Source organism: Halomonas sp. AOP7-B1-5 (genome assembly GCF_052353045.1).
In the GTDB taxonomy this organism is placed as follows: Bacteria; Pseudomonadota; Gammaproteobacteria; order Pseudomonadales; family Halomonadaceae; genus Vreelandella; species Vreelandella colorata.
Genome location: NZ_JBQTDC010000023.1, coordinates 1 through 57671, shown reverse-complemented (window position 1 = coordinate 57671; position 57671 = coordinate 1). Strand labels below are relative to the sequence as shown.

The following is a 57671-nucleotide window of genomic DNA, read 5'->3' as shown; positions in this document are numbered from 1 at the left end:
TCACCCATTCGCGAAGCGCCAAAATCGTTGGGTCGTTGCGGCGGCTTTCAGGGTAGGCCAAAAAGAAGGCGCGGTCTTCAAGCTCGGGGCCAAAAGGTTGTATCAAGCGCCCGTCGGCCAATTCATCTTCGATAAGCTGACGGCTCATCAGCATGACACCCTGGCCCCCCACTGCCGCTGCAATGGCGTGGCTTTCATCAGAGAACGCAAGGCCGGCGCCGACATCCAAGCCAGGAATCTGGACGATCTTCTGGTAACCCGGCCAATCCGTGGGCGATATAAATACACCCTGTGGCCGAAAGTGTATCAGCGGGTATTTCGATGCATCCTTGCCCGCCTGCTGAGCAAGCTGTGGGCTGCAAACCGGAATCAAAGTGGTATCAAAAAGCTTCTCGGCGACTAATCCCGGCCAGCGTCCATCGCCATGGCGAATGGCAAGGTCAGCGGTTATCCCATCGAGCAAAACGGGCTCGTGAGACGCATGAATACGCAAGTCGATGCCAGGATGGGATTCACGCAGCCTGTAAATCCAGGGTAGTAGCCAGCGCACCGCCATCACCGGCGTGGTCGTCAGCGTAATGGCTTGCCGTTCGGGTAAGGCACTCAGGCGTCGGATGGTATTACTGATGTTGTCGAAAGAGGCTTCAAGTACCTGCTGCAACTCGCGGCCTTGCGGCGTCAATTCAAGCTGCCTGGGTCTACGCACAAACAGCGCAATACCCAGCGCCTCTTCAAGCCCACGAACCTGATGGCTAATGGCGGTGGCGGTAACTGAAAGTTCTAGTGCTGCCTGCTTAGCACTTTCATGGCGGGCAGCCGCTTCAAAAGCGCGAAGTGCCGAAAGCGAGGGTAATCGTCGGGAGCTCATGAATGAATTTTACTCATCTATATCAGCAAGAAATGATCGTTTGTGACGTCATATTAGGCGCCTTAATCTGACGCTGTTGTTAAGCATAGATGAGTTAAGCTCAATAGGAGGCTACCCATGCTGCATATTTTACATATCGACGCCAGCGCCCGCCCCGGCATTGCGGGAACAGATCATCATGGCTCGCACAGCCGTCAGCTGTCGCACCACTTCGTCAGTCAGTGGCAGCAACATAGTCCGCAGGACGCGGTGACCTATCGAGATATAGGCCAGCACCCGCCCTCCTTTATCAGCCATGACTGGGTCGCGTCAGCTTTTACACCTGAAGAGCAGCGCGATCCGTGGATGAAGCAGGCGCTGAAAGAAAGCGATGCGTTGGTGGATGAACTGATTGCCTCGGATATCGTGGTCATAGGCACGCCGCTATACAACTTCGGCATGCCTGCCGCGCTCAAGGCGTGGGTCGACCAGATAGTCCGCGCCGAGCGAACGGTGGGTGTCGATAAGAACAGTCCGCACGACCCTTACATACCCAAGCTTAACGACCGAGAAAGACACGCCGTTGTTCTCGCGGCCAGGGGCGGTACGAACATGGCACCGGGCGAAGAGATGGCGCACATGAATCACCTGGAACCACACCTGGCGTCAGCGCTTGAGTTTGTCGGCATTACCCGTATTCATACTATCGCCATTGAGGGGCAGGAAGTAGGTGGCGAAGTGCTGGCTGGATCGATTGCAAGCGCGCGACACCAGGTCGAGCGGCTGGTGAAGGAGTTGCAGGTGGCACTGAACTCCTCCACCGAACCGGCATAATGGCACGATTATTTTAGCTAGCCGTATTATCAGGTGCGGAAACCAATATCTATTGAATCCGCACCGTCAATACTTCTCAGGATATTGCTCAGACACGATCATTTATGGCTTAGAACAAAACGCTGAGCACTCTCGACTGCTCATCCCTCTATCAACAGTGGCGGCATGGGGCATTCCAGCATATCGGCGATGACGCGAAACAGCTCGGCCTCTGCGGGTTTTATTAGCCCGCTATGCTCAATACAGCGCGCCATTGCCTGCAGAACAGCAGGCTTTTGCTGAGGCCGTAAGCGGCGCAAGCGACTTACCGCGGGGCCCAGCGACTTGATATCCGGGACCTCGCTTTTTGCGCTTAAAGCAAACGGCAGCTCTTTTTCAGCGGCATCCAGCGCGGCGTTTACCTTGTCAGGATCACTCTGCCCTGCCCTGGCCAGCACATTGAGCAGCAGCTGGCACTCTGGCTGTAGATCGCTCAGCTTACGAACAGCAGGGCCACTATCTTTCTTGCCTAGGCCCATATGATGAACCAGCCAGTGATACAGCGTCCATTCAAACAGGCTAACCTGACTATCTGCATTGATCAGCTCTACCATACATTGGCGAAAATGCGTGGCCTGATCCACCGACAGGTTTTTTAATGCAGGTAACGCCAATTCCATGAGCGGCAGGCGAAGCGGGTCTCTAAGCATTAATACTTCACCCGCATGACTCATGACTTCACGATACACATCGGGTAAGGCTACCTGCTGAAGTGACGCCAGCTGCTGCTTACGCACCTCGATATGCTGGCTCAGCAACAGTGCGTACATTAATGCGCGCACTGCGTAAGGATCCTGAGACGCCCGCCTAATCCGCGCAGGTAGCGCATCAAGGGTAGCTTTTGCATTAGCTAAATGGCGCGGGCCGGGCTGGCCCATAGAAGCAATTGCGGCCTGGGCCGAGGCGCCGGTCATGGTTGCTGCGCTGGAGTGAGCGGAGGGAATGTCTGCAAAACCAACCGCTGACTGATCGCCAGCATTTGCCACATCGCTAACAGCAGGCGCGCTGAACGATGCGTTAAACTCGCCGTTCCAGTGAGGCAAAACGCGTGTGATGCGCTGACGGATGGGCGGATGAGTCGCCAATAAGCGAGTGAAACCAAGCTTCATGCCCTGGCCAAAAAATAGGTGGCTATATTCGCTCGCCTGGGAGGCCTCGATTCTGGCCCCCTGCGCATGGGAGCCTATCTTGATTAACGCTTGACCGATGCCATTGGGGTTACGCGTGTATTGAACGGCGGAGGCGTCGGCCAGGTACTCTCGCTGGCGGCTAACTGCCGCCTTGATCCAGTTGCCAAAAAACGTGCCCGCATAGCCGATAACGGCCAGGGCAACGCCAAGGGCCAGTACGACGACAGCGCCTTTATTATTTTGATTGTTGCGCCGGACGGAACGCCCTCGTGATGTCGTACTGCGCAGCAGAATATAGCCTAAAAGGCCGATCAGAAGCACTCCGTGAAGTACGCTGATCAAGCGCATGTCGCCATGCAGAATATGGCTAAACTCATGGGCCACCACGCCTTGTAGCTCCTCGCGACTTAAGTGATTGATCGCCCCTTGCGTGATACCTATCACGGCATCACTGGTATCAAAACCGGCGGCAAAAGCGTTGATACCCGTCTCTTGAAGTAGATAAACAGACGGAACAGGCATGCCCGAGGCAATTGCCATCTCTTCCACTACGTTGAGAATACGGCGCTCGTTAGCGTTTTCGGTGTTGGGATTAATTTCTCGCCCACCCAGCGCCTCGGCCACCACTTTACCGCCGCCGCGACGCAGCTGAGAGCGTTTGAAAAGCCCGCCGATACTCACGAACGCCACCACGCCAAGCGCAACCACGGCTACCAGTTCTGGAGATAGCGCGGCCAGCAGGCTGTCCGCTGTCACGCTACCTCGGTCATCTCGCATAAAATGGATGACGATAGCGATCACAACGGTGGTGACCGCTATCAGCGCTATTACCGCCGCTATCAATAAAACCACCAGCTGCCCGGTTTTACGCCGAGCGTGGTCCTGAGCCGTAAAGAAATCCATGCACATCTATCCCTGTAGGTTCACGCAGACCTCAAAATGAAATCTTGGGCGCTGACTGAATCTGGGCGCTGTCCTCAAATTCAAGGAAAGAAGCATCCTCGCCATGCCCCAACATGCCAGCCACGGCCACCGGCGGAAAGCTTTGGCGGTAGGTGTTGTATTGCATGACAGAGTCGTTGAACGCCTGGCGGGCAAAAGCCACCTTGTTTTCCGTGCTGGTAAGCTCTTCCGACAACTGCTGCATGTTTTCAGATGCCTTGAGATCCGGGTAGGCTTCCATCACCACATTAAGCCGCCCCATCGCCTGGCTTAGCGCACCTTCTGCCCCGCCCAGTTCGGCCATCGCTTTAGCGCTCCCTGGATTGGCAGCCGCCGCTTTGAGCCCCGCCGCCGCTGAATTACGCGCCTCAATGACCGACTGCAACGTTTCGCGTTCGTGACTGAGATACCCTTTGGCGGTTTCGACCAGGTTAGGTATCAAGTCGTGACGGCGCTTTAGCTGCACTTCAATTTGAGCAAAGGCGTTTTGAAAACGGTTTCGTAGTGACACAAGTCGGTTGTATACACCGATAAGGTAGAACGCGATAACCGCTATTATCGCCACGATAATGATAGTTAAAACCATAATTGATCCTTCCTGTGGTTAATAAAAAAGAAACTATAACGTATCACGGCCTAACATTTTTACTTGGCGAGTTGAGGTAAAAACTCTATATCCATGTGATATTTCTGGGGATCATTCTGCTCGATAAAGACAGCAATCGTATCCGTATTGATATAAGGCGAAGGATCAAACCAGATGTTCTGGCTTTTAAACACATGTACTTGCATGGTAGAGGGATTCAACCACTGAGTTATAACCTGATAAGGATGTTTTCCATTGACCGAAAGCACCGAATTACGCTCAACGCCCTGATATTGGGTATCGATACGCAGTCCGTTATCCTTCAATGCTTTATAACTGCGCGTATTCAATCCGGGTACAAAAAAGCCGGCGATACCCGTTAGGAAAAACAAGGCTCCCAATCCGCCTACGATAAGCGGGGCGCCCCATAACGAGAAAAAGCTTTTAAGCTTGGCATTGAATGGGTTACTCGGGTCGTACATAACCTCAACGCGCTGGCCTGGCGAATAGCTGGGCGGGTTACTCCCCGTCGTTGATAGAAACTCTATGGTTGAATTATTCTGGGACGTAAATTGAACAACGGGTCGGTAAGTAATCGAGTCTTCTGAGCGGGACCTTACAAGCTCAATTACCGTGCCTTCAGTAGTGACGGCCCCATCAAGAAAACTGCTTGAACTTTGATAAAAATAGAAAGCGACAATGAGAAGTCCCAGACCCACAATAAGCGTCAGATACTTTACGATGGCAATGACACGCATATTTAGTCCTTTAAATAGAAATATATTGGCTCGTTCCTGGTTACTTGGTGCGACTTGCTTACCCGCTTCAGCGTCACCAAATTAGCACTACGCCACTCCATGTGGCGTAGTGCTTATGATTCAAGCCTTACTTACATCACCTCTTCACCATTAACAGTCAGGACGCCGTCTTGCCAGAGCAGCGTCTGCTCTTCAACGTCCGGATCGATTAACAGGGCATAAGGCATGGGAATGAGTGAAAGAACCATCTGAGGCGGCGTGGTTACGCTGATATCCAGGCTCAAGCGATTTTGAAGGTATTCTTGTGCCTCCAGTGTGCTCATAACATCTTGCGATGCCTGAAGCTGATTGGGTAACGGCAAACGGTTGTCCCATGAAGCGCTGTATAGCGCCTCCTTGGAAAGTTCTTCACCATCAAAGCGGATATCCGCCGTAATGCGGGGATTAAAATCGATACCCAGCATAGGCAGCGTAACGTGCGCTTCCAGCGGCTGGAACGCGATTGAGGGGCTTGCAATCAGTACATCATAGCCACTTTCGATAGCCTGGATCAGCAGTTCACGCTCTTCCTGCTCATCGCCGCGTACGCCGGCCTCTCCATACTCTGCACGCATGGCTTGCAACGGTGCATAGGCTTCCTGGAGCGCTTGAAATGCTGGCATATCCCAGCTCTTGGCATCCATATCAAGTGACAAGCTACCCATTGAGGTGCCGTCGGCGCCAATATCGGCTACCTTGAAACGTCCGCCTGAATTGACGATCTGGCTCTCACCCACGGATTCAGACTCGGCTTCTAGCTCAACGCCATCCATATATACATTGATGCCCTGCGCTAAAAACTCAATTTTGGGTATTTCCAGGCGTTGATGTATCAGATTAGACGCTTTCTGGGCGTTGTTTTCAAAGCGCGGCGAAACAATCCGAAATGAGTCATTCTCGTTATTGACGACAATTTCACGCGCCTGACCGTTTACCTTCCAAACCTCTTCATCTTCAAGGTCAAGGTCCACTACCAAGTCGTGCAGAGTGCCGTCGAGTTCAACACCGCTTAACGAACCAGCCGTCAGCTGTCCCGTGACGGAGCTGCGAGTAGCGACCAGATCAACGTCGATGTCCCCGCGTAGAAACTGCTCGTTGGGATGAATCGTGCCGGTAATCGGGCTATTGATAATGCCGTGATCCACCAGTAGATTTACCTGGGCATTGGCGTGTTCAATACCTTCCATACCGATCGTTGCCGTCGCCGTTGTATTGAACAACGATTTATCGATCATGACGTCGCTTGCGTACCAGGAAACAGAATCATCCAGCTGCGCAAAGGTTTGGGTGAGCGCTTTTTCAACCTCATTACCCACTACCGCCTGGGCGCCTAGATATCCCCCTGCCCCGAGTACTACAACGCCAGCAGCAGTCAAAATTAATGTTTTAGTAGCAGGCATATTAGGATCCTTAATAACAATAATTATTAATTATCCTGCATTTAAAAATAAAAGCCCACTGCTAATTTAGCGTTATAGAAAGCGTTAGCGAAATACCCCCTATGTCGGGGAGTAAGACTTCTAATAAAACGAACTTTCTAAATATTGCTCTGGGCGCTATTAGTTAGCAAGAAGCATCATGTTGCCAATTAAGCCAAGCATAAATCCAGCCACAGCGCCTATCGCAGGCATACCTTGATGTTCGATTTTTGACTCCGGTGCAATATCTTGAAAAACGAGATATAAAATTCCCGCGCTAGCGAACAACATTAACGCCCCCATTAGCACATCATACTGCGCCAGAATATAATAACCGGTTGCCGCCGAAATAGGGCCTACTAATGCTAAACCACTAAATGCCAATACGATCTTGTTGGAAGATAGTTGAGCACTACTATTTAACTCTTCATAAGCATTAAAGCCTTCAGGTAAGTTTTGTAAAACCATTAACATCGCGAGCAATAGCCCGGTACCTTCTCCTACAGCAAAGGCAGCACCCAAAGCAATAGCCTCTGGGATAAAATCGGACAACATGGCTACCAGCTGGCCTACCGAGCTATTAAGCTTATTTAAATAGGTATCCAATAAGTAAAAACATGCTCCACCAGCTGCAAAACATAAGGCCGCTGGTATAAGAGGCAGTTTGCTAGCGCCCTCCGGCACTAATACCAAGGCAACCGCTGAAACGAGCGCGCCACCGCCAAAGGCGACTATAAAATGTCGCCAGGAAGAGCCTAAAAGAGAAGGGTGGACCAGATCAAACTTCGCCAATAATGCACCAGCAGGCATAGCGGCACCTGCCATTAACGATAAAAGAAGGATATACGTAATTTCAGCCATATGATGTTAGATAAACCTTTTGTGCATTGGTGTGTTCGGCATTTCATACTGGAGCTTTCGCAGTGGATTTACGCTTGGATGCTCTGCAAGAGGTGGTGCGAGCAAGGCATACTATCCATTACCCCACCGCATCCGCCAATGCCGAATCACGATTAACATTTTATTCTACTGATGTTGCATATTTGATAAAACAACGTCATTTCATACCAGGGCTATCTTCATTCGATTCTGGCCGCTCAGCCTTTTTCTTGGTGATGGTACGCGAAAAGAATGGCACCACGTAAAGCACTACCCAAGCCAGCAATGTACACACCACTGCCGTTTGCTCGCGCCCGAGGCCAACGGCCATTCCTATAGCTGCTGTAAACCAAATACCGGCCGCGGTAGTAAGTCCTGTAGCAAACAAGTCATTCTGACGGGTGATGATGCTGCCAGCACATAGAAACCCAATCCCGCTAACCACCCCTTGGATGACTCGGCTCATGTCCGCATCAGAAATGCCTGCTTGCTGCGGAATTAATACAAAGACCGCCGCCCCCATACATACAAGCATGTGAGTACGTATTCCAGCCGGCTTGCCGCTCTGTTCACGCTCAAGTCCCAAGAGACCGCCCAGTAAAGCAGCCATTAGCAACCGAACGACCACAATTATAAATTCACCCAGATCATTAAAATCAGAAAATTCAGATATAACGATTGTGCGCACAAACTCCATTGCTTCGGCCCTGTAGTCAACACATTCTTAATGGGCAGCTTCCGGCTCTTTTAACAATCTGCTGCAACCGTGAAGTGCCGCCTTAATGGTGGCAGTATCGATTTTTCTGCATCATCACCTTAAATTCGCGCTTGGCAGCGGCGGAGATTGGGTCGCTCCTATTACGATCCGTTTCGTCCTGCTCATTGATTAAGACCTGAAAAAAAATGCCCCGCTACGCGTAAGCTTAGGCCCACCTTAAGCCTGAGACACGCAGTTTTTTGCTAGCCCCAACAATGGCTTGAGGAGTTACCAGGTCTCATCAGCACCTGGCGGGCCTATATTGAGCTGCATGTCAGGGGCGATATCCACCACCCCTTCAATCTTTTTAAGCCGCTCAGCGGTAACATCATCTGCAGACCCGGTAATACACCCAATTTCCTCAAGCACATCTCTAATGGTGAGGCCTTCATCGCTAAGGCGCGAGGCTATTTCATTGATCGATTGATCTTCAGAAATAGTAATTATCCAAAGCGCTATCATCGGCATCGATCATCCTCGATTAGGGTGCTTGTACCAACCCGGCCCCGACGCGGGAATCGGAGGACGGTAAGGGCTTTGCAGAATCCAGTAACCGCTGCCAGAGCTTCATACCCCGCAGCGAGGCATCGGACTCTGCCCAGAGTGCGGCACAGCCTGCAACGTGGGGCGTCGCCATGCTGGTTCCGCTAATCGTTTTATGATGTACCGGCCGGGGCCAGGATGAAAAAATATCGCCCCCAGGCGCGGCAATTTCGATTTTGCCTGCGTTAGAAAAGCTTGAGGGCTTCAAGTTAGCGTCGATCGACGCAACCGACATGATAGTAGGTGAGTTGGCAGGCGCTCCCGTATGGGTAGAAGAGTTCCCTGCAGCGGCAATAATCAGGCAGTCTTTACGCAGTGCCGCCGCGCCAGCGTGGGTGTAGGCGGCTTGCACGGGGCTTTGGCTACCCAGCGACATTGAGATGACTTCGCAGCGATTGGCGATGGCCCAATTCATGCCGGCAAGTACCCCTGCTCCTGTACTGCTACCCGAGTTGGTGAGCACCTTGCCAACGAGCACCTGCGAATCGAATGCGATACCGTAGCGCGGCGCGCTTTCGAGAGGCATTTTGGGGCCACAGGCCGTGCCGATACAGTGCGTGCCGTGACCATTGATATCCTGAACCGGCTCCCCGGCGAATGAGCGGGTAATAAACTCTCTGTCCACAAAGTCAGGATGGCCAAGATCCATTCCGGTATCCAGCACAGCCACTTTAATACCAGCCCCACTCCATCGGCTCTGTAAAACGTTGCATTGAATCAAACCCCAAGTAGCTTCAAGCTCGCCAGGCTCAAGTTTATCTTGGGCTTCATCCAGATCAAAATCAGCACCAAGGTCGCGAGCAATCGTACTTGCGGCGCGCAAAAAACCGCGCAGATACTCTGAATTTTCCGAGAAGGCAAAATACTCGGGCTCAATAATTTCTATGGGGCTATCCGCTGAGATAGGATCGTTGATACTCATCCCATGCAGCTGTAAGGCATCACCGCCAACCAGCGCAACCCCAAGCTCCGGAAACACCATCGCCTCCGCATCACCAGCTTCTTACAAACTGACGGCTTGGTCAGCAAAGTCACGCGCGTCGGCCACCCGAAAGTTTTGAGCCTTGAGCGACTTGATCCCCTCTTCCACTCGTCCTTCACGATAGCTGATTAGAAAGCGCCCGGTTTCAAGACAGCAACTTCCGCGCTCCAATGCTGCCAACAAAAGTTTTTCGGTGCCACACGAAACCGAAGCACTTGCCCCACGTTCGCCAGAAGACGTACTGCTACCTTGAGGTTTTTTAGCCATCCCAGGCCCCTTTTCAGCTGAGCGTTAAAGTATTGTTTTCAGCTTAACGTACCTATTGATCTTCGCCAGATTGATTTCAAACTGTTGGGGCAGCTCAAACAAAAGTGGTTAACGATGGCGAGAAGAAAATAAGTCAGGGGAAGTTGAGTTAGCAGAAATAAAGCCAAGCCAAAATAAGCACCCGAAGGCGTATCAGCGAACGCGTCGGTTGGGCCGCACAACCAACCAGCTGGCGGCTACCAGGCTGCCGAACAGCGTATACACCACAACGAATACCCACTCAGGAGCGGTGTAGTAAAGCAGGTGCTGCAACCAGTGCTGAATGAAAGAGCCAGCATAGGTTGCTGTACCAGCCTCTGCTCTCAAGGCCATTTCCCACGTGGTGAGTGGGCAAACGACGCCCAACCAGGACTGCATCACCACATACCCGATCGCGGACAAATGTAAGATACGAAACGTTTTGTTGCGCACCCACTGCCACCTTAAAAAATAGCCCGCATAAATAGCCAGCAACCCCAAGACGACAAAAGCAACGAACAGCACATGAACGACTAATATCGTGTCGGCCAGGAGTAAAAGTAATGAAGGGGGCATATCCCTCCTGAATCATTAAGCGCGTGAGGTAAAAATGATGGTAGAGCGATCAAAGTATCTCATCGATGTGACCTTAGCGAACGCACACAGCCAATATTGTTCGCTTTGTGTGCATCTACCTTTGATAACGTCAGTGTAGTGTCGGCAAGCTTTCCTCAAGGGGCGCTTGCGTAATAACTCATCAGGATAGCGTAATGCCCATCATTTATTGCAACGCGATCATGCAGCCCCTCTCCTTGCCGAAAATAGAAAGCACATTTGTTTTATTTACAATTGTCCGCCTGTGGCTTCCTTGGTAGCTTGATTTTCAAACAACCATACAATGGCAAAGCCGTTAACGAGCATAGCAACGACACATGTTAACGACGCAAGATCTGGCACTATGACAGGCCAAGACGCGCCCTGAGTACGCCTCTCTACGCAAGCCGTAACCATTAAAATGACAATCCTCTGAAAGTGGAGATCCTCATGTCCTCAAAGACCACCCCAGGCGAGGCAGGCGCTACGCGAGTCAAGAAAAAGCTGCCCATGCCGGATGTGTTTATCATCCTATTCGGCTTCATGATTCTGGTCTTGCTGGCCTCCTATATCATTCCTGCTGGCACCTATGAGCGCAGTACCGCCAACGGCCTGACCCAGGTGGCCACCGACAGTTTTCGCTACATCGAGGCTGCGCCGCTAAACGTAATGGATCTGTTCACCGCCATCCATAACGGGCTGGTAGCGGCGTCCACGCTGGTCTTTCTTATCCTGATCGTGGGTGGCGTGCTGAAAGTCATCGAGTCTACCGGGGCGATTAGCGCGGGGATTTACCGTTTGCTCAATTTGGCGCAAGGTCGGCAGAACCTGCTTATCTTCGTCTATTGCGCCACCTTTGCAACGCTTGCCTCGGTGGGCGTGGGGGCCAACCTGGCGATCGCGTTTATTCCTATCGGTCTGATTCTGGCCCGCTCGATGAAGCTTGATCCTATCGTTGGGGTCGCCATCATCTTTCTGGGCTCCTACGCCGGTTTTGGCGCTGGCGTGTTCGACCCCACCGTGACCGTCACCGGCCAGACCATTGCCGAGCTTCCGCTGTTTTCAGGCTTCATGTACCGCGCGGCGATCTTTGTAGTCTTCCTGGCGATTACCGCCGCTTATATCTGCCGCTACGCCAAGCGTATCAAGCAAGATCCAAGCTTAAGCGTGATGGGCGCCGAGGCATTCGAAAGCGCGGGCCACGATAGCCAACTGGATGCCTACCCGACCTTTACCCTTACCCATAAGCTGGTGCTGGCACTGTTCCCCCTGGCCATCGTCTTCTTCCTGTTCGGCGCCTTCAATCGGGACTGGGGTATTCCTCAGCTTTCCGCCACCTTCATCATGCTGGGTATCGTCACAGCGTTCATCGGGCGGATCTCACCCAACGCCTTTATCAAACGCCTGATGAACGGCGCAGGTGAAGTGATGTACGGTGCGCTGGTAGTCGGCGTGGCGGCGGCAGTCATCGTGCTGCTGAAACAGGCTCAGTTGATCGACACTCTGGTGCACAGCGTGGCCACCTCGCTGGATGGCCACGGCAAGATCGTCGCGATGGAGCTTCTCTACGTGTTCAACCTGGTCTTCAACGGGCTGATCACTTCCGGCACCGGCCAGGCGGCGATCGTCATGCCGATCATGGTGCCGATTGGCGATATGCTGGAAGTTACCCGCCAGGCCACCTTCATTACCTTCAAGCTAGGCGATGCGGTCACCAATATCATCACCCCGCTTTCCGGCACGCTGATGGCCTGCCTTGCCATCGCGCGGATCTCCTACGTCGAGTGGTTCAAGTTTGCCCTGCCCCTGGTCGCGATCTGGATCGTGACCGGTGGCGTGTTCGTGGCGGTAGCCGTGGGCATCAATTACGGCCCTTTCTAAAGAGCCACTGGTAACTCAGACGGCTAAGGCGGCAGGCCACTACAAACAGGCCGCCTTCAGCCGCGCTTCAAGAAAGGTTAAAAAAGCGTCGATATGCTCAGGCATATGGCGCTCTGCCATCACTTGTACCTGAAGGCTTCTTAACGATAGCTGCGGTTCCTGAAGCGGTTTCAACACCAGGCCTTCACTGTGCGTTTTGCCACTGACCGCGACGGCACTACACAGGCCAATCATGTTCGGATGCTCGCATACCATGGTGTAAGTGGCGCCCAGTGAATCGCAGGAAAAACTGGGGTGGACCTTGATGCCCGACAGGCTGCACGCCACATCGAATAGATAGCGCATGGTCGAGCCGTTCAGCGACATGGTCAGCGGATAGTGGCTTAGATCTTCCACATACAGGGCCTCCCTATCAGCCAGCGGATGATGCTGTGACATCAGCGCGCCAATCGCTGCGCTATGGCTGGAAACTACCTGGATGCCGATATCCGGCGAGAGGCTGAACGTCAGGGCGATATCCGCCGCTCCTTCTTTTACAAGCTCTGAAGCGCGTACTGAATCAACTACCTGCAGATCAAATCGGGTATCGGGATATTGGCTGATAAACCCTGAAATGACGCTGGGTAGAAAGTGCCAAGCCATGCCATCCGGGCAGGCAACGCTGATTTTACGCTGCTGGCGTGTGGTGACATCCTGCATCTGGGTGATAACGCTTTCCACCTCCAGCTGGTTACGCAGCGCATAGGCTTGCAGCAGCCTGCCCGCTTCGGTCAGTTGCATACCCCGGGGCTGGCGGTCGAACAGTTTAAGGCTCAGGCGCTGCTCAAGATTAGTGATCTGGCGGCTCACCGCCGAGACGGCAACGTGCAGCTCTTCCGCGGCAGCAGAAAGCGAGCCGGTTTTGGCGACGCTATGAAAATAGCGCAAGTTGAGTTCCTGCATATTGCCTCCTGGCTTATCCGTTACTGACAGGCGCAACCGGCAGGCATTAGCGCAGGTTGAACGTGAACACGGCTTCCAATAATTAGAAAGACTATTTGAGATATTAATGATGGTAGCAAGGCGCGGCAAGATTTAGTCTCTGGGTGAGAGATTTTCCCGCACCGCTTTTCTGCAATGACAACGACAAGGGCAGTTAATGGATAGATCACTTTCAGGACGCGAACGCGCCTTAAAACTGGCCACTGACACACTGACCGACGGCACCTTTTACGACACATTGGCGCGACGGGTAGCCATGAAAACGGTAAGCCAGGATCCCGCCCGCCAAGCCACGTTGCACGATTACCTGACCCAGGAAATGGTGCCGCTTTTAAGCAAACTGGGGTTTGCCTGTGACATCATCGATAACCCTCAGCCCGGCCGCCCGCCGCTGCTGATCGGCCAGCGCATCGAAGACCCAGCCTGCTCGACGCTACTGCTCTATGGTCATGGCGATGTCACCGATGGCCAGGAAACAACCTGGGCCGAGGGCATTGACCCTTGGACGCTGACCTTTATCGATGGCCGCGTTTACGGCCGCGGCACGGCGGACAACAAGGGCCAGCACAGCGTTAACCTCGCAGCGCTTGAAGCGGTCATCACGGCGCGCGATGGCAAGCTTGGCTACAACGTCAAGATCCTGTTCGAGATGAGCGAAGAAATCGGCTCGCCCGGGCTTGAAGAGACCTGCCTTGCCTATCAAGAAGCCCTTGCGGCGGATCTGTTTCTGGCCTCCGACGGCCCGCGCATCCGTGCTGATATGCCCACGCTATTTTTGGGCTCCCGTGGTGTGGTGCAGTTCAAACTTGGGTTACATACCGGCAACGGCGGTCGCCACTCGGGCAACTGGGGCGGAGTGATCACCAACCCGGCTGTGGTGCTATGTAACGCCATCGCCACCCTGCTATCAAACGAGGGACGCATTCAGGTCGATTTTCTCAAAGCGCCCGCCATTACCGAAGAACTCGCCCAGCTGATTCGTGAGCTGCCGGTAGGCGGTGACAGCACTGATCCTGCCATCAACAAAAATTGGGGCGAAAAGGGTCTGACCAACGGCGAACGCCTGTATGGCACCAACACTCTGGAAATCCTGGGCATGAGCGCAGGCCGAACGGACAAGCCGGTAGGCGCGATTCCCGCCAACGCCGAAGCGGTCTTGCAGCTGCGATTCGTGAAAGGCACCGCATGGCAGGCATTGGAAGAGAACCTGCGCGCGCACCTGGATGCCCACGGCTTTGGCGATCTCACGCTTGAGATGCTGGGCGGCTACGCTGCTACACGGCTTGACCCCGGCCACCCCTGGGTCGGCTTCGTGGCGGAATCGGCGCAGAAAAGCCTGGGTCAGCCTGCACACATTCTGCCCAACCTAGGCGGCACGATTCCCAACCACTGTTTTTCTGATGCGCTGAACCTGCCCACGGTATGGCTGCCCCACTCCTACCCTTCATGCAATCAGCACGCGCCCGACGAGCACCTGCTTGAAAACGTGGTCGAGCAGGGATTAAAAATGGCCGCTGGCGTATTCTGGGATCTAGGCGAAGCCCAGGCGCATACACTTACTACTCAAAAGGCGTGATCAACAATGACAACACCCAAGAACAGCGTCGATAACGAAGCCATCCACTGGGACCAGGACATCAGCTACGGCCAGTACCTGGACCTTGAGCCGTTGTTGGCTTGCCAGAACCCGGCGTCTGATCAGCACGATGAATTACTCTTCATCGTCATCCACCAGGTATCGGAGCTCTGGATCAAGCTCTGCCTGCATGAAGCCCACGCGGCGGCCCAGCATATCGCCGCCGACAACCTCAGCCCGGCCTTTAAGATGCTAAGCCGCGTATCCCGAATTCAAGAGCAGCTAATCAAAGCCTGGGAAGTACTGGTCACCATGACCCCGGCCGATTACGCCAGCTTCCGGGATAGCCTGGGGCAGAGTTCAGGCTTTCAGTCCTATCAGTATCGCGAGATTGAGTTTCTGCTGGGCAACAAGAACGCCAAGCTGATCGAAGCACATCGCGCCAAGCCGCGACACTATCAAAAACTGACCGAAGCGCTTAACTCACCCAGTATTTACGATGTTGTGCTTCAATTGCTTGGTCGGCGTGGTTTTGCCATTCCCGCTGACAAAATCGAACGGGACTGGAGCATCCCCTACTCGCCGAGTAGCGAAGTAGAAGCCGCCTGGATGGAGATCTACCGCAATAGTGAAAAGCACTGGGATTTATACGAGCTTGCCGAAAAGCTTGTGGATGTCGAATTCAACTTCCAGCGCTGGCGGTTCAGTCACATGAAAACGGTAGAACGTATTATTGGCTACCGACGCGGCACCGGTGGATCGTCTGGCGTGAACTACCTGGTCAAGGCGCTGGACCTTCAGTTCTTCCCCGAACTCTGGAGTGTAAGAACGTCGGTTTAAGGGCACATGCCTAATGAAGCTTCCCCTTTTTCATGAGTAACGATTTTCGTTTTGCTGGAGTACCAAGATGCGCGTGAGCCTGGATAACGTTCGTGAAATGGATCGCCAAGACCCCCTGGCGGATTTCAAACGTCGCTTTGCCCTGCCCGAGGGCGTGCTCTACCTGGATGGCAACTCGCTGGGTGCTCAGCCAGTAGCCGCCAAACAAGCGGTAGATGGCACGCTGGACCAGTGGCGTACCCAACTGATCAAAGGCTGGAACCAGGGCTGGTTCGATGCCCCCGAACGCCTGGGTAACCTTCTGGCCCCGGTGATCGGTGCCCAGGATGGTGAAGTGGTGGTGACGGACAATATCACGCTCAATATCTTCAAGTTGTTGGGGTATATTTTGGACAAGCGCCAGGATGAACGGCGTATCGTACTCAGCGAAGGCGGCAACTTCCCCACTGATGCTTATATTGCCCAGGGCTATTGCCGGGTCAGTGGCAATGAACACCGCTTCTTGCCCGAAGGCGGCAACCTGGCAGAACATCTGGATGGCGTGGCTGTTGTGGTACTTAGCCAGGTCAACTACCGCACCGGCCAGCTGCGGGATATGGCCGCCACCACTCAGCTGGTACACGAGCATGGCGCCGAGATCATCTGGGACTTAGCTCACTCGGCCGGCGCCCTGCCTATCGACCTTAACGGTGCGGGCGCACGCTACGCGGTCGGCTGCACCTATAAGTACTTGAACGGTGGCCCTGGCGCGCCGGCATTTCTTTACGTGCATCGCGATCATCTGGACAGCACCTGGCAGCCACTTTCGGGCTGGCATGGGCATACCTCGCCTTTCGCTTTTCAGGCCGATTACACCCCTGCCAATGACATCTCTCGCTTTCGTACCGGCACCCACTCGGCCCTTATCTACTCAGCCCTTGAAGCCTCGCTTAGCATGTGGGCCGAGGTTGATATGCAGGCCCTACGTGATAAAAGCCTCGCCCTGAGTAATCTGTTCCGTGAGTGCCTGGAAGATATCTTTGCAGCGCGTGGCATCGAAGATATTACCCCCGCAGCCAGCCAACGTGGCAGCCAGGTATCGTTGATCGACGGTGAAAACGGCTACGCCATTGTGCAGGCGCTGATCGCCCGTGGCGTCATTGGCGACTACCGCGAACCCGGCTTGATGCGCTTCGGCTTCACCCCGCTGTATTTAAGCTATGAGGATGTCTGGCAGGCCGCGCAGCACTTCCGCGAGGTTGTCGAAAGCGGCGAATATCAGGACCCGCAGTTTCATGTTCGTGGCGCCGTCACCTGATGACAGGGCTGATGACAGAACTGATGACAGAGCTAACGCTGGACCTCGCCTACTCGCCGAGTCATTTCGCGACGGATTTTGAAGCCACTCTCACGCGCCAGGCAGCTGCCGGTCACGCGTTAAGAGCCCGCCATCAGCCGATGGCGTTGAGCTATGGTGATGATCCGGCGGCGTGTCTGCACCTGTTTATTCCACCCGGGGAAGGCCCCTGCCCGTTGATGGTCTTCATTCACGGCGGCTATTGGCAGGCGCTTGATCACACCGCGACTGATTTTCTGGCCGAGCACTATCTGGAACGGGGCATGGCTTTTGCCTCCATTGGCTATGGCTTAGCCCCCACCACCACAATCGATACCATGATCGCTCAGTGCGTTCAGGGCCTTGAAGCGGCGTATCATGCGCTTGAAGACAACAGTGGAACCTGGTCCATCACACTCGGTGGCCATAGCGCAGGCGCCCAGTTGGCTTACTGGGTAGCCGTTAGCGGCAAAGTGCCTATTGATAAGCTGGTGCTGGTTAGCGGCGTTTATGACCTTACACCACTGGTCGACACCTACGTTAATGAACCCTTGGGCTTAACCCAAACGCAGGCACAAGCACTCAGCCCGCAGTTTGGCGAGTTGGCCAAGCTGCCGCCCAGCCAGATAGTGATTGCTGAAAATGATCCGCCCACGTTTCATCAACAGGGGCACAATTTTGTAGCGCTGCTACGCGCAGCCAACGTTCAGGCAGAGCTGGTTGAGCTGCCTGGGTGTGATCACTTTGATGTGTTGGAGTATTTGTAAGATATAGCCGCGCTAGGTTTGTGCGAAAAATGACTATGAAAACGCCGTTGCTTTTGACGGCGTGGAACCTGTTTTTAGCGCTGGCCTGTATTCAACCTTATTGCCTCTACCCGCTCTGGCGTTTTTCAGATGTGATAGTCCACCAAACAAACCAGACAAATAAAAACTGCAGGGGCAAACGGATATATAAGAGCAGCGCAGGTATATCCGGATATTGCTCAGGATGTAGCGCCATATTTATGTTGGCCGGGTAAACAGCAATAATTAAGACAATCAAGCCACACCCTGCCAGAAACCGGGTTTTGGAAACCAGGATTCCAATGGCGCCGAGCAGTTCAAAAACACCGCTGATAAGCACCAGCTCTTTGTGATAGCCCAGATAGTCTGGCATCGCCATTATAAAGAAATCTGTTAAGACAAAATGGGCTATGCCACCCGACAAGAAAAACAAGGCAATGATCAGCAGCGGTATTCTTGGCATAGGTCGTCCTGCATCGCCAGGTTGATTTAGGCTATTAAAGGCGCTCTTCATCACGCAGCGTCAGCACCTCGACACCCTCTGCAGTAACCGCAACCGTATGCTCCCACTGCGCGGATAATGTCTTGTCGCTGGTCACTACCGTCCAGCCATCTTTCTTGGTTTTTATCTTGGCTTTGCCCTGGTTAATCATGGGCTCAATGGTAAACACCATGCCTTGTTTTAATACCAGCCCTTTACCCGGCTTGCCGTAATGCAGCACTTCGGGCTCTTCATGCATTTCGCGGCCAATGCCGTGGCCACAGTAGTCACGCACTACCGAGTAGCCGTTCTGTTCCGCATGCTGCTGAATCGCGTGGCCTACATCGCCAAGCGTTGCCCCCGGTTTAACGGCGCGGATGCCTTCCCACATGGCCTCATAGGTTTTATCGACCAAGCGTTTTGCGATGGGTTTTACATCGCCCACCAGGTACATCTTACTTGAATCGGCAATAAACCCATTCTTCTCAAGCGTGATATCGACGTTAACAATATCGCCGGATTTAAGCGCCTGCGCTTCAGAAGGAACGCCATGACACACCACATGATTCACAGACGCATTCAGCACATATTGATAGTCATATTGCCCTTTGCTGGCGGGGCGAGCTTTTAACTCATCAACGATATAGCGCTCGGCCCAGTCATTGATCTGCATGGTGGTAGCACCCGGCACGATCAGCGTATCGAGATAGCTGAATACCGACGCGAGCAAACGCCCGGCTTCGCGCATCAACGTCAGCTCTTGTTCATTTTTGAGTACTACGTTAGCCACCGATCACCTTCCTTACCTCAATGTCCGCCTGCTTCATCTGCTCGCGCATGATGTCAGAGAAGGTCATGCCCGGATTGGCTTCCGCCAGCATGCCTACCTTAATCCAATATTCCGCCTGCGCATTGATCGAGCGCACCATGACTGAACTGGCTTTACGAATATCTTCGTGAAGCTGGTCGTTGATTTTTACGATGCCCATGGCAAACCTGCTATATATGAAACGTATATAAAGCATATATTGGATATAAGTAGGCGGCAAGCGGCTTAGGCTGTGGCTAAGATTTTAAGCAGGTTTTCTTAGAAGCCGACCTGCTTGTGCAAAGGATTCACGAGTGTATCGAGAAACACGCGCCGGGAGTTATCATCCTAGCGACCCAGCGCGCTAAAACACACCGCTAGTTTTGAGAAGTCGCTAACGCCTGATCGATATCAGCGATCAGATCATCAATATGCTCGATACCTATCGACAGCCGCACCATATCAGGAGTGACGCCTGCCGCTTTTAGCTCTTGATCATTCAACTGACGATGCGTAGTAGACGCTGGAATAGAGGAGCAACTCTTGGCATCACCGATATTCACTAGCCGCAGAATAAGCGCCAATGCATCATAAAAACGCTCGCCAGCGGCTTGGCCGCCCTTAATACCAAAGCTAAGGATGCCCGAAGCATGGCCGTACATATAGCGCTGCGCTAACGCATTATCTGGATGGCTTTCCAGGCCAGCGTAATGCACCCACGCCACCTGGGGATGATTTTCCAAGTGCTTTGCCACGGCCAGCGCGTTAGCGCAGATACGCTCAATCCTGAGTGACAATGTTTCCAGCCCCTGAAGAAGGTTCCAGGCCGCCTGAGCGGATAGCGCGGCTCCCATATTGCGCAACGGCACTACCCGGGCACGGGTAATAAAGGCCGCATCGCCAACATCTTGGGTATAGCTAACGCCGTGGTAGGAGACATCCGGTTCATTAAGCATCGGGAATCGGCGGGCATTTTCCGCCCACGGAAATTTGCCTGAATCGACAATGACGCCGCCCACTGTGGTGCCGTGGCCGCCAATATATTTGGTTGCCGAATGGATGACGATATCCGCTCCATGCTCAATTGGCCGACATAGAAACGGTGTGGCAGTGGTGTTATCCACGATGACCGGTATCCCGTGACGGTGAGCGACATCGGCGAGCGCACGCAGATCAACAACACCGCCAGAGGGGTTGCCAATGCTTTCGCAAAAAACCGCTTTAGTGCGCTCATCAAACAACGCTTCGATGCCTGCTATATCGTCTTTATCGACAAAGCGCACCTGAATACCCTGGCGCGGTAGCGTGTGCGCAAACAGATTATAAGTGCCACCGTACAGCTCGCTAATGGAGACGATGTTGTCGCCCGCTTCGGCGATAGTTTGAATGGCATAGGTGATCGCCGCCATCCCCGATGCAACCGCCAAGCCCGCAAGGCCGCCTTCCAGCGCAGCCACACGTTGCTCCAGCACGGCGCAGGTAGGATTCATAATGCGAGAATAGATATTTCCTTCCACTTTCAGATCAAATAGATCCGCTGCATGCTGGGCACTATCAAATGAAAACGAGGTAGTCTGATGAATCGGCACCGCAACGGCGTTTTGTGAATCAGCCGTGTATCCATGATGGAGGGCAATAGTTTCAGGTTTCATAAGGCAGCTCCTAAAAAAGGTAGCCCTGATCTTAGTGAAGCTTAAGCGAGCGGGCCAACGTCGTTTAGTCGAAAGCCACACCGTAAGACAAGTCTTAATGCCGTGAGTACCGATCGGTGGGATTAGCCAGAATGTCTTTAGACGGTGCCAATCTTGCTTGGTTGACCTCAACTAACCTGAACACTCAACTAACCTGGACAGCCAACTAACCTGAACAGTCAGCAGGAGCAACCGTTTGGTAGGTTGCAGTAGCTTCTTCCAAACCTTGCTGTAATGCCTTGATACGAGAGGCGTGGGCGGGGTGAGTAGACAAAAACTCAGGCGGCTGGCCGCTACCGGAAGCGGCCATATTGCGCCATAGCACCACGCTCTGTTGCGGATCAAACCCGGCACGAGCCATGATGGCTAGGCCCATCAAATCGGCTTCTTCCTCATGGGTGCGGCTGAACGGCAGACTAATGCCAAGCTGGGCACCAATGCCCAACGCCTGCATCAATTGTTGATGCCCCATATCGCCTTCTCCCATCACACCTACCAACATCAATACGGCTTTTATGCCGAGCTGTTGGGTAAGCCGTTCATTGCCATGATCCGCCAGCACATGGCTTACCTCGTGTCCGATCACCGCCGCTAGCTGGGCGGGCGTCTCGGCCACATCCAATAAACCGCTATGCACACCGATACGCCCACCTGGCAGCGCAAAGGCGTTGGGAGAATGTTCTTCAAACACAACGACTTCCCAGGCTTGAGGAAAATCGAGGTCGGGATAGCTTACTTCAGCGGCGGTTACTAGCTTTTGGACCACGCACTGCACCAAGTTATTAACGGCCGCATTGCGTGATATCGGCTGGCTTTTTAGCAGTTGCTCAAAGGCGTCTTCGCCCATTTGCGCCATCATGTTATGAGGCACCAGCGCCAGTTGGGCACGCCCTGTCGGCGTCTCATCACAGCCCGTCAGAAATACCAATGGCAACATGGCCAACAGGTGTAACAGAAATCGTCGACGCATCGATAGTTTCGCCTGGTCTAGAGCTTTATATGGACTAAAGATTCGCTTGGGTTAAGACACGTGAAGCAACGTATAAGGCGCTTCGCAGGCATGTCGTTCATCGCGCTCATCAATACTACCAAGCCCCAGGTGCCGATCATTATCATAAGCCACAAACAGGCGATCATGATCCAATACGGCAAGCCCTTCGGCCTTATGCTCAAACTCCAACGGCAATCCCGCAGGCGTAGTCACAAGGGTGGGCACGCGGCGCGCGCGAAAATCACCCAGGCTGACTTCCCACAAGTATCCGCCGATGCGCTCTTCACCGGCTCTCTCAACCTCGAAGCTGTTTAGCAGATAAAGGCGTCCGTGGTAGGGATCATATTCCAGGCTCGACAAGCCGCAATCAAAACGGACCTCGGGGTGGCTGCCTGGGTCGAAAACGTAGTGCTCGCGCATTTCATCAACGAACACCAGATTGCCACTGTCGCTAATCTCGTAATGGGCGCCCACGATACGGCTCACATAGGCGAAATCATCATGGGACTGTCCCTGCTCACGAATACCAAACAGCAGCAAGCCATCGCCACGCTCGCCGGGAACTGCGGCCAGTCCTTCGATTTTATAGTAGGGAAAGCCAATCGCTTGATCGAGCTTGAGACGAAGCTCCAAGGAACCTTCTACACCATCCCGCGGATCAGGGTCGACCACCTGCACCTTGTCAGGCTCGCCCAGCGGCCATATCAGCAAGTGATTATAGTCATTAAGGTCATGGCTTTGACTGTCGATGCGATCAAAGCCTGTGGTGGCCAGAACATGATGTCCATCCGCCGTCAGGGAGAGGTCCTCGTACTTGATAGCCTGTTTAATCAACGGCATGGTGAAGTACTCAAGCTGACGGTCATCCGGCCCCTGCCCGGTCATCGGCATGGCAAACATCGCCGAGCGCTCCTCCCCCGGTATCGGCTTATCACTGGCTAAAATAAGCCGCTTACCGTCGTAAAGCACGGCAGACACCTCGGCATTAACCAAGTTGCCTTGATCATCGCGCAGTCCCGCAGGAAAACAGTGGATCGTGCCCTGCTGCAAAATGGTCGCGTGCGTCATGGTAAAAGGTTCTCCCGACTGCTGAAAGTAACAAGCAGCTTACTAGAGCTTTGCGGCAGACGTCGAACCTTCTCGAAACCAGGTGATGACTATGGCGCTTTATCAAACTCTCGATCGATTGACGCTTCTGCAACTCCTTTCTTCACGGCCAGCTATCCTGAGATCAATGCTTAATATGAATTAAGACATCACAGCGTTTCAATCGACCTGCAATGATCAATAAGAGGTGCGAGAGTCGTATTGACGCGGCCTCCGTCGACTCCAAAACTCAGATGATAATTTCCATTCGGCATCGCCAGTGAGCTTGTGAAGTTGGACGTTGGTCGGAGCCCGACAAAAGTGGTGTCGTCCGCTGCAATCCGCCCTCGGAAACGAGCGAAGGTGAAAGAATTACTATTAGCGATTTCACTTTCAAGATGCGCTGTCATAGGCCACTGACCATTCAGCCCATATGCGCCATAGGTTATATTGTATATTGAATCTGGATCTAAATCGTTCGGTTGAGTGCTGGACAGGAACTGGCTTACCTCAAGCTCTCCGCTATCCGCACATGTCATTATCAACCGCACCATCCGGCCTGGATCACGGCCACCGGGCTTCCGGCCGAAATAGCTTGTGTCAAAAACCATGGCTGGCACATCTTCGATCAAAAGAAGGTTCAATTGTGCTGCAGACCGATCAGAATTATTTGGCAAGCCGTAACGCAGCGAGAGCCGTGAATCATTCTTCTGAGCCGCATTCTCAATGAGTTCAACAGCCGCATCGAAATTTGTATAGATATATGCACTCTGGCTTGCCTCAGCATTATTCTCGTCGGAGCCAAACGTTCTCCTACTCTCGGGATTTACCCACACAGGTTCTACACCGCTGTTGAAGGCAATCATGTTCGCTTCGAGGTTTCTGCGCATCTCGGAATCGCACGTAAGCCTCTCGATCGCACCATCGACAAGCTCACGTGAATTTACCCCAGGTGTAATGTCCTCGGCTCGTTCCACGATTTGCTTGAAGGCTGCTGGAACGATGGCTTCGCGGGAGAAACTCCCGACCTGGCGCGATCCGGTTTCCACCCCGCCCACCCGCGTCGTCTCAATCTCGACGTAATTTCGGGTGACGGTGACAAGCGGATCTCCGCATGAGCCAAGCGTCTGCACCCTACGGATGATATAGGACGTAATAAGCGCACTCATCGGGCTGAAATTCGCACTGTTCTGGAAGCCCCATTCATACAACTCGGCGACTGGATTGTATCCTGCAGGCCCTAGCGCTCTAATCTGGCGTATAACCTCATCGGCAGGTTTGCGATGCTCACCACGCGCAGCGGGAAAATCTCCTAATGCAAGATAGGACAGCATTCGCCCGCCATAATCGCCCCCCAGCGGAAAGAGCCCAGTGTCCGAACTGCTGACAATTTTCGTGGCTCTTATGCTATCTGGATCATAAGGAGAGTTAAGCGTGACGTTTAAGCTTCGCGCTCCGGTGATTGTTTGAAAGTACATTGATACGGTAGATTCGCCAGCGCTGGCAGACATTTGAGGTAAATTCTCAGACAACGCCGCGCTAAGAGTCTCTGTTAAGTCAGATTGACAACCTTCCCGAGCCAGCACCTGGGCGAAGGCTGCTTGGTTTTCTGCATCGTTTGCAACGCGAATTTGATATATACGGCGAATGTCGAAGTCCTTAGTCGGGTCTTCGTCATACTCCAGTATAACGACCGGAACCAGCATCGAAGCGGCGAGGTAGAATTCATCCAAGTCGGTAGAGCGAAGCCGGATTTGCTCAGCCTCTCGAAGACCCAGTCGTTCACTTTCGCGCGTAAGCGTATATTCCGCCGAATCGTCGCCTATCTCCACGGGGCAGGACGCAGAGAATGCTCTATGAAAGGCAAGGTAGATGCCGATCTTATTGCTGGCCGAGTTGCCCGCCCTCGCATCACCTTGCAGTATACGGGTGAAATAACGAGCTTTATCTTGAGGCAAATAGGGAAACTCCGAGTCGTGTTCGGCTGCGGCTGATGCTTGCAGTTCAGCAGGCGGAGGTGCCTCGGTCTGGGCTACTTGGACCTCAATGGGATGATAGCCTCGGGTAGCCATGTACCTTAATGCATCTTCTCGGCTGTGCACCACTCGACCTAAGGAACTGATCCGATTAGCGTCTACCCTCGAGAGCGGTCCTGGCGTCAAACCGAACATAGCCTGCACGCAGGCTATGGCCTCGTCTGCATCGTTTAAATCGCCGTCGATCTTTGAAACGTTACAACCCAACAGAAAAAGGCCAAACTCAAGATTGACGGTATCCCGTAAGGGGGGACGCAAACGAGCTGGTGTGCCATCGTCATTGAAGCACTGCAGTACTTTTTCTGTTTCCTGCGTCGCCACACTGCATGCAATACTTGCCGCTTGTGATAAGGAGGGAAGCCCCAGCAGAGCACCCGTCATTAATGCGATAGTTGCGCCTGAACGCAAAAAAATCATTGCATGATTTTTCACTGCACATCTCCCAACGGAGTCCGAATAAAAAACAGTCGCTATCGATGACGCTGCGATTGGGGTCGTTGTCAGGTGAGTTCTTTTAAACCACTGCCGTTCTTCCCACCTCACGGCTGATATCTTAAACGCTGGGATGGTCAACTTTAGTCAATATTGCCGCCATTTTTAGAATCATCAAGATCAATTCTCTCATCGGCTGCGATCATCGTTTTGCCAATTGATGGTATTAGACCGAGGGGCAGCGTCGATTCAGAAGCTGCTGGCGATACAGACCTCCTTTGGTTCTGTCTGAAAATCGGCTCTCACACATCGCTCAATACAAAAAGGGTTTCCATACTCTGTGCAGATCAGGTCTCGTAGCGGCAGAGCATGACCTGCCATAGAGCCCGCAACGCGCTGTCGCAGTCGCGAGCTAGCTACCGGTTGATTAGTTCTTATTAGTGATGCCTGTACTGATCAAACAGGTTTTTCTGATCAAAATACAGTACCGCTTTGCCTCGAAAGGCGGTTACCCGAACGACAAAACAGCCATTGATCCGCACCACCACCGCTTCACCCGAAATCGATGGGTGCAGCTTATGATGCGGGATGCTGCGCATAAATGTGCAAGCACTATTCTGACAGTGACTAACCTTTGCAAATTGACCCTCGATTTCTGCTATTCCGGACGAACGGTAGTTTCATCCGGACGCACGGCAATTCCTGGTTATGCGGCCGACTCGTATGCTTAAGGCGTGTCCTTTAAATAGATATCGACAATGGTTCGCCGCCCTGACCGCTTCTAGCGTAGAAGAGCGATGGGCGCTTACCCGTATTTTATCGAAACAAGAGAACATTCTTGCAACGCTACACGACCACTCTTCTTGCTGCCGCGACTGTATCCTTGACCTTATAGCAGGCAGCGCGCCGAACGGGTAAGAGACTGAAAAAGGATCAAAGCCATGACCGACTTTATTCTCAAGACGCTCAATGGCAGGACGCTAAGCCTCCCTGCCAAGATGATTACGACGCTACGCGCCGATATGTCCGGCCCGCTACTGCTGCCTGGCGATGAAGACTACGACACGGCCCGCAGTGTCTGGAATGCGATGGTCGATAAGCGGCCCGCTCTGATTGCATGTTGCGCCGACGCCAACGATGTCGCCGCGGCAGTTAACTTCGCACGCCAGACCGATGCGCTCATCTCCATCAAAGGCGGCGGACACAATATCGCGGGGAATGCGGTGACAGAAGGCGGCCTTATGTTTGATCTTTCCACAATGAACAACGTCGACGTGAACCCTGAGACGCACCGCGTCCAGGTGGGACCCGGCGCATCGCTGGCAGATCTCGATGCGGCGACTAGGCCCTACGGACTAGCGGTACCCGTTGGAATAAACTCGACGACCGGCATTGCAGGCCTCACTCTCGGCGGCGGCTTCGGTTGGCTGACGCGGGCTCATGGGCTCACCATCGATTGCCTCGTTGCAGCCGATGTCATCACCGCCGATGGCGCACGGCTGCGTGCTACAGCGGACGAGAACCCCGACCTATTCTGGGCGATCCGCGGTGGGGGCGGCAACTTCGGCATCATCACGCGTTTCGAGTTCCAGGCCAAGGCTGTCCGACCCAACCTGCTGTGTGGTTTACTCTTCTTACCGCTCATACGGGCACGGGAACTCTTCGCTCTCCAGCGGGAACTGATGGAAGGCGATACGGAGGAGTTGACGGCATGGGTGGTGGTGCGCAATGCACCCCCGATGCCTTTCCTGCCCGAGGAATCGCACGGCACCAGTATCGCGATGATGGCGTTTTGCTATTCAGGCGACCCCGAAGATGGAGAGGCCTTAATCGCGCCGCTTAGAGCGATCAACAACCCGCTCGCGTTTCTGGCTGGCATTCAGCCTTTTGCCGAGTTTCAGCAGATATTCGATCCGCTCCTGATCCCCGGCGCACGCAACTATTGGAAGTCCCACGACTTGCTCAATCTACCCGACACCGCAGTCGAAGCGCTTATCGAGGCCGTCGATCGCTTACCCGATGCGGAAACGGAGATTTTTGTCGCTCATGTGGGCGGGGCAATGTCTCGCATCGCTCCGCATGAGACCGCCTTCATTCAGCGCCGACCCCATTACGTAGTTAATATTCACACTCGCTGGCAAGATCCAACAAAGGACGACGCAGCCCGGCATTGGGCGCGTGGGCTTTTCGAGGCTCTTTCTCCTTACTCAGCGGGCGTCTACGTCAACTTCATGCCAGCCGAAGAAAGCGCCCGTGTGGCTGAAGCTTACGGCGCAAACTATGCACGGCTCACAGCAGTCAAGGCCTGCTACGACCCCGAGAACCGGTTCCGCCTCAACCAAAATATCTTACCCAACGCCGAGATACAGCTGGCCGGGTGATGGTCATAATATACCTATAGGGTAGCCTCGACATGTGTTCTGGACAGAACAAAACGGCGGAGCTTGAAGCTTCGCTGGCTTAGCACTGACTGCCCAACCAATGGCGCGCCTGTTGGCGTTTGCACGGTAGGTCAGACCGTTCTTGCCACGCAAACATCTGAGCCAGTTAGCGATGCCGCGCGTTCTGCCGCCAGTGCGATGGTGAGAGGCCTGTCATCCGCTTGAAAGCACGGCTGAACGAGGCCTCGGATTCATAACCGATCGCGTCCGTAATCTGGGCGAGCGTTGCCGTACCGGCACAAAGCAGACTAGCCGCTCGCTGCATCCGCCAACTCGTGAGATAGGCCATGGGCGGTATGCCCAGAAGTGCGGTGAATCGCTCAGAAAGAATGGTGCGCGACATTCCCGCCTCACGCGCAAGCTCTGCAACCGTCCAGGGGTGAGCACAATCGCGATGCAACAAGCGTAATGCGCGGCCTACCGCCGGATCGCGCAGACCCGCGAGCCAACCATCCGCATCCAAAGGCATGGAAGCCGCGTACCTCCGAATCACCTCTATAAAAATGAGCTCGCTCAGCTTTACCAGAATCCCATCGCTGCCAGCGTCGGTTGCTTGCGTCTCGCGCACTGCAGCGCCGATCAAATGCCCAAGGAATCCCTCGCCGCTGCCATAGCCATCCGGGACATGAATGACCCGGGGAAGTGCCGAGATCAGCGGATTGAAAGGCGCCACATCACAGCCAAGGAAACCACACAAGAGCCGAGTGGTACCAACTTCACCGCCCCGTAAGTCAATGTGGAACGGCAGTGAACGCCCGCGTGCGATTTCGTCGAATGCAGCAAAGTTCGGCTCAGCATCAAGGCCCGGATCACTGGCAAGCACATGGGTGTCGCCTTGTGGAAATACCACCACGCTTCCTGCACCCAGTTTAATCGGCTGGCTATCAGGATTAGTCAGCCTAGTCCAGCAGCTACCTTCGACAATGACGTGGTAGTCGATCACATGCTGTGCGCCAGATACCACTGTTTGCGCAATTTTTTCTTTGGGCGGTGCGGCAGCCACCCAGGGCGCTGCCGCGTCCACCTCGAAGAACACCGCGCCGGATAGGCGAACGCTGCACAGCATTTCGGAAAGAAAGTCGTGATCGATCATATCCTTACCTCACTCGCACCGCGGGTCGAAGGGCAGACGACCTGACAGAAGATGATACGACGGAATAGCGTCTTAACGTCATATGATTTACCTCATCCATATGCATCAGGATTATCCAAAGCCGCTCATCTTGTCTGTAATACGATTCGCTCGGGTTTGTAGCGCCCATCGCATGCTCGACTTCGTCGCGCCATGCGGTTCTCGCCAACTATTTAGGCAGTGCGCAAAAAAACTGATTGTTTTATTTCTATATGTCCACAACAATAGACATATGGAAATAAAAAACGTTACCGCCAGTTTCAGCGCCCTTTCTCAGGAAACGCGTCTCGAAGCCTTCAGGCTTCTGGTACGCCACGAGCCCGAAGGCTTGCCTGCTGGGGAAATCGCACGTCAGTTAGCTGTGCCCCATAACACGATGTCGACGCATCTTTCAGTGCTTGCACGAGCGGGATGGGTCAATTCTCATCGGCAGAGTCGCTCGATTATTTATCGCGCCAATCTAGAACATATGCAGCAAACCCTCAGCTTTTTGATTCGCGATTGTTGTGCAGGCCACCCCGAGGTTTGCGAGCCGCTGTTCACGGCCTTCACTGACTGCTCTCTTAATACAGAGAAGGAATAACCCTTTTGAAAACGACGATTTACCACAACCCCGCCTGCGGCACTTCGCGCAACACGCTAGCCATCATCGAAGCATCCGGTGAGGTACCGCAAGTGATCGAATACCTGAAGACGCCCCCCAGCCGCGAGCGGCTTGTCGAGCTGCTTTCAATGATGGCAATTACCCCAAGAGAGCTACTGCGCCGCAAGGGCACGCCCTTTGAAGAACTCAATCTCGATGATCCAGCGTTAAGCGATGATCAACTGATAGACGCCATGATCGCTCACCCTATCCTGATCAACCGCCCCATCGTGGTAACGGAAAAAGGCGCACGCCTGTGCCGCCCTTCAGAGCGTGTACTCGAATTATTGGCCAACCCAGTAACGACGTTTACTAAAGAAGATGGTGACGTCGTGCATTTCGAGGGCAGTCAGTAATGAGTCACATAGTCAGTTTCGATGATCTACCTAATATCGATCCGCAAAAGCTTCAGCCGATAGACGTGGACGTATTGACGGGGCCCTATGCGCCGCGTCATTCCCCCAGGATTCTGGTGCTTTACGGCTCTCTGCGCGAACGCTCTTTTTCACGCTTGGCCTCCGAAGAAGCGGCGAGATTGCTGCGCTGGTACGGTTGTGAGGTACGCACCTTTAACCCGTCAGGTTTACCGCTACCAGACGACTCAGAAGCCGACCACCCAAAGGTACGAGAGCTGCGTGATCTTGCCCAATGGTCTGAAGGTATGTTCTGGGTCAGCCCCGAACGCCATGGGGCGATGACGGGCATTATGAAAACGCAAATCGATTGGATACCGCTATGGTTGGGCGGTGTTCGCCCTACTCAGGGTAAAACGCTGGCGGTGATGGAAGTGTCTGGCGGAAGCCAAAGCTTTAACGCCGTCAACCAGATGCGAATCCTCGGGCGTTGGATGCGTATGATCACCATCCCTAACCAATCCTCTGTCCCCAAAGCGTTTACCGAATTTGACGATGCTGGGCGCATGAAGCCCTCACCTCTCTATATGCGTATCGTCGATGTATGTGAAGAACTGGTGAAATTCACCTGGCTGACGCGAGACAGGTCCGCCTATCTTACCGACCGCTATTCAGAGCGTGTCGAGAGTGCTAAAGAACTCTCTCGCCGCGTTAACCAAAACACTCACTGACGTAAGGTACTTTTCATGTTGGCACTGGCCATTTTTGTCATCACCCTGGTTCTGGTGATCTGGCAGCCTAAAGGTTTGGGTATCGGGTGGAGTGCGCTGGGCGGTGCTTTAGTGGCGCTGCTTATGGGCGTGGTGCATTTAGCCGACATCGCTGTAGTGTGGGACATCGTCTGGGATGCCACGTTTACGTTTGTTGCCCTGATCATTATTTCGCTGATTTTAGACGAAGCGGGGTTCTTCGCCTGGGCAGCGCTGCATGTGGCGCGCTGGGGTAATGGGCGCGGACATCTGCTTTTCCCGCTGGTCGTGTTACTCGGCGCAATCATTGCCGCCTTCTTCGCGAATGACGGTGCCGCTCTACTGCTAACGCCCATTGTGATCGCTATTCTGCTGCGCCTAAACTTTGAACCACCTGCGGCGCTGGCCTTCATCATCGCGACGGGGTTTATCGCCGATACCGCAAGCCTGCCCTTGGTGATCTCTAACCTCGTTAATATCGTCAGTGCCAACTACTTTGATATTGGCTTTGATCGCTATGCGGCGGTTATGGTGCCGGTGAACCTGGTTTCCATAACAGCTACGCTTGCCGTACTCTGGATAGCCTTTGGCCGCCGAATCCCTAAACACTACGCCGTCGAAAACCTCGACCCACCGCGCTCAGCTATAAAGGACCCGCTAATCTTTCGAGTGGCGTTTCCGCTGCTGGCAACGCTTCTTATCGCCTACTTCGTGACCGCCCCGCTGGGCATTCCCATCGCATTTGTGACCGGAACGGCCGCCGTTCTACTAATGGCAATTGCCGGGCGCTGGTGGCAAGCAGGCCGTGGCGCCATCGTCTCCGTATCGGGTGCGCTACGCGGCGCCCCTTGGCAGATAGTGCTGTTCTCTATCGGCATGTATCTCGTCGTTTACGGGCTGGGTAATGCAGGGCTGACGAACTATGGCGCGATGGCGCTTGAATGGCTGGCTCAACAGGGCGACTTTATCGCCACGCTGGGTACCGGCTTCCTTTCCGCCATCGTCGCTTCTGTCATGAACAATATGCCCTCGACACTGGTTGGTGCGCTGGCGATTGATCAAGCGAACGTGCCTGCGGTAACGCAGGAGTTGATGGTCTACGCCAATGTAATTGGTAATGACCTAGGTCCCAAGTTCACCCCGATTGGCAGCCTCGCCACCCTGCTCTGGCTACACGTGCTAGCGGGCAAGGGATACAAAATTGGCTGGGGCCAGTATATGAAAATCGGCCTGCTGATTACGCCGCCGGTATTGCTGGCAACGCTGATTGCTTTGGCATTCTGGCTTCCTGCATTGTCAGCGGTATGAATGGAAATGAGATTGGTGACGGAAGTTAGACAACATTTCTTCCTAGCTTCCTGTATCGGTTATGGAACGGTCGTTTAGGCAGTTCTGTTGTAACTTAAAGGACTAACTTTTTAAAAGCTCAGAAAATGAGGGAGGCAGGAATTCATCAATATAGCTGTCATTAAATTCGACTAACCGCGCCAACGCTTCAGGGTCAGGCAGCATCACATGCTGGCGCTTTCGTATCACCAGCCCCTCTTCACGCAGCATCGAGAAAGTACGGCTTACGTGTACCGAACTCATTCCCAGTGCGTCGCTAATCAGCTCCTGAGTAAGCGGCATGAAGAAACTATTGTTCTCAACGGCCTTGATACGCTTGAGTCGCAGATAAATTTCATAGAGAAAGTGTGTCAATTGCTCGTAGGCCGAATACTTGCCGAGATAGATAAGCCGCTCGGAAAGTTGCGCCTGCTGACGCGTTGCTGTGGCCACAATACCAACGGCTAAGCTCGAACGCCCGAAGAGTTCAAAAAGCTGCTGATACGAGAATGGACAAATCACACCTTTATTAATCATTGCCACACTTGTCAGACGGCGAGTGAAGCCAAAATCGCGAATGCCGATGATATCGCCAGGCAGGTAGAAATTGAAGATCTGCTTCGAACCATTTTTCAAGTTACGATAAGAGTATGCCCAGCCCTCCTTGACCACGCAGAATTGATCAGTATCCTCCCTTTCCTGCCATAACACCTCGCTGGCTGACATGTACCTAGGGGTAAGCTCCAGGCCCAGCAATAGCGCTTTGTCTTCATGAGACAGAGCGCCTTGGGTATTAAGGCCCCGCATCACTTCTGTATCAATGAGAGACACTCCGTTACCTCTTAGGCAAATGGTTTATTAGCGTTATTCTAAAACATTTGCTTACTTCACCAAGCTAACGTAGGTTATGAATTATATGTATTATCAATCGGTTGCAAAAAAATCACAGGCATGATTCAAACACCTCGTTGCGCGGGACTGAAGTGTTAACCGATAGAGCGCACCGTTGTCATCACTGCGACATACGCTAAAGGACTCAAGAGCCTGCCCAGGCTGCCGATAAGTAATGTTATCGTCTATCGGAGTCTCCTGATGCTTAATCTGCGTCTAAAAAAAGAACCTGAAAACCAGCGTGGAGGGTTAGCGATGCTCCGCCAGTTGACTGCCCAGATGGACCGGGGAATGCTGTCCATCACATTGAACGCCGACTTCATTATCTCTTCTGTGAACCAGAGCTTTGCTGATGCCCTCGGTTACCAGCGAGAGCAGCTGCAAGGGCGGCCAATGTCGGAAATTGTGCCAACCTATGTCACCAAGCTGCCCTGTTTTCGAGATTTCAATCAAGCCATCGCAGCGCTCGCGCCAATTAACGACAACTATCGCTACTTACGTGCCGATGGCTCTCTTGTCTGGCTGAATATCGATTGGCTTCCGATACGAGGAATGAGCGGCAAGCTCTCTTACGTACAGGGTTATGGCCGCGATGTAACCACCAAGGTGGAAGGTGCAAAAGAGAGCGAGTCGTTCATTGCGGCGCTGCTCCGATCCACGGCCGTTATCCAGTTCAATCTTGATGGCACCATCATCACTGCAAACGAGCAGTTTCTTCAGGCCATGGGCTACCGACTTGAACAAATAACCGGCCAGCACCACCGCCTATTTTGTACAAAGGAGGAGGTTGGCTCGCCCGAATACACGGCCTTCTGGGAAAAACTAAACAGCGGAGAGTATGTGGCGGATCGCTTCAAGCGGATCGACAGCCGCGGCTCTGAAGTGTGGCTGGAGGCCACCTATAATCCGGTCTACAACGCTGATGGCCACCTCTGTAAGGTCGTAAAGTTTGCCAGCGTCGTCACCGAGCAAGTGGCACGCGAAGCCCAGGTACGCGAAGGCGCAAACGTTGCTTTTGAGGTTTCGCAGCAAACGGACATAAGCGCCACCAAGGGCGCTACGGTGGTTCAGCAGACGGTCGAGACCATGCAGCAGATAGCCTCGGAGATGGAGGCCGCTACCGAAAGCCTTGATGCGTTGAGCAAGCAATCACTACAGATTAATGCCATCGTACAAACCATCGGCGGTATTGCGGTGCAGACGAACCTGCTGGCCATAAACGCCGCTATCGAGGCCGCCAGAGCCGGTGAACAGGGGCGCGGCTTCGCCGTGGTTGCCGATGCAGTGCGAAAGTTGGCAGCCAGCACCAGTGCCGCCACCGTAGAGATTGTAAGCGTCGTCGAGAAAAACAAGGTGCTTTCAGATGACGTCAGGCGCCAGATGTTCAGCACCCGAGAAGAAGCCGAGCAAGGCCTGGAACTGGCAAGCCAAGCGGGCACCGTAATTGTCGAGATTCAGGAAGGTGCCAAACAGGTGGTAGACGCTGTACGGCGTTTTTCTAACGAATTGAAGTAGCGAAAACATCGCCAGCATTCCAAGCGCCACTCAATAATGTCTGCGGTGATAATCCGACGAACGTGCCCATCGTAACGCAGGAATTGATGATCTACTCTAACGTCATCAGCAATGACCTGAGCCCCAAGTTCACCCGATTGGCAGCCTTGCCACACTGCTCTGGCTACACGTGCTAGCAGGCAAGGCATACACGTTTGGCTGGGGCCAGTATATGAAAATCGGCCTGCTGATCACGCCGCCGGTGATATTGGCAACGCTGGTTGCTTTGACGCTTTGGTTACCGGTGTTATCGGCGGCATGAACTGCCTAGTGCTTTAAGTTCACCTACGTAGCCCACGATTTCGTCATCCAAGAACTCGACCTCAAGCGAACAAGCGTGCATGGTAGTTATTATTATCCACCGTCAGCGAACCAACAGGAGGTTACGCCAATGCCACACTATCTTACTAAACACCTCTGTAGGATGGGGCTATTATCGATCTTGGTATTGTCTCCCAATGCCTTCAGCCAACAGCAACCGGCCACGGCTGCCGGTAATAATGCCACCACCGAGTCGTTCCAGGATTGGGAGGTCCGTTGCCAGCGTAATGCCGAGGGTCAGACCCCCTGTGCGATGTCGCAATTGATTACTCGACCTAATAGCGACCAGCCTTTGATGCAGGTAATTCTCGACTATCCGCCCCAGATTGATGACCCGGTGATGAGCTTCTTCGTGCCGTTGGGGGTACGTCTAGCCGCGGGCTTGCAATTGAAAGTGGGTAACGGTGAGCCAATCCAGTTCCCCTATCAGGTCTGCCAGGAGCAAGGGTGCCGTGCTGACACCCCTATTGAACCATCGATGTTGCAGCAACTCCGCAGCGGTAATACGGCAACCCTCAGCATTATTGATCCACGCGGAGAGCGCATGGATCTAGATATTTCGCTGATCGGCTTTACCGACGCCAGCACCCGTATAGCTCGCTAATCTTAGCCCCCCGCCCGACACAGTCGGTTCTTAAGGGTTGGCAAGTCTATTCAGCCGTTGCCAGTAGGCTTACGTTTGCACCTGCTGGCATGTCGTCAAAGCACAAACTGCGTTCTACCACATAACATTTCGGTACGGTGGTCGGATTCTCAAACGATGCATAAGTGTTTGGCGAGCGCAATGCGCAGCACGTCGATACGGTGGTGGGCTCTCGTCCAACTTGCTGTAAGCGATCATCTATCCGCTTATGCAAGCTGTTTGACCAGAAGGCTCATCTGAAGCCGAAAGACATTTGGGATTGAATCGTCCCAGCAACCAGCTTTGCTCACTTTGGGTCGAAATAGGGCATTAAGCACAGTACCTTACGGCCCTCGTCGTTGTACTTCGCCCTAACAAGCGCTACGGCTAAAACCCTCACTAACATTCACAAAATCGGCTTAGCCCTAACGCCAGCAGATAATACTAAGCATCGTCATTAGCAATTAGACGTCTCTCTGAACTCTCTCACTTCGCCTTCATTTCTGCATAGCAAACAAGCTAAGCTGATCGACAACACCGCTGCTGAGTACATACTCAATGACCTCACACTGGATTCTCGGCCCTGGCGCGATCGGCCGCCTGTTGGCCCATTCGCTCTCCCCTCTTGCTGACGTCACATCCGTCGGTCGCCGTGCGCTGCCTGCGCAGCAAACGATAACGACACCGGAAGCCGAGCCGCGTAGCCAGCACTTAAACGTGATAACCACATCGCAGCTGTTAGCCAAGGCGCCAGCGCCGCCCACTTGTGTGCATATCACCACCAAGGCGATGGCTGCTGAAGCGGCATTAGAAAGCGTGGCGAGCATTCTTTCTACAACTACCCCACTGGTGCTATGGCAGAACGGTTTTTTGGCTCAGCCGAGGCTGACTGAGCTTTGGCCGGGGCCAGTGCTTTGTGCCACAACTACGGAGGGCGCTTATCTAACCGGTGATAAAAACTTGGTGCATGCGGGGCATGGGCATACGTTTGTGGGGGATCTGGAGAATCGCCACGCTGCGTTGGCTCAGCAGATAGCCCATCAGCTTGCTCAAGCAGGGCTTGCGGCCACGGCGGTAGATGATATTCGTAGCCGCCTATGGCAGAAACTGGCGGTGAATGCGGCGATTAATCCGCTGGTTGCTTTGAATGGAATTCGTAACGGTGAGCTGCGTTGCGCTGCTTACGCAGGCCGCGTTGAGGCGGTAGTTGAGGAAGTGGCAGAAATTATGTTGGCCGAAGGAGTTCAGGCGCCTAACGGTGACAGCGGTTTGGATGACTGGCTGGCGCTGGCTTGGGACGTTATTGAGAAGACGGCGAACAATAAGGCGTCGATGCTGCAAGATGTGGAGGCTAAGCGGCTTACCGAGCGCGAGGCGATTTTAGGACCGTTGATTGGGAGTGGTGAGCGGCATGAAGTAGGTTGTGAGGTTTTACGGGGGTTGAATCGTGAGTTGGCGGTGTTGGAGGCGGGGTTTTAGCCGGTTCAGGGTTGTTGGGGCGGCTTCGCCGCCCTTTCGCGCCGGGCCGCCGCTGCGGGTGCCTCGTTACCCGCACTACAGGTTTGAAATATCGCATATTTATAATTTTGTAGCGCGGTGTAAGCGTTAGCGCACCCGCGAAGGATGCGGCCACAGCGGTGAAACGGTTTAGACAACGCGAACCACCACATCGCGAGCAAGCATTTGAAACCATTGATTTTGTAGCGCGGTGTAAGCGTTAGCGCACCCGCGGAGGATGCGGCTATAAAGATGAAGCGGTTTAGGTAACTGGGATCATTACTACATCACGAAATACGGACCGCTCAGTTAGCTGTTGGTACCAACGCTCCAGGTTAGGGCGCGGCTGCCAGGTTAGGCCTATATTCCATAAATTGTAGATAAACGGCGCGACGGCGATATCACCCAGGCCAAACTCCTCGCCGGAGAACCATGCCTGCTTGGCGAGTACGTTATCCAGCAGTTCAAACAGTTTTTCGCAGTTCTGCATGCCCGCTTCGATCTTGGCGTTATCACGCTGCTCGGGCGGTGTTCTTACATAGCCCATCAATATCACCCGGTGGGCGGGCGAAAGCGTGTTGCTTGACCAGTCCATCCATTTTTCTGCCTGGGCGCGTTTTGCCGGGTCTTCTACCCACAGTTTGCCTTGGCCATATTGCGCGGCCAGGTAGCGAATGATGGTATTGGATTCCCAAAGCACGCTGTCAGTGGTGTCATCTTTTAATACCGGCACCAGCCCGTTAGGGTTCATTGCCAGGTACTCCGGGGTGTTATTGACCCCGTGTTGAAGGCCCGCCTGAATTTGCTCGAAAGGCACTTCCAGCTCTTCAAGTACCCATATGACTTTTTTAACGTTGGTCGAGTTATTGCGACCCCACAGCGTGATCATAACGTTCCTTATTGGTTGGTTTTTTTAAGAGTTTACCCGATCACGCCGTGAGATAAAGGTGGTTTAGGTGTGGGGCGGCTTCGCCGCCCTTTCGCGCCGGGCCGCCGCTGCGGGTGCCTCATTTGCTCGTGCCTCGCAAGATTCGTTACCACGCGCTACAACATCTTTCGCCCCACACCCTACACCCTTCACCTTTCACCTTTCTTATCCTGATAAAACTGCATCAGGCTGGAGAAGTCGAGCTTGCCGTTGCCGCCCGCTTTATGCAGCGTGAACAGCGCACGGGCGGCAGAGCCCATGGGCACGGGTGCGGCGCTTTGCTGGCTGACATCCATGGCAAGCCCCAGGTCTTTGATCATTAAATCTACCTGGAAGCCCCCTTGATAGCCTTTTGACGCGGGGGCATTTTCCATTACCCCAGGGTAGGGGTTGTAAACGTTTAGCGCCCAGTTACCGCCCGAGCTTTGCTTCATGATTTCAGACAGCACCGCGGGGTCTAAACCGTTTTTAACCCCCATATTGATCGCTTCGCAGGTGCCCGCCATTAATACCGATAGCAGCATGTTGTTGCACGCTTTAGCCACCTGCCCCGCACCGTGGTCGCCCGCGTGGAAGATATTTTTGCCCATCGCATCGAGTACGGGCTTAGCCTTCGCGAACTGGTCGTCGCTGCCACCTACAATAAAGGTCAGCGTGCCTGCCTGGGCACCGCCTACCCCACCGGACACCGGCGCATCCACAAAACTAATGCCGCGCTTCTCACCAATATCGGCAACGTTACGCGCCGTATCGGCATCAATGGTCGAGCAGTCAATAATCAACGCGCCCGGTTGGACGACGTCAAACAACGGCACATCCCCATCAACGTACAGCGCTTTTACATGCTTGCCTGCGGGCAGCATGGAAATAATGAAATCAGCCTCGGCGGCGGCTTCACGGGCCGAGCTTACCACCTCGCAGCCTTGTGATTGGGCTGTTTCCAAGGCGGCTTCTGACAGGTCGAATGCACGCACGGTGTAACCGGCCTTGACCAGGTTGGCCGCCATAGGGCCGCCCATATTGCCTAAACCGACAAATGCCACGATAGCCATAATATTGTCCTTATTGTTGATTGTTAACGTTCAAGAACATCTGTTTTATCTAGTCACTTAAGATCAGCGAGCGGACTTTCCGGCCACGGCGAGGCTAAAAGCTCGTCGATAAAACTGTCTTCCACCACCGTTACATCGGCATAGGTCCAGGCGGGCTGGCCGTCTTTATCCACGAGCAAGGCACGTACGCCTTCCGGGAACTCGCGATGGCGGCAGCACTGAACCGAAAGCGCAAGCTCTGACTGAAACACTTCGGCAAGCGACATATGTTTGGCGCGCTTTAGCTGCTCATCGATCAGTTTGATGGAAACCGGGCTGCCGTGCGCCAGGGTCTTTTGCGCTTTGTTGAACCACTTGTCGTCACTTTCCACCGCCAGCACGGCAGCTACCATCTGCTCAGCGGTGTCGTGATCCATCAACTCGCGAATCAACGGGGCGAAATTACCCACCGGCGTATCCAGCTCCGCGAAATCGGCTTTAGAGGCTTGCTCTAGTTCGCGCAGAGTGCGGTTTACCACGCCGTGGGCATCGGTATTTTCCCCGGCGCCCCAGGTTGCGTTCATAAGCTTTTGAATAAGCTCGTCGCGGTAATGGCTGGCGATACAGCGGTCGGCCAGGCCCAGGGTTAGCGCATCAGGGGCGTTAATCTGGCTGCCGGTCATAGCTAGAAACCGCCCGGCACCGCCCGGCAGACGGTTTAAAAACCAGCTGGCGCCTACATCGGGATACAGGCCAATGGTCACTTCGGGCATGGCTAAGCGGGAGGTTTCTGTGACCACACGGTGGCTGCTGGCGTTTAACAGCCCCATGCCGCCGCCCATTACAATGCCATTGCCCCAGCAAATAACCGGTTTTGAATAGGTGTGGAGCCGGTAATCCAGGCGGTATTCCGTCTCGAAAAACCGCTCAGGGAAGTTGGGGTCGCCTTGGCCGGTAATGGCTTTATAAAGGCTGACCACATCGCCGCCCGCACAAAAGGCTTTTTCACCTGCGCTATCCAGCAGGATGGCGACAATACGCTCGTCGGCTTCCCAGGCGTCTATTTGGGGCAGGATGGCCTCGATCATGTCTAACGTTAGCGCGTTCAGCGAGCGCTCGGCGTTAAGTTTGATTTCAGCGATCGCATGGCCATCGTCGGTAGAGTGCTCGGTAAACAGTACGCTACTCATTCAACCATCCTTGATAGGTAATCAGTGACTATCACTATAGTCCGGTAGATTTATAGTTCGGCGGCGTTATCGGCGAGCACTCGGCGCGAAATGATCAGGCGCATAATCTCGTTGGTGCCTTCCAGAATTCGATGTACCCGCGTGTCACGCACATAGCGCTCCATGGGGTACTCCTTGATATAACCGTTGCCGCCGTATAGCTGCAGCGCCTCATCGCAGACGTTAAAGCCCACATCAGTAGCAAAACGTTTCGCCATGGCGCAGTAAGTGGTGGCATCGGCGTGGCCGGCATCCAGTTTGGTCGCGGCCATTCTTACCAATTGGCGGGCGGCTACCAGCTCGGTGACCATATCGGCCAGGCGAAACTGCAGGGCCTGAAACTCTGCCAGACGCTTACCGAACTGCTTGCGCTCAAGCATATATTCGCGGGCCTTATTGATCGCCTGCTGCGCTGTGCCGATAGAGCAGGTAGCGATATTGATCCGCCCGCCATCCAGACCTTTCATGGCGATCTTGAAGCCATCACCTTCGCTACCCAGCAGGTGATTGGCGGGTACGCGGACGTCTTCAAAGGTAACCATTCGGGTAGGCTGGCTGTTCCAACCCATTTTGTCCTCTTTGCGCCCGTAGCTAATGCCTTGCGACTTGGCATCCACGGCAAACGCGGAAACGCCACCAGCGCCCTCACTGCCGGTACGCGCCATCACCACCAGAAAATCGGTGCTGCCCGCGCCGGAAATAAACATCTTGCTGCCATTGAGCACGTAGTGTTCGCCATCGCGCTTGGCCGTGGTTTTAAGCGAGGCCGCATCGGAACCCGCATTGGGCTCGGTTAAGCAGTAAGAGCCGAGCAGCTCGCCGGTCGCAAGCTTCGCCCCCCACTGCTCAACCACATCGGGCTGGCCGAAATCGGCAAGCATCCAGGTCACCATATTGTGGATGGTGAGATACGCCGTGGTAGAGGTACAGCCCATGGAAAGCTGCTCGAAGATAATGCTGGCATCCAGCCGGGAAAGACCCAGCCCGCCCACGCTTTCCGGCGCGTAAAGCGAGCAGAAGCCCAGCTCACCGGCCTTACGGATAACGTCTACGGGAAAAATAGCCTCGGCGTCCCATTGTGCAGCATGGGGCTCAAGCTCATTTTGGGCGAAGGCCCGCGCCATATCGGCAAAGGCTACCTGGTCTTCACTCAACTCAAAGTTCATGGCCAATCTCCGCTAATGTGTACACACATTAGATGTTGTCGTTGTAATTGACGTTTACGTTAACTTATCGCCTAAACCAGTGCTGCGCAACCATTTGGCGCCCACGACCTTCGGTGTAGAGCGACTCATTTACGCGTATAAAAAAGGCGCCTCGAAGGCGCCACATCCAAAGGCCTGTTCAACCAAAACAGCGCGGTTTTAAACAGCCTGAAGATACTTGAAGTTTTTACGATACATATTGCCAAGCTCCCCTACGATACCGCTTCGAAAGCTTAGTACGCAGACCACAAAGATTAGCCCCAGCATCACGCTTACCCAGTTGCCCAGCGGCGACTGGGACAGAATATGCTGCAAGCTGACGACTAGCCCTGCGCCCATGATCGGCCCCAGCAACGTGCCTACCCCGCCTAACAGCGTCATCAGGATGACCTCGCCCGACATATGCCAGTGGGCATCGGTAAGGGACGCCAGCTGGAACACCACGGTTTTGGTTGAACCGGCAAGCCCCGCCAACGCCGCAGAGATAACAAACGCCACCAGCTTATAGGCATCCACGTTGTAACCCAGCGAAATGGCCCGCGGCTCGTTTTCACGAATGGCTTTCAGTACTTGGCCAAACGGCGAATGCACGGTGCGCTGGATAAGCGCGTAGCCGAGCAGGAAAACCGTAAACACGAAGTAGTACATCGCCAGATTGTTACTTAGGCTGATAAGCCCAAACAGATTGCCCCGCGGCACGCCGTGCAGTCCATCTTCCCCGCCGGTAAACGGTGCCTGGATAAACACAAAGAACATCAGCTGCGCCAACGCCAGCGTCACCATGGCAAAGTAGATGCCCTGGCGGCGAATAGACAACACGCCGAACAACACGCCTAGCAGCGTGGCCGAAAGCGTACCGGCAATAATTCCAAGCTCAGGGGTAAGCCCCGGGTAGCTTGCCAGCAAATACCCCGTTACATAGCCGCCGGTGGCCAAAAACGCAGCATGGCCAAAAGACAGCAATCCTGCGTAACCCAGCAGCAGGTTGAAGGCGCAGGCAAACAGCGCGAAGCAGAGTATCTTCATCAAGAACACGGGGTACGCTAGAAACGGTGCCACCAACCCCATCACGACCAGTGCAATATAGAAGAGCGTACGACGCTGATTGGCCCGGCGCTGGCGTTTTGCCACCACAGAAGGCGCTTTCAAAGTGTGAGATTCGGTCATGGCTATGCCTCCTTCCCGAACAGCCCAGCTGGGCGCAACATGAGCACTAAAATCATCACCAGGAAAATCACCGTATTGGCGGCTTCCGGATAGTAGACCTTGGTTAACCCTTCAATAATGCCCATCCCCAGCCCGGTGAGAATAGCGCCTAGTATCGACCCCATCCCGCCGATAACGACCACGGCAAACACCACAATCAAAAGGCTTGACCCCATGGTCGGCGAAACCGGATAAAGCGGTGCTGCCAGTACACCGGCAAACGCCGCCAGCCCTACGCCAAAGCCATAGGTAAGGGTGATCAACAGCGGTACGTTGACTCCGAATGCCTGCATCAGCTGCGAGTTCTCGGTTCCCGCGCGTAAATAGGCGCCTAGCCGGGTGCGCTCGATCATAAACCAGGTAAACAGGCACATGGCGAGTGCGGCCACCAGAACCCAGGCCCGATACGTAGGCAAGAACATAAAGCCCAGATTCAGCCCGCCCTGGAGTATTTCAGGCGTTGCATAGCGGGCACCTGAAACGCCAAAGAAGTTAACCAGCGTGCCCTCAAAAATAAGCGCCAACCCGAAGGTTAATAAAAGCCCATACAGGTGATCCAAATGGGCAATGCGGCGCAGTAGAAAACGCTCTACCAGCATGCCTAGCCCAGCAATCACCAGCGGCACTAAAATGAGCGCCAGCCAGTAGTTAATCCCCAGATAACGAAACCCCAAAAGGGCCGCAAATGCGCCCAGCATGTACTGCGCGCCGTGTGCAAAATTGACGATTTTTAAAAGGCCAAAAATGACGGCAAGCCCCAGGCTTAACAGCGCGTAAAACGCACCGTTGACCAGCCCCAGGGTGAGCTGCCCCATGAACACCGCCATGGGCACACCAAATATCATCGTCATAGCACGAATCTCCTCGCCGCGTTGGGCCGCCTTACCCGGCGACCCAAGCGGTAACGCTTAATAATGACTTAGCGCTTAACAATGCCCTGGCGCTGAATAATGACTAAGACGGAGCTTAGTTCTGTACCAGTTTGCACTGGCTTTCAGACAGCGGGCGGTAAGCTTCTTCGGCAGGAATGGTGCTGAGGATTTCGTAAAGATCCCACTCACCGGTGGACTCTTCCGGGGTTTTCACCTGCGCCAGGTACATATCGTGCACCATGCGGCCATCTTCACGAATACGACCGTTGCGGGCGAAGAAGTCATTGATGGGCTCTTCAGCCATCTGGGCACGTACGGTTTCAGGATCGTCGGTGCCCGCGGCTTCAATGGCTTGCAGGTAATGCATGGTGCTTGAATAGATACCCGCCTGTACCATGGTGGGCATGCGGCCAACTTCTTCGAAGTAGCGCTCGGACCATTCGCGTGCCTGGTCATCCATGTCCCAGTACCAGCCGGTGGTTAACAGCAGGTTTTGGGTGGCCTCAAGGCCTAGCGCATGCACGTCATTCAAGAATATCAGCAGGCCCGCAAGCTGCTGGCCGCTTTGCGTCAACCCAAACTGGCTCGCAGTGGTAATCGCGTTAACCGTATCCGCACCGGCGTTGGCCAGACCAACAATTTTGGCGCCAGAACCCTGGGCCTGGAGGATATAAGAAGAGAAGTCATTGGTTGGGAACGGATGGCGGACACCGCCAACAATTTCACCACCGCTAGCTTCCACTACGTTAGTGACATCGGCTTCAAGCGCATGGCCAAAGGCGTAATCAGCAGTGAGCAAAAACCAGCTATCACCGCCCTGCTCGACCACCGCTTTAGCGGTACCGTTGGCCAGCGGATAAGTATCATAAACCCAGTGGATATGGTTCGGTGTGCAGTGCTCGTTAGTAATACTTGAAGCCGCCGAACCGGATACAATGCCTAAGCCATCGTTCTCTTCAAGCACTTTGGTAACGGCGATCGAAACAGAAGAGGCCACCAGGCCCGCCACCATATCCACGTTGCGCTGATCGATCCATTCACGCACCGTGTTGGCACCTACGTCGGCGCTATTACGGTCGTCGGCGCTGAAGACCACAATGGGCGAGCCATTAACGCTGCCACCGAAATCTTCAATCGCCATCTCAAGCGCCGATAATCCACCGGGCCCGGCCAGATCGCGATAAGTACCCGACATATCGGCCAGATAGCCAATCCGCACCTCGCCGTCACTGATCTCGGCCTGCGCTGTCGACATTGCCATGCTGGAAGCAGCTGCTACGGCAATGCTGGCAACCAATGTTTTTTTCATTAACGTCATGTTCGTCTCCTGGCCCTTAAGCCTTTGTTGTTGTGTTGCGACGTAACCTGGTTATACCCCTAACATCGAATTGAGATGCTCGCGCCGCGCAGGTAGCTGTGCGGCGCTGATCTCTTCTACTATCTGGCCGTGATCCATCACAAAGTGGCGGTCGGCAAGCGGTGCGGCAAAGCGGAAATTCTGCTCGACCAGCACAATGGTCATCCCTTGGGCCTTGAGCAGCACCAACACCTCGCCCAGTTTTTGCACGATGACCGGCGCCAGCCCTTCGGTAATTTCATCCAGCAGCAAAAGGCGTGCGCCGGTACGTAAAATGCGTGCCATGGCCAGCATCTGCTGCTCGCCTCCGGAAAGCCGCGTTCCCTGGCTTTTACGCCGTTCATATAAATTGGGGAACATGGCGTAAATATCGTCCAAGCTCATACCGCCCGAACTGACCGTAGGCGGTAACAGCAGGTTTTCATGAACATCCAGGCTTGAGAAAATCCCCCGTTCCTCAGGGCAATAGCCAATACCCAGACGTGGAATATGGTGGGGCTTCATCGCCAGTGTTTCCTGGCCGTTGATGACGATAGAGCCCGTTCGCCGTCCTACCATGTTCATGATGGCCTTAAGCGTGGTGCTTCGCCCAGCGCCGTTGCGGCCTAACAGGGTGACAAGCTCGCCCTGCTTTACGTCAAAGTTCACCCCGTGAAGAATGTGCGATTCGCCATAAAAGGCGTGCAGGTCTTTTATCCTAAGCATTTCGCGCGGCTGAACGTGGGTGCTGGGCGCCGCGGCTTGCGTATCAACGGCTGCTGCATCGGCAATACTCATGCGCTGGCCCTCTCTTGTTCAGCGGCGTCGCTGCCCATATACGCCTCACGCACCAGCGGATTGCGCGACACGCTTTCATAGTCCCCTTCAGCCAGAACAGCGCCCCGGGCAAGCACCGTGATTTGATCACACAGGCGGCTCACCACGCTCAGGTTGTGCTCGACCATCAGGACCGTTCGCCCTTTGGAAACGCGTTTGATAAGCGCTACGATGCGGTCAACGTCTTCGGCCCCCATGCCTTGGGTTGGCTCATCCAACAGCATCATCACAGGGTCTAGCGCCAGCGTCGTCGCAACTTCCAGCGCCCGTTTGCGCCCATAAGGCATTTCAACCGTTAGCGTATCGGCATACTCGCGCAGCCCCACTTCTTCAAGCAGTGCCAAGGCACGCTCGTTAAGGTGATCTAGGGATTTTTCCGATTTCCAGAAGTGAAAGGATGTGCCGAGCTGGCGCTGAAGCGCAACGCGTACGTTCTCAAGCGCCGTCATATGGGCAAACACCGCGGAAATCTGAAATGAACGCACTAAACCAAGCCGGGCAATCTGGTTGGATTTAAGCGCGGTAATCGGCTTACCGTGATACAGAATTTCGCCCCGCGTGGGGGGAAGAAACTTGGTGAGTAAGTTAAAGACGGTGGTCTTACCGGCACCGTTAGGCCCGATCAGGGCATGAATATGGCCTTCCTGAACGCTGAGATTAACGTTATCCACCGCCGTAAAGCCACGGAACGCTTTTGTCAGCCCTCGCGTTTCGAGCACTGGCGCTTGGGAAGAACTTGTTGTCGAAGCACTTGTTGCCAAAGCACTTTGTGTAGAAGTACCGGTCGTGAAAGTACTGCTCTTGGAAGTACTGTTCTCGGAAGTACTGTTTGCGGAAGTACTGTCTGCACTCATAGAGCAATAAGCCTCTTGTTGTTCTTATGCTGAGCAATTCTCGTGCTGACGTTTCACCAGCTCCTTACCGCTTTAATGAGGTAGGTTCGTTATTATTGTTAGCTGGCAATGCATCTTTACCTTTACGTAAGGTTTAAGTGCAAACTAGCAATCTCTAGCAGGCAATTACAATTACAACTTTGGTCTACAAAAAATAACATTAAATGCTAATAAAACATTAAGTATTTATTTTACATAGAGTTAAACCAAACCATTAAACCATTGGCTTAGGCAATGACTTCTTTACGTTAACGTAAACTTGTTTTAGCCTCATCAGCAGTGTTCCATAGGAACAGCCCCTTTTGAAGAGAATTAACCCATGAGCAAAACCTACTCGATCAGCGAACTGGCCAGCGAGTTTGACGTCACCACCCGTAGCATTCGGTTTTACGAAGATCAGGAACTGCTTCACCCGGCACGGCGGGGCCAAACACGCATTTACAGCAGCAAGGATCGAGTACGGCTAAAGTTGACCCTACGGGGCAAACGGCTGGGGCTTTCACTGGCGGAGATCCGAGAATTATTTGAGCTTTGGGATGAGACCCGCAGCGGTAGTGAAAAACAGCTGCAGCTTATGTTGAACAAAATCGGCGAACGCCGGGCAGCGCTTGAACAGCAGATGAAAGATATCACCATGGTACAGCTGGAGCTTGAAAGTGCCGAGATTCGCTGCCGTCAGGCGCTTGAGGAGCTACACGAAAAACAATCCGATGAAGAACGCATTCAGGCTTCATCGTCTACTTAAGATTTCGTGGCGTCTCATTCCCTATCCAACAATGATTTTCAATAAGCAATTTCTCATAAACAATTTCTAATAAACAGGTGATTGACCATGCACTCTCTCTACTCAGAACTGAATTTCGGTCTTGATGACGAAATGAACATGCTGCGCGAGCAGGTCAATGCCTTCGCCGCCAGCGAAATTGCCCCGCGCGCCGCGGAAATCGACCGCAATAATGAATTTCCTAACGACTTATGGAAGAAGTTTGGCGACATGGGCCTTTTAGGCATCACCGTGTCTGAAGAAGATGGCGGCAGTGGCATGGGCTATCTTGCCCACTGTATCGCCATGGAAGAGATCTCCCGGGCGAGCGCATCGGTCGCACTGTCTTACGGTGCCCACTCCAACCTGTGTGTGAATCAGATCAAGCGCAACGCCTCCGCCGAACAGAAAGCCAAATATCTGCCCAAATTGATCAGCGGCGAACACGTCGGCGCGCTAGCCATGTCCGAACCTGGCGCTGGTTCCGATGTGGTCTCCATGCAGCTGCGGGCTAAAAAAGTCGGCGATAACTACCTTCTAAACGGCAACAAAATGTGGATCACCAACGGCCCCGATGCCGATGTGCTGGTGGTCTACGCCAAGACTGACCCGGAAGCCGGGTCCAAAGGCATTACCACTTTCCTGATCGAAAAAGGCATGCCGGGATTCTCCACGGCGCAGAAGCTCGACAAGCTGGGCATGCGCGGCTCCAACACCTGCGAATTGGTGTTTCAGGATTGCGAGGTTCCCGCTGAAAACGTGCTGGGCGAAGAAGGCAAAGGTGTGCGCGTATTGATGAGCGGACTGGACTACGAACGCACCGTACTGGCCGCAGGGCCGGTCGGCATCATGCAGGCCGCCATGGATGTCGTGATGCCGTATATTCATGAGCGCAAACAGTTTAATCAGTCGATCGGTGAGTTCCAGCTGGTACAGGGCAAAGTGGCGGATATGTATACCACGCTGAATGCCTGCCGCGCTTATCTGTATGCCGTCGCGGCCGCGTGTGATCGCGACCAGACCTCGCGCAAGGATGCCGCCGGCGTCATCCTCTACTGTGCCGAGAAAGCCACCCAGGTAGCGCTGGATTCCATTCAGCTGTTGGGCGGTAACGGCTATATCAACGAATACCCCACCGGGCGCCTGCTGCGCGACGCGAAGCTTTATGAAATCGGCGCGGGCACCAGTGAAATTCGGCGGATGTTGATTGGCCGCGAACTCTTCACCGAAAGCCAGTAGAGGCGCGCCATGAGCATTCTCAGCACTCAGATTAATCCACGTAGCGAGCTCTTTCAGACCAATGAGCAGTCGATGCGTGGCGTGGTTACCCAGTTGCATGAACTCACCGCGGCCGTTGCCCAGGGTGGCGGCGTTAAATCTCGTGAGCGTCATGAGAGCCGAGGTAAACTGTTTGTGCGTGACCGCATCGATCACCTGATCGACGAAGGCTCGCCTTTTCTAGAGTTTTCAGCGCTTGCTGCCCACAAGGTGTATGAAAGCGACGTACCGGCCGCCGGTGTGGTGACCGGCATTGGGCGCGTATCAGGCGTTGAATGCGTGATTGTGGCCAACGATGCCACGGTAAAAGGCGGCACCTACTTTCCGCTGACGGTCAAAAAACATATTCGCGCCCAGGAAATCGCCCGCAAGCATCGCCTACCGTGTATTTATCTGGTCGATTCCGGCGGTGCCTTTCTACCCCGTCAGGATGAAGTCTTCCCTGACCGCGACCACTTCGGGCGCATTTTTTATAATCAGGCCACCCTGTCGGCCGAAGGCATTCCGCAAATTGCCGTGGTGATGGGTTCCTGCACGGCAGGCGGCGCGTATGTGCCCGCCATGGCCGATGAATCGATCATCGTTAAAGAGCAAGGCACCATCTTTCTGGGTGGCCCGCCGCTGGTCAAAGCGGCCACCGGTGAAAGCATCAGTGCCGAGGCGTTGGGCGGCGCCGATGTACATGCCAAGGTCAGCGGCGTGGCCGACCATTATGCCGAAAACGATATGCATGCCCTGCAGCTTGCCCGGGCCTGTGTCTCGCGCCTGAACTGGCAAAAGCGCGGCAAGCTTGCCATGCAGGCTCCCGAGCCGCCCAAGCTCGACCCGTTGGAGCTTTATGGCATTGTGGGCACCGACCTTAAAAAGCCCTTTGATGTTCGTGAAGTCATCGGGCGCATCGTCGACAGCTCTGATTTTGATGAATTCAAACGCTACTACGGCGACACCTTGGTCACCGGATTTGCGCATATTCATGGCCACCCGGTGGGTATTGTGGCTAATAACGGCGTGCTGTTTTCAGAGAGTGCCGTCAAAGGCGCCCACTTTATTGAGCTGTGCGCCCAGCGCAAAATTCCGTTGATTTTTCTGCAGAACATCACCGGTTTCATGGTGGGTTCCAAGTACGAGCATGAAGGTATCGCCAAGCATGGCGCCAAGCTGGTCACCGCCGTAGCGTGTGCCAAGGTACCCAAATTCACCGTGCTGATTGGCGGAAGCTTCGGGGCGGGTAACTACGGCATGTGCGGCCGCGCTTATGATCCTAATATGCTATTCATGTGGCCCAACGCGCGTATATCCGTCATGGGTGGCGAGCAGGCCGCTGGCGTACTGGCTCAGGTTAAGCGCGAGCAGTATGAGCGCGAAGGCAGCGAATGGACTAAAGAGGCCGAAGAGGCGTTCAAGCAGCCCACCCGCGAACAGTATGAGCACCAGGGACACCCTTACTACGCCAGTGCCCGGCTCTGGGATGACGGCGTAATCGACCCGCTACAGACCCGCGATGTACTGGGTTTAGCGCTGGCCGCGGCCATGAACGCTGAGATTGAAGAGACACGCTTCGGCGTGTTCCGGATGTAAGGGGCCTATCATGACGAATTCAACGTTAACCATAGATGCAGGTGTTGCCCGCTTAATCCTTAATCGCCCGGACGTTCACAACGCCTTTGATGACCAGCTAATTGCCGAGCTGAATGCACACCTCGACAAGCTTCAGATGCTGATTAAAAGCGGTGAGGTACGCGTGGTGGTACTGGGCTCTGAAGGCAATAGCTTCTCAGCGGGCGCGGATTTGAACTGGATGAAGCGCATGGTCGATTACGATTTTGAAGACAATCTGGCCGATTCGCGCAAGCTCGCCACGCTGATGCACAGCCTGGATACGCTGCCCTGCCCCACGCTGTGCCGGGTTCAGGGTGCAGCCTTTGGTGGCGCCGTAGGCTTGGCCGCCTGCTGCGATATCGTTATTGCCTCCGATAAAGCCAGGTTCTGCCTTTCAGAAGTCAAGATTGGCCTCTCGCCTGCGGTCATTAGCCCCTATGTACACCGCGCACTCGGCGCACGCCAGATGCGCCGTTACGCGTTGAGCGCTGAAGTCATTGATGCGCCCACCGCACTCAGTCTGGGCCTGGCCCATCAGGTCGTTGAACACGGCGCACTGGATAGCGCGGTAGATGCCATGCTGGAAACTTTGCTCGCCGGTTCCCCGCAGGCGCAGCAGGTTACCAAAGCGCTGCTCCAAACGGTCAGCCAGTCGCCTGATTCTGACGCCACACGCGAACAAACCTGTCAGGTGATTGCCAAGCTGCGGGTTAGCCAGGAAGGCCAGGAAGGACTGGCTGGATTTTTTGAAAAGCGTCGCCCCGCCTGGGCTGAAACGCCTCTATCCGGCAATGCCAAGGAGCGCCGCTCATGAGCCACCTCACGTCGTCTGAATCTAACCTGCGCACCACGCCCTTTGACACCCTGCTGATCGCCAACCGGGGTGAAATTGCCTGTCGGGTAATGCGCACGGCACGCCTTATGGGGCTTAAAACCGTTGCCGTTTATTCCGATGCCGACGCCAACTCCCGCCACGTACGTGAAGCCGATGAAGCCATTCGTATTGGTCCCGCCGCTGCGCGCGAAAGCTATTTGAATATCGAGGCGGTGATTGACGCCGCCAAGCGCACCGGCAGTGGCGCCATTCATCCCGGCTACGGCTTTCTTTCAGAAAACGGCGCCTTTGTAAAAGCACTCGAAGAAGCGGGTATTACCTTTATCGGGCCGCCCGCGTCAGCCATTGCCGCCATGGGGGATAAATCGGCCGCCAAAGCGCGCATGGCCAATGCAGATGTGCCGCTGGTGCCGGGCTACCACGGCGATAACCAGGATGATGACCTGCTCCGGGCTGAGGCCGATAAAATCGGTTACCCGGTCATGCTCAAAGCCAGCGCCGGTGGCGGTGGTAAAGGCATGCGCGTGGTCGAAAAAAGCGAGGCCTTTCAGGCAGCGCTGGAAGGCTGTCGCCGCGAGTCTAAAGCCGCTTTCGGCGATGATCGTATGCTTATCGAAAAATACCTGGTCCAGCCACGTCATGTGGAAGTACAGGTATTTTGTGATAGTCAGGGCCACGGCGTGTACCTATTCGAGCGCGACTGCAGCATTCAACGCCGCCACCAAAAAGTCCTCGAAGAAGCCCCCGCCCCGGGCATGACGCCGGAACTACGCGCGGCGATGGGTAATGCAGCCGTGCGTGCCGCTCAGGAAATTGGCTACGTGGGCGCGGGCACGGTTGAGTTTCTATTGGATGCTTCGCCAGGCCAGGACGGGGCGTTCTACTTTATGGAGATGAACACCCGTCTGCAGGTCGAGCACCCGGTGACTGAAATGATCACCGGCCAGGATCTGGTCGAATGGCAGCTGCGGGTGGCAATGGGTGAATCGCTGCCTTGCACACAGGAAGCATTGACGATCACCGGGCATAGCTTTGAAGCACGCCTTTATGCTGAAGACCCTGATCAGGACTTTTTACCCGCCACGGGCAAGCTTACTCGCTTTGCGCTCGATTTAGCGGACACCGACTTAAAGGCCGAGCAGGTGCGCCTGGATAGCGGTGTGGAAAGCGGTGATACGGTTTCCATGCACTACGACCCCATGCTTGCCAAGCTGATTGTGCATGGCAGTGACCGGGATGCCGCCCTGGCCACCCTTAACCGCGCGCTAGCGGCCCTCGATATACAGGGCGTGGTCACCAACCGGGCTTTTTTGCAGCGCCTGGCGACTCACCCCGCGTTTAAGAACGTAGAGCTGGATACACGGTTTATCGAGCGCCACGAGGCCACCCTGTTTGCCGCGCACCACTACCAGCCTGAAGACTATGCCAGCGCCGCGTTACTAGCGTTACACCAGCTGGCCCAGGAGTGCGAAAGCAATTCGCCCTGGGATCGCCATGATGGCTTTCGGCTTAACGCGCCACGCACGGTGCGCATTGCCCTGCACGATCCCAAGCACTCTCAAGCGCCGGAGGATGCAAGCCCCCTAGTGGTTGTGGAAGGCAAACGACACCCGGGTGACCCAGAGTGGCACCTAACCATTAATGGCCACGCCGTTAATGAGCAAACCTTTAGCGCCAGCCTTCAACCGCTTACCGGCAATGCCGTGGCGATTACCCTTAACGGGCATCGCCGCCGCCTGCATGCCCAGCGCGATGGCAATGTGTTAATCATGGTCGACCCGCAGGGCGAAACCCGCCTTTACTGGCAGCGCATTGATGCGATTGATCACGGCCAGCATGAAGTGCAGGCGAGCTTTACCGCTCCCATGCATGGCACGGTGGTGGCGCTGCTGGTTGAAGCCGGGGCGAGCGTCGAAAAAGGCATTCCCCTGATGGTCATGGAAGCCATGAAGATGGAACACACCATGACCGCGCCGACTAACGGCCGCGTGGAAGGTTTCCGCTTTCAGGCAGGCGATACCGTTAGCCAGGGTGATGTATTACTCGACTTCGCCCCAGGCGAATAAGGAGCTTGACCATGGTACTGCGCCAATCCAGCCTTCCCCAGCGCGTGCGCCTGTTCGAAATGGCCCCCCGAGACGGCCTGCAAAACGAGCCCGGGTCAATGGTGCCTACCGCGACCAAAATCGATCTGATTCATCGGCTCGCCAATGCCGGCATCCGCCATATTGAAGCGGCAAGCTTTGTATCACCCAAGTGGGTGCCGCAAATGGGCGATGCGACCGACGTAATGCATGGCATTACCCGTACTCCCGGCGTGGTTTACTCGGCCCTTACCCCTAATCTCAAGGGGCTTGAAAATGCCTTGGCCGCAGGCGTCGATGAAGTAGCGGTATTTGGTGCGGCCTCTGAAGCGTTTTCACAAAAGAACATCAACTGCTCGATTGCTGAATCCCTTGAGCGCTTCAAGCCTGTGCTCAAGCGCGCACGTGATGCGAATGTGCGTGTGCGCGGCTACGTTTCCTGTGTGCTGGGGTGCCCTTATGAAGGCGATATTCCCCCTGAGAAAGTCGCTCAGGTGGCCAAGGCCCTTTATGACATGGGCTGCTATGAGATTTCCCTCGGTGACACCATTGGAGTGGGTACGCCGCTGGCTGCCAAGCGCATGATTGAGGCCGTTTCCGGGCAGGTGCCGATCGATCGGCTGGCGGCGCATTTTCATGATACCTATGGTATGGCCATCGCCAATCTTTATGCGGTCATGCAAGAAGGTGTCAGCGTGATTGATGCTGCGACCGGCGGCTTGGGCGGCTGCCCTTATGCCAAAGGTGCCTCCGGTAACGTCGCCACCGAAGACGTGCTTTACCTGCTGGAAGGTTTAGGCATTGAAACGGGGATTGATCTGCAGGCCGTGCTGGATACCGGTAATTGGATTACCCAGGCGCTGGGCCGTAAGCCGACCTCAAAAGTTGCCCTGGCCAGAGGCGCACGCTCAAGCTAACCCTCATCAACGCGGCCTGCTCGATCAGACAATAAAAATACGGAGAGACATCATGGCGCTACATGACCCCAGCCTATCTAAAGCCCTGCCCAGCTATGCCAGCAGCACCGCTGACAAACCGCTGCTGGGCATGACTATCGGCGATAAATTCGATCAAATTGCCGCGCAGTATCCCGATAACGATGCCCTGATTGTGCTGCACCAGAATATTCACTGGCGCTACTGCGAGCTTCATGAAGAGGTAAACCGCTGCGCACGTGCGTTACTGGCCATTGGCGTGAAGTGTGGTGATCGGGTCGGTATGTGGGCGCCTAACTGCAGCGAGTGGACATTAACCCAATTCGCTACCGCCAAAATTGGTGCCATTTTAGTCAACATCAACCCGGCTTACCGTACTCATGAACTTGAGTATGCGCTTAACCAATCCGGCGCGCGTTTTTTGGTCTGCGCCGACAGTTTCAAAAGCTCAGACTACCGCGGCATGCTCTATGAGCTGGCGCCGGAGCTTCAAACCAGTGCAGAAGGTGCGCTCAAATCGCTAAAGCTACCCCAGCTTGAGTGCGTGATTAACTTAAGCAGCGAGAAACATCCCGGCATGTGGCGCTGGTCAGATTTAATGCAGGAGTCGAGCAAGGTTAGCCAAACCGACGTAAACGACCTGCAAAGCACCCTTCAGTTTGACGACCCGATCAATATTCAATACACCTCGGGTACCACCGGCTTTCCGAAAGGCGCCACGCTTTCTCATCACAATATTCTTAATAACGGCTTTTTTGTGGCTGAAAGCATGGGCTTTACCAGCGAAGATCGTCTGGTCATTCCGGTGCCGCTTTATCACTGCTTTGGCATGGTCATGGGTAATCTGGGCTGTATGACCCATGGAGCGGCGATGATTTACCCCGATGAAGGCTTTGACCCCGGTAAAGTACTCAAAGCCGTTCACGAACAAAAAGCCACCGCGCTCTACGGCGTGCCTACCATGTTTATCGCTGAGCTGGATCACCCCGAGTTTGCCAACACCGACCTCTCTTCACTGCGTACCGGTATCATGGCAGGCTCGATTTGCCCAGCCGAGATCATGAAACAAGTCATCAACAAGATGAACATGAAGGGCGTGCAGATCGCCTACGGGATGACTGAAACCAGCCCGGTTTCTACCCAAACGGGCGCAAATGACAGTATTGAAAAGCGGGTTTCCACCGTGGGGCGTACCCAGCCGCATCTGGAGAGCAAAATTGTTGACCCCGGCAATGGCGCCATCTTACCCCGCGGTGAAATCGGTGAGCTGTGTACCCGGGGCTATAGCGTCATGCTCCAATACTGGAACAACGAGCAGGCCACGCGTGAGGCCATCGACGAATCCGGCTGGATGCATACCGGCGACTTGGCCACCATGGATGAAGAGGGTTATATCCAGATCGTCGGACGTATTAAAGACATGGTGATTCGCGGGGGTGAAAACGTTTACCCCAAAGAAATCGAGGAGTTTCTGTACACCCACCCGGTGATTTCCGATGTGCAGGTCACCGGCGTGCCCGACAAAAAATATGGTGAGGAGCTGGTTGCCTGGGTAAAACTCAACGCTACGGCGGGTGAGATTAGCGGCGAAGACCTGCGTGAGTTCTGTAAAGGCAAGATCACCCACTTCAAGATCCCCCGCTACTTTAAATTCGTCAATGAATTCCCCATGACGGTGACCGGCAAAATCCAGAAATTCAAGATGCGCGAAATTTCCACTCAAGAGCTGGGATTGAATCCAGAATCACCGTCATGACAGACGCACCGCGTTTGGCTGAGCATTACCAGCAGGGGCTGCGCGATGCCGATGTGCTGGCGCAAATTCGCAGCCATTATCCGGCGGGCCCTACCCTGCACCAGTTGGCCCCGCTTGATCAGCTGCATATCGGCGGCGTAACGGCCACTACGCGGTTGCTCGCGCTGCTTGACCCAGCCCTTCATCCACGCGTTCTGGATATTGGTGCAGGCTTGGGCGGGTTAATGCGCCAAGGCGCAGCGCAGGGTTTTCAGGTGACCGGCCTGGACATTACCCACCGTTTTAACGCACTCAATAAAGCGCTAAGTGAGTTGAGCGAACCCCACTCAACGCCGCTTTTCTGGATAACGGGAGATGCGACTGCCCTACCGTTTGCAGATAACACCTTTGACGCGCTTTTATTTCAGCACAGCCTGCTCAATATGCCTGATGCCACCCGGGTGTTTGCCGAAAGCCACCGGGTATTACGCCCTGGCGGGCAGCTGGTAATGCATGAAGTAGTGAGCGGGCCTAATGTAGACGCCCTGCGCTACCCTGTGCCCTGGGCGACAGAACCCACGCACTCGCACCTGCTTAGCCAAACGGCACTTACCCAGCAACTGCAGCAAAGCGGCTTTACGCTTGAGCACTGCGTTGACTGGAGCGATATCGCCCTGGAGTGGCGTGAGCGCCAGGGCAATAAAGAGCAAACCGCCCAGATGCCAATCCTTTCGCCGCAGTGGGTATTTGGTGAGCGCTTCCAGGAAATGGGCAAAAACCTGCTTTTTAACCTCAAGCAGCAGGCAATTAACTTGGTAGAAGTTAAAGCCAGTTGCTATGCTGGTGGGGATAATAATTAAAGCCAAGGATGAGGAACGCCAATGAAACGCTTGGCTGGCGCTATCCTGTACAGTGTTATCGGTTTGAATTTAACTATTGTAGCCGCTGTCGCCAATGACGAGGTGCCAGCAATTGCCTATGCCATGCCGGAGAGCGAGCTCATGCGACTCGATAACGGCGTGGTACTGGAAGGCAGCGATTTAAGCAGTTTGGACACCTACACATCCGGTTTTCGCTTAACGGCCGGGTTTAGTCCCTGGCAACTCCCCCAATTAGATATTGGCGCTGAAATTGCCTACCGCGAAAGCGAAGAAGTGCCGATTGCCTCCAGCATGTCACCCATGATCATGGATACGCTAAGTTTAGGCGGCGCCATTGTGGCAGGCATCCGTATGGGGGCTTTCAGTATGTACGCTAAGTCTGGCCTGACCGAATGGCGCGGCGATACCGACCAGCCTCAAGGTGCAGACGAAGGCGGCACCGCCTGGCTGCAAGGCTTTGGCGCCACCGTCACCATTAACCGGCTGATCACCCGTTTGGAATATGAACGCGTTGATGCACCAACGCTAAGCCACCTCAATCAACTCAGCGCATCGCTGCATTTGCCTTTTTAGGTTCTTATTACTATTAGCATTCTTTTTATAAGCTATTACTTGTCTTCCTGCGTGTAAGACATTTCCCTTTCTGCAGTTATTGCCTCGGTAGTTATCGCCTCAGTACTTAAGCACATCCATGCCAAAAGCTTTTCGTTGCTTGACCATAATCGTTACTCATTTCTTACATGCGAAAACGCTAATTTTTTAGTCTTCCACCGTCTTTGTAAGCCGATGCCAATAATTTTGTAAGCAATGTCTTACAACGCTGTAAGAGATTAACGCCTCTTAACCTCCAAGGGTTGCCCTTCCCGCTCAGCCCGCTACCCTAAGCGTTTCTCATTAGCAAACGCGGTTCAAGGAGCGATACCATGGCGGATAAAACAGGCCTGCAGTTTACTCTCACC

General features: G+C 54.2%; 55 protein-coding genes (1 of these 55 running past the window's edge). 24 read left to right on the top strand and 31 right to left on the bottom strand.

Annotated elements, in window-relative coordinates; translation table 11 throughout:
- A protein-coding gene (locus ACT3XD_RS12365; protein WP_192538225.1) for a LysR substrate-binding domain-containing protein crosses the window boundary here: on the bottom strand, positions 1-868 show its 5' portion. 38 nt of this gene lie to the left of the window's left edge; only the first 868 of its 906 coding nucleotides appear in the window; the start codon lies at positions 866-868; its stop codon lies off the left edge, out of view.
- Between the two features lie 117 nt (positions 869-985).
- On the opposite strand from ACT3XD_RS12365, the gene ACT3XD_RS12360 reads away from it, so the two are divergent.
- Complete coding sequence (locus ACT3XD_RS12360; RefSeq protein WP_192538224.1) at positions 986-1681, top strand: FMN-dependent NADH-azoreductase; 696 nt, start codon at positions 986-988, stop codon at positions 1679-1681.
- Between the two features lie 140 nt (positions 1682-1821).
- Here ACT3XD_RS12360 and ACT3XD_RS12355 read toward each other — a convergent pair whose 3' ends face one another.
- The 10 genes from ACT3XD_RS12355 to ACT3XD_RS12310 form a co-directional block, all read right to left on the bottom strand.
- A complete protein-coding gene (locus tag ACT3XD_RS12355; RefSeq protein ID WP_192538223.1) occupies positions 1822-3753 on the bottom strand; it encodes a M48 family metallopeptidase in 1932 nt (643 codons plus the stop codon).
- A gap of 31 nt (positions 3754-3784) precedes the next feature.
- Positions 3785-4378: a LemA family protein gene (locus tag ACT3XD_RS12350; protein ID WP_193092256.1), complete on the bottom strand. Its 594-nt coding sequence runs from the start codon at positions 4376-4378 to the stop codon at positions 3785-3787.
- A 59-nt stretch (positions 4379-4437) separates the two neighbouring features.
- Complete coding sequence (locus tag ACT3XD_RS12345) at positions 4438-5136, bottom strand: DUF3592 domain-containing protein (protein WP_192538221.1); 699 nt, start codon at positions 5134-5136, stop codon at positions 4438-4440.
- A gap of 131 nt (positions 5137-5267) precedes the next feature.
- Entirely contained in the window at positions 5268-6575 is a 1308-nt protein-coding gene (locus ACT3XD_RS12340) for a DUF945 family protein (RefSeq protein WP_192538220.1), read from the bottom strand.
- Positions 6576-6734: 159 nt separating this feature from the next.
- Positions 6735-7454: a ZIP family metal transporter gene (locus tag ACT3XD_RS12335; RefSeq protein ID WP_192538219.1), complete on the bottom strand. Its 720-nt coding sequence runs from the start codon at positions 7452-7454 to the stop codon at positions 6735-6737.
- Between the two features lie 196 nt (positions 7455-7650).
- On the bottom strand, positions 7651-8169 hold the full coding sequence (locus ACT3XD_RS12330) for an MgtC/SapB family protein (RefSeq protein WP_192538218.1): 519 nt from the start codon (positions 8167-8169) through the stop codon (positions 7651-7653).
- Between the two features lie 288 nt (positions 8170-8457).
- Positions 8458-8697, bottom strand: coding sequence for a hypothetical protein (locus ACT3XD_RS12325; protein ID WP_192538217.1), 240 nt, complete (start codon positions 8695-8697; stop codon positions 8458-8460).
- A gap of 13 nt (positions 8698-8710) precedes the next feature.
- Positions 8711-9754 (bottom strand): S8 family serine peptidase, encoded by a 1044-nt coding sequence (locus ACT3XD_RS12320; protein WP_225736166.1) that lies wholly within the window; start codon positions 9752-9754, stop codon positions 8711-8713.
- A 21-nt stretch (positions 9755-9775) separates the two neighbouring features.
- Positions 9776-10021 (bottom strand): hypothetical protein, encoded by a 246-nt coding sequence (locus ACT3XD_RS12315; RefSeq protein WP_225736165.1) that lies wholly within the window; start codon positions 10019-10021, stop codon positions 9776-9778.
- A 192-nt stretch (positions 10022-10213) separates the two neighbouring features.
- The gene (locus ACT3XD_RS12310; RefSeq protein ID WP_192538216.1) at positions 10214-10615 is read right to left on the bottom strand and encodes a DUF2784 domain-containing protein; all 402 of its coding nucleotides are present in this window, start codon (positions 10613-10615) and stop codon (positions 10214-10216) included.
- A gap of 468 nt (positions 10616-11083) precedes the next feature.
- Between ACT3XD_RS12310 and ACT3XD_RS12305 the strand changes: the two genes are divergently transcribed.
- Positions 11084-12514, top strand: a complete 1431-nt coding sequence (locus ACT3XD_RS12305) for a YfcC family protein (RefSeq protein ID WP_192538215.1) — start codon at positions 11084-11086, stop codon at positions 12512-12514.
- Between the two features lie 39 nt (positions 12515-12553).
- Here ACT3XD_RS12305 and ACT3XD_RS12300 read toward each other — a convergent pair whose 3' ends face one another.
- Complete coding sequence (locus tag ACT3XD_RS12300; protein WP_192538214.1) at positions 12554-13456, bottom strand: LysR family transcriptional regulator; 903 nt, start codon at positions 13454-13456, stop codon at positions 12554-12556.
- 196 nt (positions 13457-13652) lie between these two features.
- Between ACT3XD_RS12300 and ACT3XD_RS12295 the strand changes: the two genes are divergently transcribed.
- The 4 genes from ACT3XD_RS12295 to ACT3XD_RS12280 all read left to right on the top strand — a co-directional run bounded on the left by ACT3XD_RS12295 (position 13653) and on the right by ACT3XD_RS12280 (position 17993).
- A complete protein-coding gene (locus ACT3XD_RS12295; protein ID WP_192538213.1) occupies positions 13653-15071 on the top strand; it encodes a M20 family metallopeptidase in 1419 nt (472 codons plus the stop codon).
- Between the two features lie 6 nt (positions 15072-15077).
- Positions 15078-15911: a tryptophan 2,3-dioxygenase gene (gene kynA / locus ACT3XD_RS12290; RefSeq protein WP_018915915.1), complete on the top strand. Its 834-nt coding sequence runs from the start codon at positions 15078-15080 to the stop codon at positions 15909-15911.
- 67 nt (positions 15912-15978) lie between these two features.
- Complete coding sequence (gene kynU / locus ACT3XD_RS12285; RefSeq protein WP_192538212.1) at positions 15979-17208, top strand: kynureninase; 1230 nt, start codon at positions 15979-15981, stop codon at positions 17206-17208.
- A gap of 11 nt (positions 17209-17219) precedes the next feature.
- Positions 17220-17993, top strand: a complete 774-nt coding sequence (locus ACT3XD_RS12280) for an alpha/beta hydrolase (RefSeq protein ID WP_192538211.1) — start codon at positions 17220-17222, stop codon at positions 17991-17993.
- Between the two features lie 106 nt (positions 17994-18099).
- On the opposite strand, the gene ACT3XD_RS12275 is transcribed toward ACT3XD_RS12280, so the two are convergent.
- The 8 genes from ACT3XD_RS12275 to ACT3XD_RS12240 form a co-directional block, all read right to left on the bottom strand.
- A complete protein-coding gene (locus ACT3XD_RS12275; RefSeq protein ID WP_225736164.1) occupies positions 18100-18474 on the bottom strand; it encodes a DoxX family protein in 375 nt (124 codons plus the stop codon).
- A gap of 34 nt (positions 18475-18508) precedes the next feature.
- Entirely contained in the window at positions 18509-19282 is a 774-nt protein-coding gene (gene map / locus ACT3XD_RS12270) for a type I methionyl aminopeptidase (RefSeq protein ID WP_192538210.1), read from the bottom strand.
- Complete coding sequence (locus tag ACT3XD_RS12265) at positions 19275-19481, bottom strand: ParD-like family protein (protein ID WP_192538209.1); 207 nt, start codon at positions 19479-19481, stop codon at positions 19275-19277. Before ACT3XD_RS12265 ends, map begins: the two co-directional genes overlap by 8 nt.
- A gap of 196 nt (positions 19482-19677) precedes the next feature.
- On the bottom strand, positions 19678-20952 hold the full coding sequence (locus ACT3XD_RS12260; RefSeq protein ID WP_192538208.1) for an O-acetylhomoserine aminocarboxypropyltransferase/cysteine synthase family protein: 1275 nt from the start codon (positions 20950-20952) through the stop codon (positions 19678-19680).
- Between the two features lie 205 nt (positions 20953-21157).
- Positions 21158-21961, bottom strand: coding sequence for a M48 family metallopeptidase (locus ACT3XD_RS12255; protein WP_192538207.1), 804 nt, complete (start codon positions 21959-21961; stop codon positions 21158-21160).
- Between the two features lie 51 nt (positions 21962-22012).
- The gene (locus tag ACT3XD_RS12250; protein WP_192538206.1) at positions 22013-23050 is read right to left on the bottom strand and encodes a hypothetical protein; all 1038 of its coding nucleotides are present in this window, start codon (positions 23048-23050) and stop codon (positions 22013-22015) included.
- A gap of 188 nt (positions 23051-23238) precedes the next feature.
- Complete coding sequence (locus ACT3XD_RS12245) at positions 23239-25536, bottom strand: hypothetical protein (protein WP_192538205.1); 2298 nt, start codon at positions 25534-25536, stop codon at positions 23239-23241.
- Positions 25537-25973: 437 nt separating this feature from the next.
- A complete protein-coding gene (locus ACT3XD_RS12240) occupies positions 25974-26135 on the bottom strand; it encodes a hypothetical protein (RefSeq protein WP_192538204.1) in 162 nt (53 codons plus the stop codon).
- A gap of 342 nt (positions 26136-26477) precedes the next feature.
- Here ACT3XD_RS12240 and ACT3XD_RS12235 point away from each other — a divergent pair, with 342 nt between their 5' ends.
- Complete coding sequence (locus ACT3XD_RS12235) at positions 26478-27917, top strand: FAD-binding oxidoreductase (protein ID WP_192538203.1); 1440 nt, start codon at positions 26478-26480, stop codon at positions 27915-27917.
- Between the two features lie 166 nt (positions 27918-28083).
- Here ACT3XD_RS12235 and ACT3XD_RS12230 read toward each other — a convergent pair whose 3' ends face one another.
- On the bottom strand, positions 28084-29070 hold the full coding sequence (locus tag ACT3XD_RS12230; RefSeq protein ID WP_192538202.1) for an AraC family transcriptional regulator: 987 nt from the start codon (positions 29068-29070) through the stop codon (positions 28084-28086).
- 172 nt (positions 29071-29242) lie between these two features.
- Here ACT3XD_RS12230 and ACT3XD_RS12225 point away from each other — a divergent pair, with 172 nt between their 5' ends.
- From ACT3XD_RS12225 to ACT3XD_RS12210, 4 genes are read left to right on the top strand one after another with little or no spacing between them, the layout of a single operon-like run.
- Positions 29243-29692 carry an ArsR/SmtB family transcription factor gene (locus ACT3XD_RS12225; protein WP_225736163.1) on the top strand — a complete coding sequence of 150 codons (450 nt, stop codon included), beginning with the start codon at positions 29243-29245 and terminating at the stop codon, positions 29690-29692.
- Positions 29693-29697: 5 nt separating this feature from the next.
- Positions 29698-30108 carry an arsenate reductase (glutaredoxin) gene (gene arsC, locus ACT3XD_RS12220; RefSeq protein WP_192538201.1) on the top strand — a complete coding sequence of 137 codons (411 nt, stop codon included), beginning with the start codon at positions 29698-29700 and terminating at the stop codon, positions 30106-30108.
- Positions 30108-30836 (top strand): arsenical resistance protein ArsH, encoded by a 729-nt coding sequence (gene arsH / locus ACT3XD_RS12215; protein ID WP_192538200.1) that lies wholly within the window; start codon positions 30108-30110, stop codon positions 30834-30836. Before arsC ends, arsH begins: the two co-directional genes overlap by 1 nt.
- 15 nt (positions 30837-30851) lie before the next feature.
- Positions 30852-32162, top strand: a complete 1311-nt coding sequence (locus ACT3XD_RS12210) for an arsenic transporter (protein WP_192538199.1) — start codon at positions 30852-30854, stop codon at positions 32160-32162.
- A gap of 102 nt (positions 32163-32264) precedes the next feature.
- On the opposite strand, the gene ACT3XD_RS12205 is transcribed toward ACT3XD_RS12210, so the two are convergent.
- On the bottom strand, positions 32265-33011 hold the full coding sequence (locus tag ACT3XD_RS12205) for a Crp/Fnr family transcriptional regulator (protein WP_192538198.1): 747 nt from the start codon (positions 33009-33011) through the stop codon (positions 32265-32267).
- A gap of 261 nt (positions 33012-33272) precedes the next feature.
- On the opposite strand from ACT3XD_RS12205, the gene ACT3XD_RS12200 reads away from it, so the two are divergent.
- From ACT3XD_RS12200 to ACT3XD_RS12185, 4 genes are all read left to right on the top strand, one after another.
- Positions 33273-34586 carry a methyl-accepting chemotaxis protein gene (locus ACT3XD_RS12200; protein ID WP_192538197.1) on the top strand — a complete coding sequence of 438 codons (1314 nt, stop codon included), beginning with the start codon at positions 33273-33275 and terminating at the stop codon, positions 34584-34586.
- A gap of 169 nt (positions 34587-34755) precedes the next feature.
- A complete protein-coding gene (locus tag ACT3XD_RS12195) occupies positions 34756-34887 on the top strand; it encodes a hypothetical protein (RefSeq protein WP_318782757.1) in 132 nt (43 codons plus the stop codon).
- A 129-nt stretch (positions 34888-35016) separates the two neighbouring features.
- On the top strand, positions 35017-35550 hold the full coding sequence (locus tag ACT3XD_RS12190) for an invasion associated locus B family protein (protein WP_192538196.1): 534 nt from the start codon (positions 35017-35019) through the stop codon (positions 35548-35550).
- Positions 35551-36126: 576 nt separating this feature from the next.
- Entirely contained in the window at positions 36127-37047 is a 921-nt protein-coding gene (locus tag ACT3XD_RS12185; protein ID WP_192538195.1) for a ketopantoate reductase family protein, read from the top strand.
- Positions 37048-37327: 280 nt separating this feature from the next.
- On the opposite strand, the gene ACT3XD_RS12180 is transcribed toward ACT3XD_RS12185, so the two are convergent.
- The 9 genes from ACT3XD_RS12180 to ACT3XD_RS12140 form a co-directional block, all read right to left on the bottom strand.
- Positions 37328-37954, bottom strand: a complete 627-nt coding sequence (locus ACT3XD_RS12180) for a glutathione S-transferase family protein (RefSeq protein WP_192538194.1) — start codon at positions 37952-37954, stop codon at positions 37328-37330.
- Between the two features lie 188 nt (positions 37955-38142).
- A complete protein-coding gene (gene mmsB, locus ACT3XD_RS12175; RefSeq protein WP_192538193.1) occupies positions 38143-39045 on the bottom strand; it encodes a 3-hydroxyisobutyrate dehydrogenase in 903 nt (300 codons plus the stop codon).
- Between the two features lie 53 nt (positions 39046-39098).
- Positions 39099-40214 carry an enoyl-CoA hydratase/isomerase family protein gene (locus tag ACT3XD_RS12170; protein WP_192538192.1) on the bottom strand — a complete coding sequence of 372 codons (1116 nt, stop codon included), beginning with the start codon at positions 40212-40214 and terminating at the stop codon, positions 39099-39101.
- A 50-nt stretch (positions 40215-40264) separates the two neighbouring features.
- Positions 40265-41419 (bottom strand): acyl-CoA dehydrogenase family protein, encoded by a 1155-nt coding sequence (locus ACT3XD_RS12165; RefSeq protein WP_192538191.1) that lies wholly within the window; start codon positions 41417-41419, stop codon positions 40265-40267.
- Positions 41420-41617: 198 nt separating this feature from the next.
- On the bottom strand, positions 41618-42625 hold the full coding sequence (locus ACT3XD_RS12160) for a branched-chain amino acid ABC transporter permease (RefSeq protein WP_192538190.1): 1008 nt from the start codon (positions 42623-42625) through the stop codon (positions 41618-41620).
- Positions 42626-42627: 2 nt separating this feature from the next.
- On the bottom strand, positions 42628-43515 hold the full coding sequence (locus tag ACT3XD_RS12155) for a branched-chain amino acid ABC transporter permease (RefSeq protein WP_192538189.1): 888 nt from the start codon (positions 43513-43515) through the stop codon (positions 42628-42630).
- A gap of 115 nt (positions 43516-43630) precedes the next feature.
- The gene (locus tag ACT3XD_RS12150) at positions 43631-44854 is read right to left on the bottom strand and encodes an ABC transporter substrate-binding protein (protein ID WP_192538188.1); all 1224 of its coding nucleotides are present in this window, start codon (positions 44852-44854) and stop codon (positions 43631-43633) included.
- A gap of 51 nt (positions 44855-44905) precedes the next feature.
- A complete protein-coding gene (locus ACT3XD_RS12145; RefSeq protein WP_407648096.1) occupies positions 44906-45670 on the bottom strand; it encodes an ABC transporter ATP-binding protein in 765 nt (254 codons plus the stop codon).
- A complete protein-coding gene (locus ACT3XD_RS12140) occupies positions 45667-46428 on the bottom strand; it encodes an ABC transporter ATP-binding protein (protein WP_192538232.1) in 762 nt (253 codons plus the stop codon). Before ACT3XD_RS12140 ends, ACT3XD_RS12145 begins: the two co-directional genes overlap by 4 nt.
- 493 nt (positions 46429-46921) lie before the next feature.
- Here ACT3XD_RS12140 and ACT3XD_RS12135 point away from each other — a divergent pair, with 493 nt between their 5' ends.
- The 9 genes from ACT3XD_RS12135 (at position 46922) to ACT3XD_RS12095 (ending at position 57285) form a co-directional block, all read left to right on the top strand.
- Positions 46922-47347 carry a MerR family transcriptional regulator gene (locus ACT3XD_RS12135; protein ID WP_192538187.1) on the top strand — a complete coding sequence of 142 codons (426 nt, stop codon included), beginning with the start codon at positions 46922-46924 and terminating at the stop codon, positions 47345-47347.
- 87 nt (positions 47348-47434) lie between these two features.
- On the top strand, positions 47435-48604 hold the full coding sequence (locus ACT3XD_RS12130) for an isovaleryl-CoA dehydrogenase (protein ID WP_193092281.1): 1170 nt from the start codon (positions 47435-47437) through the stop codon (positions 48602-48604).
- A gap of 9 nt (positions 48605-48613) precedes the next feature.
- Positions 48614-50221, top strand: coding sequence for a carboxyl transferase domain-containing protein (locus tag ACT3XD_RS12125; RefSeq protein ID WP_192538185.1), 1608 nt, complete (start codon positions 48614-48616; stop codon positions 50219-50221).
- Between the two features lie 10 nt (positions 50222-50231).
- Positions 50232-51056, top strand: a complete 825-nt coding sequence (locus tag ACT3XD_RS12120) for an enoyl-CoA hydratase/isomerase family protein (RefSeq protein ID WP_192538184.1) — start codon at positions 50232-50234, stop codon at positions 51054-51056.
- Positions 51053-53143, top strand: a complete 2091-nt coding sequence (locus ACT3XD_RS12115; RefSeq protein WP_192538183.1) for an acetyl/propionyl/methylcrotonyl-CoA carboxylase subunit alpha — start codon at positions 51053-51055, stop codon at positions 53141-53143. The genes ACT3XD_RS12120 and ACT3XD_RS12115 overlap by 4 nt, the downstream gene beginning before the upstream one ends.
- Before the next feature lie 11 nt (positions 53144-53154).
- Complete coding sequence (locus ACT3XD_RS12110) at positions 53155-54078, top strand: hydroxymethylglutaryl-CoA lyase (RefSeq protein WP_192538182.1); 924 nt, start codon at positions 53155-53157, stop codon at positions 54076-54078.
- A 52-nt stretch (positions 54079-54130) separates the two neighbouring features.
- Positions 54131-55852 (top strand): AMP-binding protein, encoded by a 1722-nt coding sequence (locus ACT3XD_RS12105; protein ID WP_192538181.1) that lies wholly within the window; start codon positions 54131-54133, stop codon positions 55850-55852.
- Entirely contained in the window at positions 55849-56691 is an 843-nt protein-coding gene (locus ACT3XD_RS12100) for a class I SAM-dependent methyltransferase (protein ID WP_192538180.1), read from the top strand. Before ACT3XD_RS12105 ends, ACT3XD_RS12100 begins: the two co-directional genes overlap by 4 nt.
- Before the next feature lie 21 nt (positions 56692-56712).
- The gene (locus ACT3XD_RS12095; RefSeq protein WP_192538179.1) at positions 56713-57285 is read left to right on the top strand and encodes a hypothetical protein; all 573 of its coding nucleotides are present in this window, start codon (positions 56713-56715) and stop codon (positions 57283-57285) included.
- The last annotated feature ends 386 nt before the right edge of the window (positions 57286-57671 follow it).

Coding starts and splice junctions, on each gene's coding strand:
- ACT3XD_RS12360 (WP_192538224.1), top strand. CDS start 986: ATGCTGCATATTTTACATATCGACGCCAGCGCCCGCCCCGGCATTGCG.
- ACT3XD_RS12355 (WP_192538223.1), bottom strand. CDS start 3,753: ATGGATTTCTTTACGGCTCAGGACCACGCTCGGCGTAAAACCGGGCAG.
- ACT3XD_RS12350 (WP_193092256.1), bottom strand. CDS start 4,378: ATGGTTTTAACTATCATTATCGTGGCGATAATAGCGGTTATCGCGTTC.
- ACT3XD_RS12345 (WP_192538221.1), bottom strand. CDS start 5,136: ATGCGTGTCATTGCCATCGTAAAGTATCTGACGCTTATTGTGGGTCTG.
- ACT3XD_RS12340 (WP_192538220.1), bottom strand. CDS start 6,575: ATGCCTGCTACTAAAACATTAATTTTGACTGCTGCTGGCGTTGTAGTA.
- ACT3XD_RS12335 (WP_192538219.1), bottom strand. CDS start 7,454: ATGGCTGAAATTACGTATATCCTTCTTTTATCGTTAATGGCAGGTGCC.
- ACT3XD_RS12330 (WP_192538218.1), bottom strand. CDS start 8,169: ATGGAGTTTGTGCGCACAATCGTTATATCTGAATTTTCTGATTTTAAT.
- ACT3XD_RS12325 (WP_192538217.1), bottom strand. CDS start 8,697: ATGCCGATGATAGCGCTTTGGATAATTACTATTTCTGAAGATCAATCG.
- ACT3XD_RS12320 (WP_225736166.1), bottom strand. CDS start 9,754: ATGGTGTTTCCGGAGCTTGGGGTTGCGCTGGTTGGCGGTGATGCCTTA.
- ACT3XD_RS12315 (WP_225736165.1), bottom strand. CDS start 10,021: ATGGCTAAAAAACCTCAAGGTAGCAGTACGTCTTCTGGCGAACGTGGG.
- ACT3XD_RS12310 (WP_192538216.1), bottom strand. CDS start 10,615: ATGCCCCCTTCATTACTTTTACTCCTGGCCGACACGATATTAGTCGTT.
- ACT3XD_RS12305 (WP_192538215.1), top strand. CDS start 11,084: ATGTCCTCAAAGACCACCCCAGGCGAGGCAGGCGCTACGCGAGTCAAG.
- ACT3XD_RS12300 (WP_192538214.1), bottom strand. CDS start 13,456: ATGCAGGAACTCAACTTGCGCTATTTTCATAGCGTCGCCAAAACCGGC.
- ACT3XD_RS12295 (WP_192538213.1), top strand. CDS start 13,653: ATGGATAGATCACTTTCAGGACGCGAACGCGCCTTAAAACTGGCCACT.
- kynA (WP_018915915.1), top strand. CDS start 15,078: ATGACAACACCCAAGAACAGCGTCGATAACGAAGCCATCCACTGGGAC.
- kynU (WP_192538212.1), top strand. CDS start 15,979: ATGCGCGTGAGCCTGGATAACGTTCGTGAAATGGATCGCCAAGACCCC.
- ACT3XD_RS12280 (WP_192538211.1), top strand. CDS start 17,220: ATGACAGAACTGATGACAGAGCTAACGCTGGACCTCGCCTACTCGCCG.
- ACT3XD_RS12275 (WP_225736164.1), bottom strand. CDS start 18,474: ATGCCAAGAATACCGCTGCTGATCATTGCCTTGTTTTTCTTGTCGGGT.
- ACT3XD_RS12265 (WP_192538209.1), bottom strand. CDS start 19,481: ATGGGCATCGTAAAAATCAACGACCAGCTTCACGAAGATATTCGTAAA.
- ACT3XD_RS12260 (WP_192538208.1), bottom strand. CDS start 20,952: ATGAAACCTGAAACTATTGCCCTCCATCATGGATACACGGCTGATTCA.
- ACT3XD_RS12255 (WP_192538207.1), bottom strand. CDS start 21,961: ATGCGTCGACGATTTCTGTTACACCTGTTGGCCATGTTGCCATTGGTA.
- ACT3XD_RS12250 (WP_192538206.1), bottom strand. CDS start 23,050: ATGACGCACGCGACCATTTTGCAGCAGGGCACGATCCACTGTTTTCCT.
- ACT3XD_RS12240 (WP_192538204.1), bottom strand. CDS start 26,135: ATGCGCAGCATCCCGCATCATAAGCTGCACCCATCGATTTCGGGTGAA.
- ACT3XD_RS12235 (WP_192538203.1), top strand. CDS start 26,478: ATGACCGACTTTATTCTCAAGACGCTCAATGGCAGGACGCTAAGCCTC.
- ACT3XD_RS12230 (WP_192538202.1), bottom strand. CDS start 29,070: ATGATCGATCACGACTTTCTTTCCGAAATGCTGTGCAGCGTTCGCCTA.
- ACT3XD_RS12225 (WP_225736163.1), top strand. CDS start 29,243: ATGCTCGACTTCGTCGCGCCATGCGGTTCTCGCCAACTATTTAGGCAG.
- arsH (WP_192538200.1), top strand. CDS start 30,108: ATGAGTCACATAGTCAGTTTCGATGATCTACCTAATATCGATCCGCAA.
- ACT3XD_RS12210 (WP_192538199.1), top strand. CDS start 30,852: ATGTTGGCACTGGCCATTTTTGTCATCACCCTGGTTCTGGTGATCTGG.
- ACT3XD_RS12200 (WP_192538197.1), top strand. CDS start 33,273: ATGCTTAATCTGCGTCTAAAAAAAGAACCTGAAAACCAGCGTGGAGGG.
- ACT3XD_RS12190 (WP_192538196.1), top strand. CDS start 35,017: ATGCCACACTATCTTACTAAACACCTCTGTAGGATGGGGCTATTATCG.
- ACT3XD_RS12185 (WP_192538195.1), top strand. CDS start 36,127: ATGACCTCACACTGGATTCTCGGCCCTGGCGCGATCGGCCGCCTGTTG.
- ACT3XD_RS12180 (WP_192538194.1), bottom strand. CDS start 37,954: ATGATCACGCTGTGGGGTCGCAATAACTCGACCAACGTTAAAAAAGTC.
- mmsB (WP_192538193.1), bottom strand. CDS start 39,045: ATGGCTATCGTGGCATTTGTCGGTTTAGGCAATATGGGCGGCCCTATG.
- ACT3XD_RS12170 (WP_192538192.1), bottom strand. CDS start 40,214: ATGAGTAGCGTACTGTTTACCGAGCACTCTACCGACGATGGCCATGCG.
- ACT3XD_RS12165 (WP_192538191.1), bottom strand. CDS start 41,419: ATGAACTTTGAGTTGAGTGAAGACCAGGTAGCCTTTGCCGATATGGCG.
- ACT3XD_RS12160 (WP_192538190.1), bottom strand. CDS start 42,625: ATGACCGAATCTCACACTTTGAAAGCGCCTTCTGTGGTGGCAAAACGC.
- ACT3XD_RS12155 (WP_192538189.1), bottom strand. CDS start 43,515: ATGACGATGATATTTGGTGTGCCCATGGCGGTGTTCATGGGGCAGCTC.
- ACT3XD_RS12150 (WP_192538188.1), bottom strand. CDS start 44,854: ATGACGTTAATGAAAAAAACATTGGTTGCCAGCATTGCCGTAGCAGCT.
- ACT3XD_RS12145 (WP_407648096.1), bottom strand. CDS start 45,670: ATGAGTATTGCCGATGCAGCAGCCGTTGATACGCAAGCCGCGGCGCCC.
- ACT3XD_RS12135 (WP_192538187.1), top strand. CDS start 46,922: ATGAGCAAAACCTACTCGATCAGCGAACTGGCCAGCGAGTTTGACGTC.
- ACT3XD_RS12130 (WP_193092281.1), top strand. CDS start 47,435: ATGCACTCTCTCTACTCAGAACTGAATTTCGGTCTTGATGACGAAATG.
- ACT3XD_RS12125 (WP_192538185.1), top strand. CDS start 48,614: ATGAGCATTCTCAGCACTCAGATTAATCCACGTAGCGAGCTCTTTCAG.
- ACT3XD_RS12120 (WP_192538184.1), top strand. CDS start 50,232: ATGACGAATTCAACGTTAACCATAGATGCAGGTGTTGCCCGCTTAATC.
- ACT3XD_RS12115 (WP_192538183.1), top strand. CDS start 51,053: ATGAGCCACCTCACGTCGTCTGAATCTAACCTGCGCACCACGCCCTTT.
- ACT3XD_RS12110 (WP_192538182.1), top strand. CDS start 53,155: ATGGTACTGCGCCAATCCAGCCTTCCCCAGCGCGTGCGCCTGTTCGAA.
- ACT3XD_RS12105 (WP_192538181.1), top strand. CDS start 54,131: ATGGCGCTACATGACCCCAGCCTATCTAAAGCCCTGCCCAGCTATGCC.
- ACT3XD_RS12100 (WP_192538180.1), top strand. CDS start 55,849: ATGACAGACGCACCGCGTTTGGCTGAGCATTACCAGCAGGGGCTGCGC.
- ACT3XD_RS12095 (WP_192538179.1), top strand. CDS start 56,713: ATGAAACGCTTGGCTGGCGCTATCCTGTACAGTGTTATCGGTTTGAAT.